Genomic DNA, 57671 nt, shown 5'->3' with positions numbered 1-57671 from the left:
GCCGTCGTTGGGGTCGGTGCGTCGGGTGACGAGGCCGCGCTCGACGAGCCGGTCGATCCGGTTGGTCATGGTTCCGCTCGACACCAGTGTCTGCTGCAGCAGCGCCTTGGGGCTGAGCTCGTATGGCGCGCCCTCGCGGCGGAGCGCCGACAGCACGTCGAACTCCCACGATTCCAGTTCGGAGCGGGAGAACGCGGTGCGCCTGGCCCGGTCGAGGTGCTTGGCGAGGCGACCGACCCGGCTGAGTACCTGCAACGGGGCGAAATCGAGGTCCGGCCGCTCGCGCAGCCAGGCATCCACGATGCGGTCTACTTCGTCATTGCCGGGCATCGTCCTATTATCCGGCTAGCCGGGGCATCCGCTCACCGGTACAGGTCGTCGACGCGCCCGGCTGTGCGCCGTGTCCGATACTTCTGGCAGACTTATCAGCGTTGGTCGGCCCCGGTCGACGAATTCCGCCGTGGTGTAATGGCAGCACGACAGCCTTTGGAGCTGTTAGGTCCAGGTTCGAGTCCTGGCGGCGGAGCAGTAGATCATTTCCAGTGCTGCATTCCAGTGGCGCCCGCATCCGGTCCCCCCGGCCGGCAATACAGAAGCACGAGGACCCCGTGACCGATTCCCGTCTCGCCATCGTCGTTCTGGCCGCAGGCCAGGGCACCAGGATGAAATCCGCGACCCCCAAGTTGCTGCACCCCCTCGCCGGGCTGCCCATCCTCAGCCACGTGCTCGCGACGGCATCCGCGCTGAACGCCGCGCACGTCGTGACCGTCGTGCGCCACGAGCGTGACCGGCTCGTCGAAATCGTCGAGGCCGACCTGCCCGAGAGCATCGTCGTCGACCAGGACGAGGTGCCGGGAACCGGCCGCGCCGTCGAGCAGGCCATCGAGGCCCTGCCCGTCGACTTCGAGGGTGACGTGCTCGTCGTCAGCGGCGACGTGCCTCTCCTGAACGCGGCGACCCTCGCGAGCTTCATCACCGCGCACCGCGAACGCGCCGTCGCTGCGACCGTCCTGTCCGCCTTCCCCGACGACTCCACCGGTTACGGCCGCATCGTGCGCGACGCGGCCGGAGCGTTCGACCGCATCGTGGAACAGAAGGACGCCAGCCCGGAGGAACGCCTGATCACGGAGACGAACGCCGGTGTGTATGTCTTCGGCATCGCCGAACTGCGTGCTCAGCTCGCCCTCATCACCACCGAGAACGCCCAGGGCGAGAAGTACCTCACCGACGTGATCGGCCTGCTCCGTAAGTCCGGCTCCGACGTGCGTGCCGTCCCGGTGGCGGATGCCTGGCTCGTCGCCGGCATCAACGACCGGGCCCAGCTCGCCGAGTCCGCCCGGCAGCTCAACGCGCTCATCGTGCGCGGCTGGCAGCTCGCCGGCGTGACCGTGCAGGACCCCGCGACGACCTGGATCGACCTCGCCGCCGCGATCGCGCCCGACGTCACGATCAAGCCCGGCACCCAGATCCTCGGGGCGACGGTCATCGAGACCGGCGCCGTGGTCGGACCGGACACGACCCTCGTGGACTGCGAGATCGGCGCGAACGCCGAGGTGAAGCGCACGGACGCGACCCTCGCGGTGATCGGCGCCGGCGCATCCGTCGGCCCGTTCTCCTACCTGCGGCCCGGAACCATTCTCGGCGCCGACGGCAAGATCGGCACCTTCGTCGAGACCAAGAATGCCGTCATCGGAGAGGGCAGCAAGGTGCCGCACCTGAGCTACGTTGGCGACGCGACGGTCGGCGTGCACTCCAATATCGGGGCAGGGACGATCTTCGCGAACTACAACGGCGTGACGAAATCGCCGAGCGTCGTGGGGTCGCATGTGCGCACCGGGTCGCACAACGTCTTCGTCGCGCCCGTTAGGATTGGGGACGGGGCTTACACCGGTGCCGGAACCATCGTTCGCAAGGACGTACCGGCCGGAGCTTTGGCTCTCACCGTGGCCCCACAACGCAATATGGACGGCTGGGTTCAGACCAACCGCCCGGGAACCGACGCGGCGGAAGCCGCGGCTAAGAGCGGAGACTAGGTGCCTGGAATCAATGCCAGCGGCGAGAAACGACTTGTATTGGTTTCGGGGCGAGCACACCCACAATTGGCACTGGACATCGCCAAGGAGCTCGGTACCGAACTCGTGCACACCGACGCGCGTACCTTCGCGAACGGCGAGATTTATGCCCGTTTCGACGAGAGCGTGCGCGGCAGCGACACCTTCGTGATCCAGTCGCACACCAACCCGATCAATGAATGGCTGATGGAACAGCTCATCATGGTCGACGCGCTCAAGCGGGCCTCCGCCAAGCGCATCACGGTTGTAGCGCCGTTCTACCCTTACGCCCGCCAGGACAAGAAGGGCCGCGGCCGCGAGCCGGTATCGGCCCGTCTCGTCGCCGACCTGTTCAAGGTCGCCGGCGCCGACCGCATCATGTCGATCGACCTGCACGCCGCCCAGATCCAGGGCTTCTTCGACGGCCCCGTCGACCACCTCTTCGCCATGCCGGTGCTGCTCGAGCACTTCCAGGAGAAGCTCGACCCCGCAACGCTCACCGTGGTGTCGCCGGACATGGGCCGCGTCCGCGTCGCCGACATCTGGAGCGACAAGCTCGGAGCCCCGCTGGCGATCATCCACAAGCGTCGCGACCCGCTGGTGCCGAACCGCGTCTCCGTGCACGAGATCGTCGGCCAGGTCTCCGGCCGCGTCTGCCTGCTCGTCGACGACATGATCGACACCGGGCGCACCATCGTCCTCGCCGCCGAGGCACTCCGTGCCGCCGGCGCGATCGGCGTCGTCGTGGCCGCGACCCACGCGGTGTTCAGCCACCCCGCGCTCGAGCTGCTGCAGAACCCGGCGATCACCGAGGTCGTCGTCACCGACACCCTGCCGATCCCGCCGGAGAAGCGCTTCCCGACCCTGACCGTGCTGCCGATCGCCCCGCTCCTGGCCCGCGCGATCCACGAGGTCTTCGACGAGGGATCCGTCACCTCGATGTTCGAGGGCGCCGCGTAACCCGCGCTGCCCCCACCGACGGATGCCCCGCTCACCCGAGCGGGGCATCCGTCGTTAACCGCGACACCCTGGCGGGCGCACGCGGGTGGCGGATGCCTAGGCCGGCACGATCGGTGGGCCGAAGCCCGGCGCGCGGGGGATCAGGCCGAGTGCGATCACCCAGGCCTCCCGCTCGTGCACGTCGATCGCGTAACACTGCCAGCCGAACCCGCCGGGCCCGGCCAGGTCGAAGCGCGCGGTGGACCCCTCCGCGAGCGGGTAGTAGTGGGCGACCGCGACGGAGCACGCGTTCGTGGCGGTCGCGGATGCGATCTGGAGCGACGTGAGGATCCCCGGCACGATCAGGGCCACGAGCCCGAGCAGCACGGCGATGCGCATGACGAGCAGCGTCCGCCTGCTGCGCAGCGGGCGGGCGCTGTCATGCGGCTCATACCCGGCGAGCTCCGGGTGCTCGTGCTGCTCGCTGCCGTCGTCGTCGTTCATCGTGGGCTCCAGTATCCCAAATTCCGGCTCCACTCTCCGCGAGAGCGTAAAAAGTGCCCCTTCCCGCAGCGGGAAGGGGCACTTTCTCCGCTCTCGCGGAGAGCGTTCAGGCTCAGAGAGAGGCGGATGCTTCGACTAGTGGGTGGAGGCTTCCGTGGCGATCTCGGTGCGGTCGCCCGACCACAGGGTGTGGAACACGCCGGGCTTGTCGACGCGCTTGTAGGTGTGTGCTCCGAAGAAGTCGCGCTGGCCCTGCACGAGGGCGGCGGGCAGGCGTTCCGCGGCGAGCGAGTCGAAGTAGCTCAGGGCCGAGGCGAAGCCGGGGACCGGGATGCCGGAGAGCGCAGCCGTCGAGACGACGCGGCGCCAGGCCGACTCACCCGAGGCGACGGCCGCGGCGAAGAACGGGTCGACGAGCAGGGTCGGGATCGACGGGTCGTTCGCGTAGGCATCCACGATGCGGTTCAGGAACTGGGCGCGGATGATGCAGCCGCCGCGCCAGATCGTGGCGACGGCGCCCTTGTCGATGTTCCAGTTGTACTTGGCGGCACCGGCGATGATCTCGTCGAAGCCCTGCGCGTACGCGACGACCTTCGAGGCATAGAGCGCCTGGCGCACGTCGTCGACGAAGGTGTGGCCGACGACGGCGATCTCGGGGCGGGCGCTGATCGAGGCACGCACCGGGCCGCGCTGTTCGGGGTGGCTCGACACGGCACGGGCGAACACGGCCTCCGCGATTCCGGCGACGGGCACGCCGAGGTCGAGCGCGTTCTGCACGGTCCAGACGCCGGTTCCCTTGGAGCCGGCCTCGTCGAGGACGATGTCGATGAACGGCAGGCCGGTCTCGGCGTCGACCTGGCGGAGGACCTCGGCGGTGATCTCGATGAGGTAGCTCTCGAGGTCGCCCTTGTTCCATTCGGTGAACACGTCGGCGATGGCGGCGGGGGAGTGGCCGGTCACGTGGCGGAGCAGGTCGTAGGCCTCGGCGATGAGCTGCATGTCGGCGTATTCGATGCCGTTGTGCACCATCTTGACGAAGTGGCCGGCGCCGTCGGTGCCGATGTGGGTGACGCACGGGACGCCGTCGACGACGGCGGCGATCGACTCGAGGATCGGGCCGAGGGTCTCGTAGGCGAGCGCGGAGCCGCCGGGCATGATGCTCGGGCCCTTGAGCGCGCCCTCTTCGCCGCCGGAGATGCCGGCGCCGACGAAGTTGATGCCGGTCGCGCTGATCGCCTTTTCGCGGCGGATGGTGTCGTGGAAGTCCGCGTTGCCGCCGTCGACAATGATGTCGCCGGGCTCGAACAGCCCGGCGAGCTGGCTGATGACCGCGTCCGTGCCCTTGCCGGCCTGGACCATGATGATGGCGGTACGCGGGCGGCTCAGCGACGCGACGAAGTCCTCGATGGTCTCCGAGGCGACGAAGCCGGCCTCGGGGTGTTCCGTCATGAGGGTCTGGGTGCGCACGTACGAGCGGTTGTAGACCGCGACGGTGTTCCCCTCCCGGCTGGCGAGGTTACGGGCGAGGTTCGAGCCCATCACCGCCAGTCCGACGACGCCAATATTTGCCTGTGCTGCACCGGTTACGGTCACGTTCGCTCCTTCAAAATCGTTGGTTGAGAACCACGTTCAAGGTTAGTCGGTCGGGCTGGGCGCCTGCCCGACCCGGGCGGGCGGATGCTGGTGCGCGGTTCCCCCACACTCCGCTAGGCTTGGCAGTTGAACTTCGGCGAGGGCTGCCAGGCGTGTCACTCGCGCTCGGCATCCGTTATCGACGCGGCGAAATGCTTCACGGCCTTTCCTCACGCGACACGCGTTCGAGTTGAACCAGCACCCATCGCGCGGCCATCGGCTGCGCAACTGATCTGGGCCGTAGCGGCCTGACAAGGAGACATCATGGCTGAGGCCAAGGACAAAAAGGTCATCGACAACAAGATCGACGCCGACCTGCGCACCAAGTTCGGCAAGGGTGCGGCCCGCAAGCTGCGCGTGCTCGGCAAGATCCCGGCCGTCATCTACGGCCACGGCACCGACCCGGTGCACGTTGCACTTCCGTCCCACCAGATCGGCCTGATCCTGCGTCGCGCCAACGCGGTGCTCGAGCTCGAGGTCAACGGCGAGACCCACCTGACCCTCGTCAAGGACGTCCAGAAGGACCCGGTCCGTCAGATCATCGAACACCTCGACCTCATCGTCATCCGCAAGGGTGAGAAGGTCCAGGTTGAGGTCGCCGTGCACCTGACCGGTGAGATCATCGCCGGAAACGTCATCGACCTGGACATCAAGACCCTGCTGCTCGAGGTCGAAGCGACCAACATCCCGCAGAACGTCGTGGTCAACGTCGAGGGCCTCGACGAGGGCGCCCAGATCAAGGCCGGCGAGATCGTCCTTCCCGACGGTGCCGCGCTCATCTCCGATGCAGACGCCGTCGTCATCAGCGTGCACCTGCCCGAGGCCGAGGAAGAGGAAGAGGTCGTGGCTGACGCCGACGCCGAGGCCGCCGTCGTGGAAGCCCCCGCCGAGTAGCATCCGCTTCACAGCTTCTGCCTGATCTCGTCGACCAAGGAGGATTTCCCTGGACGAGAATCTCTGGCTCGTAGTCGGGCTCGGTAACCCCGGGCCCGACTACGCCGGAAACCGCCACAACGTCGGTCACATGGTGACCGCCGTGCTCGCCGACCGACTGTCGGCGAATTTCAAGACCCACAAGACCAACGCGACGGTCGCCTCCGGGCGCAGCTTCCCCGGCGGCCCCGGGCTCGTGCTCGCGACGCCGAACACCTACATGAACGTGTCCGGCGGGCCGGTGTCCGCCCTGCTGCGGTTCTACAAGCTCGAACCGGAGCGACTCATCGTCGTGCACGACGAGCTCGACCTGCCGTTCGACACGCTCAAGATCAAGGTCGGCGGCGGTCACGGGGGCCACAACGGGCTCCGCGACATCATTGCGGCCGTCGGCACGAAGGACTTCGTGCGCATCCGCCTCGGTCTGGGCCGCCCGCCCGGCCGCCAGGCACCGGCTGACTTCGTGCTGCGCGACTTCTCGAAGACCGAGCGCGAGACCCTGCCGAACCTGCTCGAAGACGCAGCGGATGCGATCCAGCTGATCGCCGCCGAGGGCGTCACCGCTGCGCAGCAGAAGTTCCACGCGCCCTGACCCGCCCGCGACAGTGACCTTTCCGGTCGAGAGTTACCGGCGGAACGGTAACTCTCGACCGGAAAGGCGATGGTCGGCGGTGCTGCGTAGAATTACCGGGTGACCCTCCACGGCGTAATTGCCACACTTTTGCGCGCCTCCACGTTCGAGCGAGCCCTCGCGTGCGCGGGCCGCGACGCCGACTTCTCACTCACCGAAGGCCTGAGGGCGCCCGTGCTCGCCGCGCTCCTCGAGCAGCGCGCGCGGCTGGGCAAGGCCCCGGCCCTGCTGGTCATCACCGCGACCGGGCGTGAGTCGGAGTACCTGCACGACAACCTCGACTGCTTCACCGAAGACGCCGAGATCATCGGCTTCCCGGCCTGGGAGACCCTCCCGCACGAACGGCTGAGCCCGAGCGCGGAGATCGTCGGCAAGCGGCTCTTCGCACTGCGGCGGATGCGGGAGTGGGAGGAGACCGAACCGGACCTCCGCCGCCCGCTGATCGTGATCGCATCCGTGCGCGCGGCCCTGCAGCCGGTCGCCGACAACCTCACCGACTTCGCCCCCGTCGTGCTCACGGCAGGCGCCCGCGGCAACGACCTGAGCGCCATCGCCGTGCAGCTCGTCGAGCTCGCGTACACCCGCGTCGACATGGTCACCCGGCGCGGCGAGTTCGCCGTGCGCGGCGGCATCCTCGACGTGTTCCCCTCGATCGCCCCGCACCCGTCCCGGGTCGAGTTCTTCGGCGATGAGGTCGAGCAGATCCGCGCCTTCTCCGTCGCCGACCAGCGCTCCCTGCCGGAACCGGTCGCCTCGGTGAGCCTGCCGCCGAGCCGTGAACTGCTGCTGAGCCCCGCCGTGCGGCAGCGCGCCCGGGAGATGCAGCACGAGTTCCCGAGCCTCGCCGGGCTGCTCGCCAAGATCGCGGAGGGAATCCCGGTCGAGGGCATGGAGAGCCTCGCGCCCGCCCTCGTCGACCGGCTCGTGCCGATCACGCACTACCTCCCCGCCGAAGCCGCCGTCGCCGTGGTCTCGCCCGAGCGCGTCGCCAGCCGGGCGATCAGCCTCGCCGAGACCAACCGGGAGTTCCTCGGCGCCGCCTGGAGCGCGGCGACCGCGGGTGCAGACGCCCCGATCGACCTCGAATCCGGCGACTTCCTCACCCTCGGCCGGCTGCGCGACTCGGTCACGCACACCGCCCCCGGCGCACCGGCCTCCGCGCACGTCTGGTGGACCTTCAGTTCCTTCCAGGCCGCCCCGACGGATGCCCCGGTGCTGCCGGAGCACCGCGAAATCGACGAGCTCCTCACCATCAGGGTCGAGGGCGAGGCGGTCCCCAGCTTCCAGGGCAGCGTCGAGGGCGCCATCGGGCACCTCAGCAGCCGGATGAAGGACGGCTGGACCGTCGGCGTGCTCGCCCAGGGTGCCGGGCTCGTCGAACGCGCCGCCGCCGTTCTCTCCGAGCATGAGCTCCCCGCGCGGATCGTGACCGAATGGCCCGCCCAACCGGAACCCGGCATCGCGTACCTGCTGAAGGCATCCGTCGACCACGGTTTCGAGCTCGCCGAGACGAAACTCACCCTCGTCAGCGAGTCCGAGTTCTACGGACGCACGGTCGGCTACGACGCCCGCCAGGTGAAGAAGCTCGCGAGCCGGCGCAAGAACGTCGTCGACCCGCTGCAGCTGAAGGCCGGCGACCACGTCGTGCACCAGACCCACGGCATCGGACGGTTCGTCGAACTGACCCAGCGCGAGGTGTCGAGCGGAGGCCGCAACCCGGTCAAGACCAAGCGCGAGTACCTCGTGCTCGAGTACGCGCCGTCCAAGCGCGGGCACCCCGGCGACAAGCTCTTCGTGCCCACCGACCAGCTTGACCTCGTCAGCCGGTACATCGGCGGCGAGGCTCCCGCGCTCAGCAAGATGGGCGGCAGCGACTGGTCGAGCGCGAAGTCGAAGGCCCGGCACGCGGTGCGGGACATCGCCGTCGAGCTGGTCAAGCTCTACTCGGCACGCATGGCGAGCAAGGGCCACGCCTTCGGTCCGGATACCCCGTGGCAGCGCGAGCTCGAGGAGGCGTTCCCGTTCGCGGAGACCCCCGACCAGCTCACGACCATCGACGAGGTCAAGGCCGACATGGAACGGCCCATCCCGATGGACCGGCTGCTCTCCGGCGACGTCGGTTTCGGCAAGACCGAGGTCGCCGTGCGTGCCGCCTTCAAGGCGATCCAGGACGGCAAGCAGGTCGCGATCCTGGTGCCGACGACCCTGCTCGTGCGCCAGCACATGGAGACGTTCCAGGAACGCTTCGCCGGCTTCCCCGTGCACATCCGGGCGCTGAGCCGGTTCCAGACCGAGAAGGAATCCCGGGAGACGATCGCCGGCATCCTCGACGGCACCGTCGACCTCGTGATCGGCACCCACCGGCTCCTGACCGGGTCGATCATCTTCAAGGACCTCGGGCTCGTCATCATCGACGAGGAGCAGCGGTTCGGCGTTGAGCACAAGGACGCCCTCAAGAAGCTCAAGACCAACGTCGACATCCTCGCGATGAGCGCGACGCCGATCCCGCGCACGCTCGAGATGGCGGTCACCGGCATCCGCGAGATGTCGACCCTCGCGACCCCGCCGGAGGACCGGCACCCCATCCTCACCTTCGTCGGGCCATACTCCGACCGGCAGGTCGCCGCCGCGATCCGGCGCGAGCTGCTCCGCGAGGGCCAGATCTTCGTCGTGCACAACCGGGTGTCGAGCATCAACCGGATCGCCGCGCACCTCGCCGAACTCGTGCCCGAGGCCCGCATCGCCGTCGCCCACGGGCAACTGCCCGAGGCGCAGCTCGAGCAGGTCGTCGTGGACTTCTGGGAGCGCAAGTTCGATGTGCTCGTCTCCACGACGATCATCGAGACCGGGCTCGACATCGCCAACGCGAACACGATCATCATCGACCGGGCGGACAAGTTCGGGCTGAGCCAGCTCCACCAGCTGCGCGGCCGCGTCGGCCGCGGCCGGGAGCGCGCGTACGCGTACTTCCTCTACGACGAGAACAAGCCGCTCACCGAGATCGCCCACGACCGGCTCTCGACGATCGCCGCGAACAACGAGCTCGGCGCGGGCATGCAGGTCGCCCTGAAAGACCTCGAGATCCGCGGAGCGGGCAACCTGCTCGGCGGCGAACAGGCGGGGCACATCGCCGGCGTCGGCTTCGACCTCTACCTGCGCATGATCGGTGAGGCCGTGAGCGCCTTCCGCGGCGACGTCGCAGAGGGCCAGACCGAGCTCCGGCTCGAGCTGCCCGTCGACGCGCACATCCCCGAGGACTACGTCGACAGCGAGCGTCTCCGCCTCGAGGCCTACCAGAAGCTCTCCGCGGCGAGCTCCCCGACCGCGGCCAGGGACCAGATCGACCTCGTGCTCGACGAGCTCACCGACCGCTACGGCGAGCCGCCGCAGCCGGTGCAGAACCTGATCCTGGTCTCCCGGCTGCGCTGGCTCTCCCAGCAGGCCGGCCTGAGCGAAGTCGTCGCGATGGGCTCCAACCTGCGGGTCGCCTCGGCCGACCTCGCCGACTCGATGCAGGTGCGCCTGAAGCGGATGTACCCCGGCTCGCGGTACACCGTCGCAACCGGGGCCATCATGGTGCCGATGCCGCGGATCAACGACGAACCGCTCGGCGACGCGGCCCTGATCGCCTGGGCGGGTTCCCTGCTCGCGGCGATCTTCCCCCGCCCGGTCGAGGAACCGGTCGCCCCCGCCGCTCCGCCGGCGACGGCGCAGAAGAACCCCAACCCCAGGAGGTCGTCGTGACCGACACCAGCCCGCTCGACCCGTCCGTCGATTCTCGGATCGACACCCCGATCGACGTCCTGATCCGGACGGTCGCCCGGCTGCGCGCCCCCGACGGCTGCCCGTGGGACGCGGAGCAGACCCACGCTTCGCTCGTACCCTACCTGCTCGAGGAGAGCCACGAACTGATCGAGGCGATCGAGGCGGGCGGTCGTGAGGAACTCCTCGAGGAGCTCGGCGACGTGCTCTACCAGGTTCTCTTCCACGCCGATCTCGCCGCGCATACCGCCGGGGAGGACTTCGACCTGCAGGATGTCGCCGCGCGTTTGACCCGGAAACTCGAGGGCCGGCATCCGCACGTCTTCGGAGACCTCGACCTCGCGACCGCCGACGACGTCGCCGCAGCCTGGGACGGCTTCAAGGCCACCGAGAAGCCCGGCCGCACGAGCGTGCTCGACGGCATTCCGCAGGGAATGCCCGCGCTCGCCCTCGCCGACAAGGTCCTCGGGCGCGCCCAGAAGATCGGGCTGCTCGACGCGGACGGCGCCGACTTCCCGCTCCCGCTCGAGAGCGAGGACGAGCTCGGCCCGCTGTTGCTCGCGATCGTCTCGGCGGCGAAGGCCCGCGGCCTCGACTCCGAGCGCGCCCTGCGCACGGCCGTCCGCGGCCTCCAGGATGAGATCCGCGCGGCGGAACTCGACAGCGCGGAGTTCGCGGGTGCGGCGGATGCCGCCACCGACTTCTCGGATGCCGGCATCATCGGCCTCCCCACCGAGAACGACTGAATCGCCGCCGGGCCGGGTCGCCCGGCCCGACCTGAGACAATGGGTTCCATGGCAACACAGGTGACCCCGCCGCGCGGCATGCGCGACTTCCTCCCCGCCGAGAAGGCCGGCCGCGAGCACGCACTCGGCGTGATCCGGCGCAGTTTCGCCGCCCACGGCTTCGACGAGATCGAGACCCCGGTCATGGAGGACTCCGCCCGGCTGCACTCCGGCCTCGGCGGCGACAACGAGAAGCTCGGCTTCGCGGTGCTCAAGCGCGGCCTGGCCCCGGCAGACGCCCTCGCCGCCGCGGAGTCCGGCGACCTGCTCGGCCTCGCCGACCTCGGCCTCCGCTTCGACCTCACCGTGCCGCTCGCCCGGTTCTACGCGACGCACCGCGCCGCCCTGCCCACGGTGTTCCGTGCCATCCAGATCGCCCCGGTCTGGCGGGCCGAACGCCCGCAGAAGGGCCGCTACCGCCAGTTCGTGCAGTGCGACATCGACATCATCGGCGAGGCCGGCCCGCTCGCCGAGATCGAGCTCATCACCGCGACGATGGCCGCCCTCGACGCCCTCGGCCTCACCGGCTGCTCGGTGCGCATCAACGACCGCCGCATCCTCACCGCCCTGCTCGCGCACTGGAACGTTCCCACGGACCTCAACGAGCGCGCCCTGATCACGATCGACAAGCTCGACAAGATCGGCGTCGACGGAGTCGTCACCGAACTCGAGGGCCTCGGCATCCCGACCGACGGCATCGCGGAGACCCTCCGCTCGATCGCGTCCGCGGGCTGGGACCTGCTCGGCTCCGCGAGCGAACCCGACGCTGCCGCCGCACCCGCCTGGCTCGACCCCGCCGCATACGCCGACCTGCTCGCCCTCCGCGACACCCTCCCCGGCGCCGACCTCGTCTTCGACCCGACCCTCGTGCGCGGCATGGGCTATTACACCGGAACGATCTTCGAGATCGCGCACCCCGAGCTCGGCTATTCGCTCGGCGGCGGCGGCCGGTATGACGGCATGATCGGCCGGTTCCTCGGCGTCGACGTTCCGGCGTGCGGTTTCTCGATCGGCTTCGAACGCATCGTCGACCTGCTCGGCGACGCCGGCGCATCCGCCGAGAACGCCGTCGTGCTCATCCACGAGAAGGACGCAGCGCCCGGCCGCCTCGTCGCCCTGAAGACCGCACTTGTCGCCCAGGGACTGCGCGTCCGGCTCGAACACCGCACCAAGAACCTCAAGGCCCTGCTCGGCCGGGCCGCCGAGGCGGGCTATGGGCGGTACGCCTTCGTCACCGATGAAACAGCGGATGCCGCCACGCTCGAGTTCCGTCCGCTCGCGGGCTGATTCCCGCGCCCGGAGCCTCCGTCGCTAGACTGTTACATGATTGGAACACAACGTCGTCTTCCTGCACGTTCCCCCCAAACCAACACCCCACCCATTAGGAAATAACAGGAAACAGGAGATAGCTGTGGCTCTCATTGAGGCAGTAGTAGCGCGCGAGATTCTCGACTCCAGAGGCAACCCGACCGTCGAGGTCGAGGTATTGCTTGATGACGGCTCCGTCAGCCGTGCCGCCGTTCCGTCGGGCGCATCCACCGGTGCGTTCGAAGCTTATGAACTTCACGACGGCGACAAGTCGCGTTACCTCGGCAAGGGCGTCCTCAAGGCCGTCGACGCCGTTATCGACGAGCTCGGCCCGGCAGTCGAGGACCTCGACGCCACCGACCAGCGCATCGTCGACGCCGTCCTTATCGAAACCGATGGCACCGAGAACAAGCACCGCGTCGGCGCCAACGCCATCCTCGGCGTGAGCCTCGCCGTCGCCAAGGCCGCAGCCACCTCGGCCGGCCTGCCCCTGTTCCGCTACCTCGGTGGCCCGAACGCGCACACCCTGCCGGTCCCGATGATGAACATCATCAACGGTGGCTCGCACGCCGACAACGACGTGGACATCCAGGAATTCATGGTTGTCCCGCTCGGCGCCGAGTCCTTCGCCGAGGGCCTCCGCTGGGGCACCGAGACGTACCACGCCCTGAAGGCCCTGCTCAAGTCGAAGGGCCTGTCCACCGGCCTCGGCGACGAGGGTGGATTCGCTCCGAACCTGCCGAGCAACCGTGCGGCACTCGACCTCATCGTCGAAGCCATCACCAACGCCGGCTACACGCCCGGCAAGGACATCGGCCTGGCACTCGACTGCGCCGCCTCCGAGTTCTACAAGGACGGCGTCTACCACTTCGAGGGCAAGGAACTCTCCGCCCAGGAGCTGTCCGCGTATTACGTCGACCTCGTCAAGTCCTACCCGCTCGTGTCGATCGAAGACCCGCTCGAGGAAGACGACTGGGATGGCTACGTGCACCTCACCGCCGAAATCGGCGGCCTCGTGCAGATCGTCGGAGACGACCTGTTCGTGACCAACCCGGAGCGTCTCGCCAAGGGCCTGGCCCTCGGCACGGCCAACTCCATCCTCGTCAAGGTCAACCAGATCGGTACCCTCACCGAGACGCTCGACGCCGTTGCCCTCGCGCAGCGCGCCGGCTACACGACCGTCATCTCGCACCGCTCCGGTGAGACGGAAGACACCTTCATCGCCGACCTCGCTGTCGCCGTGGATGCCGGCCAGATCAAGACCGGAGCGCCTGCCCGCTCCGAGCGCGTTGCCAAGTACAATCAGCTGCTGAGGATCGAAGAAGAGCTGGGCGAGGCCGCCGTGTACGCGGGCCGCTCTGCCTTCCCCCGTTTCAAGGCCTAGTTTCGACTGGAGCTCTCGAAGCGCGGGGTGAATCCCGCGCTTCGAGAGCTCTGTTTTTTTATCCGGTGAGAACCGCCGAGGAACCGGCGAAGGGAGTCGTCATGGCCGTCAAAGGCACGGAACGGCAGCCCGTCGCGCTCGGCGTCGACGAAACCCCGATGAATGGCTGGCTTCGCGGCCTGCGCCTGTCCGGGTTCTCGCTCATGATGATGGGCATCCTCATCCTCGCGGTCGTCGTGCTCGCCCCGAGCCTTCGCACCTACGGCGAGCAGCAGCAGGAAATCAGCCGGCTCACCGCAGATGTCACCACACAGCAGACCACCGTCGACCAGCTCAAGACCGAGCGGGAACGCTGGAACGACCGCACCTACGTCACGACCCAGGCCCGTGCCCGGCTGTCCTATGTGCTGCCGGGTGACGTCAGCTTCCTCGTGATCAATGACCTGCCCTTGCCGGCCGCCGCTGCCGCAGCGCCCGCCGCGACCACGGCCATTCAGAACACCGACATCGATTGGGTATCGTCCATGTTCGCTTCCGTCATGACCGCCGGGCTCGCCCCTCAGGCCACCCAGTGACCCGGCCGCCGTTCGCTCCCGTCACCGCAGACGACCTGAAGATCGTCAGCGCACAGCTCGGCCGCCCCGCCCGCGACGCCGTCGGCATCGCCGCTCGCTGCGTGTGCGGAGCCCCCACCGTCGTCGCCACTGCGCCCCGGCTGAGCGACGGCACGCCGTTCCCCACGCTCTACTACCTGACCCACCCGGCCGCGACCGCGGCGCTCTCCTTCCTCGAGGCGACCCAGGTCATGAACGAGTTCAACCAGCTGCTCGCCGACGATGAGACCGTCCACGACCAGTACCGTCGCGCCCACACCGGATTCCTCGCCGACCGCGCCACGCTCGGTGACGTACCCGAGATCGCCGGAATTTCCTCCGGCGGCATGCCCGACCGGGTCAAGTGCCTGCACGCGCTCGCGGCGCACTCGCTCGCCGCGGGACCCGGCGTCAACCCGATCGGTGACCTCGCGCTCGCGCGGGCTGCCTGGACCCCCGCCGTCTGCGAGTGCCTCGACTATTCCGCGGCGGACGCGTGACCCGTTCCCTGCAGCAGCGGCGCCTCGGCGCCGTGCTCGCGCTGGCTCTGGCCGCCGTCCTCGGCGGAGTCTCCGTCGTCGGCGACGCGGCACCCGCGCACGCCGACCAGGTGCGCGACCTCGAATACTGGCTCAACGACTACGGGTTCACGCAGGCGTGGGCGACGACCAAGGGCGCAGGCGTGACGGTCGCCGTGATCGACACCGGGGTGAGCACGAGCGTTCCCGAACTCGCCGGTGCCGTCGTCGGCGGCACGGATGTCTCGGGCCTGGGGTCGAGCAACGGCCAGACCCCCGTGGGTGACGGCAGCGAGCACGGCACCCTGGTCGCCTCCCTGATGGCCGGCCGCGGGTCCGCGGAGGGGACCGGAGTCATCGGCGTCGCGCCAGAGGCGTCCATCCTCGCGGTGTCGGTTGCGTTCGGGAGCAGCGGTGCAAAGCTCAGCAATGACGACCAGATCGCGGCCGGCATCCGCTGGGCCGTCGACCACGGCGCCGACGTGATCAACATGTCGCTCACCCGGAACACCCTCGACTGGCCGTCGAGCTGGGACGACGCCTTCCTCTACGCGTTCGACCACGACGTCGTCGTCGTCGCCGCCGCGGGAAACCGGGGGAGTGGCACGACGGAGGTCGGCGCCCCGGCCACGATCCCCGGCGTGCTCACCGTTGGAGGCGTCGACCGTAACAAGACCGCGAGCTTCGACGCCTCGTCGCAGGGCATCACGATCGCCGTCGCCGCTCCGAGCGAACAACTCGTCGGCGTGGTGCCGAACGGCGGCTACGTGCAGTGGAGCGGCACGAGCGCATCCGCCCCGATCGTCTCCGGCCTCGTCGCCCTCGTGCGGGCCGCGTTCCCGAAGCTCAGTGCCGCTGCGGTGATGAACCGCGTGATCGCGACGGCCAACCCGAACGGCCACGTCGTCCCGAGCCCGGTCTACGGCAACGGCTTGATCGACGCGGCCGCCGCGGTCACGGCGTACGTGAAGCCCTCGACCTCGCCGACGCCCTCTGTCCTGCTCCAGGACTGGATCCACCTGCACCGGCGCATCGACACGGTCCCGACAGCGGCACCGACGGCCGCACCCGTCGTCCGCGCCATCCCGAGCAGCGACCCGCCGCTGCCGACGGACACGGCCGCGAGCCCGTGGCTTCCGACCGAGCTGACGCTGACCTATATCAGCGTTCCGCTGCTTGTGCTGTTGGGGTTTGCTATCCTAGTAACGCTGTTCGGCATAGGTGCTCTTCGGCGGCTCAAGCGAAATCGATCGAATCGGTAAGTTTTCGCATATTCCATCATGTAGGAGGACCCTTATCGTGCCAAAAATTCTCATTGTCGGTGGCGGCTACGCGGGCTTCTACACCGCCTGGAAGCTTGAGAAGTGGCTGCGAAAAGGCGAGGCCGAGGTCACCATGGTCGACCCCCTCCCGTACATGACCTACCAGCCCTTCCTCCCCGAGGTCGCGGCCGGCTCGATCGAAGCCCGGCACGCCGTGGTTGCGCACCGTCGCCACCTCTCGAAGACGAACGTCGTCACCGCGAAGGTCACCCACATCGACCACGCGTCGAAGACCGCGACGATCACCCCGCCCGTCGGCGAGCCGTATGAATTCGTCTACGACATCGTCGTCGTCACCGCCGGAGCCGTGTCGCGCACCTTCCCGATTCCCGGAGTTGCCGACCGGGCGCTCGGACTCAAGACCATCGAGGAAGCCGTCGCCATCCGCGACACCGTTCTCACCAACTTCGACAAGGCCTCCCTGCTCCCCGCCGGACCCGAGCGCGACCGCCTGCTCACGTTCGTCGTCATCGGCGGAGGCTTCGCCGGCATCGAGGTGTTCGCCGAACTGCGGTCGTTCGCGACCTCGCTGCTCAAGTCCTACCCGCAGATCGGGTTCGACGACATCCATTTCCACCTCGTCGAGGCGATGGGCCGGATCATGCCCGAGGTCTCCGTGCCTACGAGCCTCTGGGTCATCGACAACCTCGACAAGCGCGGTGCGAAGATCCACCTCAACACGCAGCTGACGAGCGCCGTCGACGGCGTCGTCGAGCTCTCCACCGGCGAGAAGTTCGAGACCGACCTGATCGTCTGGACCGCCGGCGTGATGGCGAACCCTGGGATCGTGCGTCACACCGACCTCCCGATCGAGGAACGCGGCCGCCTGCAGGTGCGCCCGGACCTCCGCGTCGGCACCGCCGACGAGATCATCGAAGACGCCTGGGGCGCCGGCGACATCACCGCCATCCCCGACCTCAGTGGCGGCGGCGTGGGCGGATTCTGCGTTCCCAACGCTCAGCACGCCGTACGCCAGGGCAAGCTCATGGCCAAGAACATCGTCGCCGTCCTCCGCGGCGAGGGCCCCAAGGACTACATCCACAAGAACATGGGCGCCGTCGCCGGTCTCGGTGTCGGACAGGGAGTCTTCCAGTCCGGCAAGCTGGCCATCAAGGGCCCGCTGGCCTGGATCGCGCACCGCGGCTATCATGGCCTCGCCATGCCGAGCTGGGAGCGCAAGCTGCGCGTCGTCTGGGGCTGGGTGAACAACTTCTTCCTCGGTCGCGACATCGTCTCGCTTGCCGCCGTCGAGTCCCCGCGCGCCGTCTTCGTCGAGTTCGCCTCGCGCCCGAAGCCCGCCGCGGGTGCCGCGGCGCCGGCGAAGGCCGCATCCGCTGCCGTCACTCCGCCGGCTCCGGTCACCGTGCCGGCTGCGGCTGCGGCAGCACCTGCAGCCAAGGTCACGGCGCCGCGCGCGCCCCGCAAGGCGCCCGTCAAGGCTCCGGCCGCCACGCCGGCGACCACGGCAGCGGATGCCCCGACCGAGGCGGCCACGTCCGTCAAGTAACCGGCTGCTCCGGCAGCACCTACGCTTGAAGCGTCAGAGTCTCTCCGGGCTGAGTTCGCTCAGTCCGGACGGCTCTGACGCGCCCCCGTAGCCCAATGGCAGAGGCAGACGACTTAAAATCGTCACAGTCTGGGTTCGACCCCCAGCGGGGGCACATTTAATTACCTGATCAGGGGACGTTTTTTTTCGTGATTTTATGTTTCGCGAACACAATTGCCGACGAGAGCCGAAGCGCGACCAACCATTCAGCCCTTCCATCGGGCGCCTGCGGCCAAAACGTAGGCGTGGCGACGCCGGCGGGATTGCTGCTATCGACACGCGCCCGACCATTTTCGTCACTCTAACGCTGGGGCGTCTCATGACTGGCGGTGATTACTTTCTTTCGAGTGTGAGGTTGTGCGACGGAGTTAGGGGATTCCATGCGCCGCCCGATTCCGGCGATTTATATCGAACGCAGGTCACCTCTGTGAGACGTCTTATGTCCTTAGGGAGACGAGACGTTCGATAGCGTTGCAGATAGGGCACCTTGCGGGAATTTATATCGGGCGGGGTAAACGGTGTGAGTTTTGCGGCGTGATGTCGGCGTTCTGTTAGCGCTAGCTGGCGTGACAGGTGGTGCGGGGCTGGTCGCGTGCCGCATGATGCACGAAGAACGCTCCCCACCGCGGGCCTTTACCTGCGCCCGCAGGAGTGCGGTCGGGCCGGGAGCGAGGTCAGCCCCTCTCATTCAGGGTGCAGAGCGAGCCCGCTTAGGATGATTTCCAGCCCAGCGATGAACTGCTCGCGGTCGTCGTGGTTGGCGAGTCGTGTCACCTGACGGACGAAGGGGCTATCCGCCGAACTATGGCGTGCCGCCCAGTTTTCGACGGCAGCCCCCAAGAAGGCTGCACGGTCCGTACCGCGCGAGATGTGGACACTGGCGGCGAGTTGCCCAGCAATCCCTAGAAGGTAACTCAGCAATGTCGAGGCTGCATCGAAGAGCTCTTCCTCGCGAACGCCGAGAGGTTGCAGCCTGCTGCCGATCTCAAGGAAGACCTCGAGGACAGTGGTTTGCCAGGGCTCGCGCGCCAGTTGCGCGCCAGCCCACGGATGCGCCTGGATTGCGTCGAAGACACCCAGCATGAGCAATCGGACGGACTCTCTTGGCGTCGTCTCGACGGCAATGCCGCCAATCACGTCAGCCACCATGAGGTCCACCGCGGCACGGAGAAGCTCATCTCTGCTGCCGACATGATGGAAAATCGCGCCCGATCCCGTTTCTAGTGACGCGGCGAGACTGCGGGTGGTGAGACCGCCCTCGCCATGTAGATCGAGAATGTCGACTGCGGCTCGGACGATTCTGTCCCTCGACAGTGCGTCGGCGCGACGGGTCCTGCTTCGTGCTTCATTCGTCATAGGTCGATCTTGACATAGTTGGATCAATGCTCCAAGCTCATTGGAGCGGTGATCCACACCTGTGCGATCGGCGCCAAAGATAACGAACAAGGAGAATTTCATGAACACGAATCAGCCAGGTGTGGTTTTGCGCTTCCAGGCAAAGCCCGGCAAGGGCGACGAGCTTTTCCAGCTCTGCAATGACCTTCACTTCACGGGAGACCCCGACGGTCCCGTCAACTGGTCGCTCAACCGAGACGACAGCAACCCGGACGTAATGTGGGCATTCGAGTTCTACCGTGACCAGGAGTCCTTCGATCGTCACTACGCGAACCAGAAACTCGACGAACCCCACCAGCGCGTGTTCGATCTTCTCGCTGACGAAGAAGGTCTGGACCCGTCGATGCGAGTCGACGTCCACGTCGCCTTCTCGAGCTGATCGCGCCGCAAGCCTCAGCCGCAGAGGCGAAGTCGTTGGGAACGCTCCAGCAGCAAGCGTTCCCAACGGCCCATGCTGCATCCTGCTTCTGGCCACGATCGGCCATTTGCGAAAGGTGCGGCGGGGCGCAGCTCCCGATTCGGCCGAACGACGACGAGCGCGAGCGTCCTCCGCGTCTCCAGGCGGTTGCCCTGTCGTCGAACCAGCACGTCCAACCATCGAGGGGTGTGCTCGTAGGTGATGAGTCAGCTCAGGTGTGAATCATTCGGTGGCCTGACCGGATGCGAGCGACCGTGAAGAGCACGCTAGCTGCAGACATCGCCACGACTCATCGCGAAGATCAGGTGCAGAGCAGCGCCATGAGCTGAGTGGCGACGAGGTCGGGACGTGTGATGAACGGGTGGTGGCCCGTCGGCACTTCGACGCTGCGGGTTGCTCGCGCGGCGTGGAAGCGCTGCAACTCGATCGAGGTGCTCTGGTCGTCCCCGCACACCAGGTAGGTCGAGTCGACACCCTCCCACCCTGCTGCGGTGGTCGGCGTCATGAATGCCCCGGCATCCTGCGTAGTGACGCGTTCCCAAGCCTGCTTCTGGGTCTGTGCATCTGCATCCTGGAGGAATCGAGCTGCGAAGGAGGCCGCGTCATAGCCGGACACGCCGAGGGTGCCGTCCTCGTTCGGGGCGATGGTGACCGGGTTTCGCTCCGCGCTCATGATGTTTCCTTGCGACTGGCCGATCTCGGGCAGGTACGAGGAAATGAAGAGGAGGTGCTTCACCGCGGGATGCGTGCCGGCTTCAGCGATGACAGTTCCGCCGTACGAGTGCCCGACCACGATCGCCTCTCCAATGGCGTCGAGTTCACGGCGCAGAGACGCTGCGTCGCCGGTCAAGCCGCGTGCGCTCCCTTCGCGTGTCAGTTCGCCGCACGATGGTAGCGCAACAGCACGGCTGCGGATGCCCGTTCGGGACTCGAGGAGGTCAGCGGTCGCAGACCACCACCACGATCCATCGCGCACCAGCGCGCCGTGCACGAAAAGTACTTCCATTGGACACTTCCTCCTGGGTCTCTTTCCTTCCACGCTACACGTAACAGAAATTACGTGAAAAGGTGGGGGTATGGGAAGACAGCCGCAACCGCACATTCGAGACGAGCTGCTCGAGCGCTGCACTGATCACGCAATAGAGTCCGGTCTTCCGACTCGGCTCGATCCTCTCGTGAAGTCCACGGGAGTCTCCGCCCGTATGCTCCTGTACCACTTTGGAACGAGAGACGACCTGTTCCTCGCGATTCTGAGGCGTGCCCGGCAGCGCCAACTGGTGACTTTCGGCGATCTGCTGCGCGTCCGGCCGAACGAGCCGTATGCGCGGACGCTCGCTCGGGCGTGGGCGACGATGACGGACGGTGAGGGGAAGCCGTACCTCCGAATGTTCAGTCAACTCCGGGTCAATGCCGAATTGTCTCTCTGGCCCGATTTTCAGCGGTCGGCAACGCTCGACTGGTTGGAGCCCCTCGAGATCGGCCTGCTCAGTATCGGCAGGCCCCAGACCGCGACCCTGGCGCTCGCCGTGATCCGCGGCCTGCTGATGGACATCGACGCGACCGGCGACACCACGCGGGCCAATCGGGCTTTCGCCGATTTCCTGGCTTTGCTCACGCCGCCGGAGACTGCTCAGGCTGAGTCGACCTAGAAAGAGAAAACGTGGCCTTGACGGAGTGCTTGTTTTTTGCAAGTATGGCGTCAGTCCACATGGGGACCTCTAGAAGGAGACACGATGACAACGATGTTCGTCAACCTGCCGGTGACCGATCTGGAGCGCGCGAAGGCGTTCTATACGGCCCTCGGATTCACCATCAACCCGGCCTTCTCGGACCACAACGCGGCTTGCGTCGTCGTCGAGGAAGACCACAGCTACTTCATGATCCTGGTCCGCGAGTACTTCCAGACTTTCACCGACCTGCCGATCGGCGACCCGGCCGTGAACCCCTCGGTGTCGACCGCACTCTTCCTGGACAGCCGGGAGGCGGTCGACAAGGCCGTCACCGACGGCGTCGCCGCTGGCGGGTCCGAGCCCAAACCGGCCTCGGACTATGGCTTCATGTACCAGCGCCAGCTGAACGACCCCGACGGCAACTTCCTCGAGTTCGGGTGGATGGACCCGGTAGCAGCCGCTCAAGGCCCCGAAGCCTTCGCGAATCAGCAGGACTGAGGTCGATGGCCGCACGTGACTATGGTCAATACGGTGGCGTCACGCGAGGCCTGGAGCTTGTGGGGGAGCGCTGGGCCCTGCTCATCGTGCGCGACCTGCTCGTCGGGCCGCGCCGCTACGGCGAACTCGCCGGGGGACTCGCTCGTATCCCGAGCAATATCCTGGCCGCACGACTCAAGGAGCTGCAGGCGGCGGGCATCATCCGACGAGTGCCGCACTCGCGCGTCATCGTCTACGAGCTGACGCCGTATGGCCGTGAGCTCGAGCCCGTCATACTCGCACTCGGGGCATGGGGCTTCAAGTCCCTGGGCGATCCGCGGGAGGAGCAGGTGATCACCCCCGACGCGATGACGATGGACCTTCGGACCGCCTTTCGGCCGCTGGTTGCGGAGCGGCTCCCGGCGACCGCGTACTCTGCGCGTTTCGGTCGAGCCGAGCTGTTGATCCGGGTGGATGGCTCCACCCTCGACGTGACGCGCGGGGACGGGCCCGTCGACCTCGCCTTCGCTGCCGGTCCCGGCATCCGCCGGCTCATTTCCGGTGAGCTTGCTCCGGAGCGCGCGATCGAGACCGGGATCGTCGAGGTGCTGCGCGGTCGCCGAGTGCTTCTCGGTCGTTTCGCGAGCACGTTTCACCTGGCCGCCTGAACCGAGCGCCGAACCGCGCGGCCGGCAACCGGAATGTTCCGCGCCTGGACCTGGGGTGGAGCCCCGGCGTAGTGTGTCCGGCATGTCGCTGTTCTGGGAAGAAGTCGTCGTCGATTGCCGCGACCCGAAAGCGCTCGGGCGATGGTGGCAGGAAGCCCTCGGTTGGATCGTGGTCGGTGAGAGCGACAACGAAGTCGAACTCGCCGCCGCCGAGGGTGCGCACCCGACCCTGCTTTTCGGCTTAGTGCCCGAGGGGAAGACCGTGAAGAACCGTCTCCACCTCGACTTCGTCCCGGACGACCAGGCCGCCGAGGTCGGGCGTCTGGTCAGCCTTGGGGCGACGCGAGCCGATGTGGGTCAGCGAGACGTATCCTGGGTCGTCCTGGCTGACCCGGAGGGCAATGAATTCTGTGTGCTCTCAGCACGTAGCGCCGGCTAGAGCCCTGCCCGTCGACCACGGCAACCGTGAGAGGCAAACGCCCTAAACTAGCGTTATGGCGAGGCAAGACAGGGCAGCGAGCGCACCGGAGAAGGTGGCGCACAAGGTGCTCAACAACAACGTCGTCATCTCGATCGACGCGTCTGGTCAGGAACGCGTGCTGATGGGCCGCGGGCTGGGATTCCAGTTGCTTCCGAGCGACACGATCGATCCCGCCAAGGTCGAGAAGACCTTCGTCCTCGATCAGGGCAGCGACGCCGCCCACGCCCGCCAGCTCCTTGCCTCGGTGCCGTACCCGGTGATCGAAGCCGTCACGACGGCCGTCGACGAGGCCGAACGGACCCTGGGCCGAAGCCTCGGGCGCCGATTGCCGCTCGCCATCATCGACCACATCCAATTCGTGCTCGAACGGATGCAGAAAGGCATCCGCATCCCGACGACATCCATGCCCGAACTGCGCGTCCTCCATCCGCAGGAGTTCGACGCCGCGACGGCCATGGCCCGGTCGGTCAGCGTGAGCCTGAACACCACACTCCCGGACGAGGAAGCGGTGTTCCTCACCATGCACCTCCTCAACGCGACCAGGGACGAACCCAATGGAACCGCGGCGCTGCTCTTCCGGCGTGTGCAGCACGTGGTGACGACGGTGGAGGGAGGCCTTGGCGTGCAACTCGACACGGCGAGCCCCGACTACGCGCGGTTCATCCTGCACATCCAGTTCCTCCTGCAGCGGCTCGTGGCGAAGTCGATGTTGCGCGGCTCGGACACGTCCTTCTTCGAATTCGCCAAACACAGCTATCCGCGCTCCTATGCCATCGCCGCGGACGTCAAGTCCTACGTCAGCGCCGCAACGGGCTCCGACCTGACCGACGAAGAGCTCCTGTACGTGATCGTGCACGTCGAGCGGCTGGCGAACCAGATGGCGGATGACTCCGCCACCTGATCGTGTGCTACGTTGAGACCGCAGGGCGAAGACGCCCCGTGGAAGCATTTTCGGATTGTTACCGCATCAGCGGGCAAAACCTGAACTCGCATCGCCAGTATGGCGGTGAATGAGTTCAGGTCTTTTTTTTGCCCAAAACGCCGGACAATCGCTTCCTGAGTATGGAAGCCGCGATGTCGCGGCGGAAGGTGAATGAGACCGATGGACTACTCCAAGACCGCAGCTGCGGTCCTCAAGGGTGTGGGCGGCGAAGAAAACGTCCAGTCGCTCGTGCATTGCGCGACGCGACTGAGATTCGTCATCAGGGACGACGCGAAGGTCGACAAGGCGGCGGTCAAGGCCACCCCCGGCGTCATCGCGACGGCCGAGGCCGGCGGCCAGTACCAGGTCGTCATCGGCAATGAGGTCCCCGAGGTCTTCGCCGAGATCACGAAGATCTCGAAGCTCGGCGGCACGTCTGCCTCGGACGGCCGGGCGGCTCAGGACGGCCCGAAGGGCAACCTCGTCAACCGCTTCATCGCGATGATCTCGGCGATCTTCACCCCGCTGGTGTGGGCGCTCGCCGGTACTGGCCTCCTGAAGGCCTTCCTGGCGGCAGCTGTGACGTTCGCCTGGATCGACAACACGACGACGACGTACACGATCCTGAACGCACTCTCGGATGCCTTCATCAACTTCCTGCCGCTGGCGCTCGCGATCACCGCGGCGAAGTACTTCAACGCGAACCAGTTCACCTCGCTCGCCATCGCCGGTTCGTTCGTGTATCCGTCCATCGTTGCGCTCAACGGCGTGCCGGACATCACTTTCTTCGGTATCCCGGTCACGATGGTCAGCTACGTCTCGAGCGTCATCCCGATCATCGTCATCGTGTGGTTGCAGAGTCACGGAGAGCGGTTCCTCTACGCCGCGCTGCCGGCCGCGATCCGCCGATTCGTGACACCCATGATCATGGTCATGGTCCTGGTGCCGCTCACCTTCCTGGTGATCGGTCCGCTCTCCAACCTGATCAGCACGGGACTGGCCGGCGGCATCGGCTGGGTCTTCACCGTCGTGCCCTGGCTCGGCGGCGCGATCATGGGCGGCCTGTGGCAGGTCTTCGTCATCTTCGGCCTGCACTGGGGCTTCGTCCCGCTGATGACCGCCGAACTGCAGAGCACCGGACTGATCTACATCACCGCACCGCTCTTCGCCGCAGTGCTGGCACAAGCCGCAGCCGTCGCCGGGGTTTGGGTGCGCACCCGCAACTCCAACCTGAAGTCGCTCGCTGCCCCGGCCACCCTGTCGGGCTTCCTCGCCGGTATCACTGAGCCGGCCATCTACGGCGTGAACCTGCCCCTCAAGCGGCCGTTCGTCTTCGGCATCGTCGGTGGTGTCCTCGGTGGCGCCCTGATCTCGGCCGGCGGCGTCGCCGCGAATGCCTTCGTGCTGCCCTCGCTGCTGGCACTCCCCGCCCTGTTCGGCACAGGAAACACCGTGATGCTGATTCTGGGCCTTCTCGTCGCCATCATCGTGCCGTTCGGCCTGACCGTGATGCTCGGATTCAAGGACCCGGCGAACGAAACCGCCGCAGTGGCGCAGGGCAGCGACCTCGAGGTGCTGAGCCCGCTCGACGGCACCGCCGTCGCACTGAGCGCGGTCCCCGACGCCGTCTTCGCCGGCGGCGACCTCGGCAAGGGCGTTGCGATCATTCCCCGCGTCGGCGCCCTCTACGCCCCGTTCGACGCACTCGTGGTCGCCGCATTCCCCACCGGGCATGCCATCGGGCTGCAGCACGCGGATGGAGCGGACGTGTTGATCCACGTCGGCATCGACACGGTCAAGCTCGGCGGCAAGTACTTCTCCCTGAAGGTGGAGAAGGGCCAGCAGGTCAAGGCCGGCGATCTCCTGCTCGAGTTCGACATCAACGCCATCACGGCGGCCGGATACGACATCACGACGCCCGTCATCATCACGAACCCGAAGAAGTATCCGACCATCGGCTCACCCGCCGCGGGCCCGGTGGCACACGGAGACCCCCTCTTCCTGGCCATCGCCGAGGAAGAACTGGCCACCGCGAAGTAAGTAACGGCGGTTTGCACGTCCCCGGTGGAGGAGCGACTCTGCTGCTCCTCCACCGGTCATCTGCGCAAGACGCAGTCAGCAGTCAGTAGTCAGAAGTAAAAGGAGTTCACGAATGACCGATTCAACACCCGTCACGTTCCCGCAGGACTTTCTCTGGGGCGGCGCGACCGCCGCGAACCAGATCGAGGGCGCATACAACGAGGGCGGCAAAGGCTTGTCCATTCAGGACGTCATGCCGCAGGGAATCACGACGCCGCGCACCGCGGGCCCCACGGACGACAACCTCAAGCAGGTGGCCATCGACTTCTACCACCGCTACGCCGAGGACATCGCCCTGTTCGCCGAAATGGGCTTCCGCACCTTCCGTTTCTCCATGGCCTGGAGCAGGATCTTCCCCCTCGGCGACGAGACGGAACCCAACGAGGAAGGCCTCGCCTTCTACGACCGCGTCATCGACGAGTGCGAGAAGCACGGCATCGAACCCTTGGTGACCATCTCGCACTATGAGACCCCGCTGCACCTGACCGAGACCTACGACGGCTGGGTCAACCGTGACCTGATCGGATTCTACGAACGCTACGCCCGGGTGCTCTTCGCCCGCTACGGCGCCCGGGTGAAGTACTGGCTCACCTTCAACGAGATCAACTCCGTGCTGCACGCCCCGCTGTTGTCCGGCGGCATCAACACCCCGAAGGACCAGCTCACCCGGACAGACCTGTATCAGGCCGTGCACAACGAGCTGGTGGCGAGCGCGCTCGCCACCAAGGCTGCCCGCGAGCTCGCCCCGTCCGCCCTGGTCGGCTGCATGATCCTCGCGATGCCGGTCTATCCGTTGTCTCCGGATCCCGACGACGTGATGGCCTCGCTCACCACCGAACGCACCAACCTCGCCTTCGGCGACATCCACGTGCGCGGAGAATACCCGGGGTACTACCTGCGCAGCCTGCGCGACCAGGGCGTCGAACTGGTGATCACCGACGAGGACCGGGCGCTGCTCAAGGAGAACACCGTCGACTTCGTCTCCTTCAGTTACTACGTGAGCGTGGCCGAGACCGCAGACAACTCGAAGCGGGTCATGGGCGAAGGGAACATCTTCCCCGGGGTCGCGAACCCGACGCTGAAGGCCTCCGAGTGGGGCTGGCAGATCGACCCGGTCGGCCTGCGCATCGTGCTCAACCAGTTCTGGGATCGCTGGCAGAAGCCGCTCTTCATCGTCGAGAACGGCCTCGGAGCCAAGGATGAGCTCGTCACGGTGGATGGCCGGAAGACCGTCATCGACGACTACCGCATCGAGTACTTCAACGATCATCTCGTGCAGGTCGGCGAGGCCGTCGCCGACGGCGTCGACGTGATGGGGTACACGTCCTGGGGCTGCATCGACCTCGTCAGCGCCAGCACGGCACAGATGAGCAAGCGGTACGGCTTCGTCTACGTCGACCGCAACGACGACGGCACCGGAACCCTGGACCGCTACAAGAAGAAGTCCTTCGACTGGTACGCCGAGGTCATCCGTTCGAATGGAGCGAGCCTCACCCGATAGCGTAGAACCAACCGGGTTCGTCCCGTCGGCCGCCTCCCGGATGCACTGTCCCGGAGGCGGCCTCGTTTGGAGCAGATCATGATTTCCCCCCGCATCGCCTTCGTCGACGTCGACGGCACCCTCATCGACTCCGGGGAGGTGATCGCACCCTCGTCGATCGAGGCCGTGCGGCTCGCCCGGCAGAACGGGCACCTGGTGTATCTCAGTACCGGGCGGGCGTCAGTCGAGATCTACCCGGCGATTCGGGAGATCGGCTTCGACGGTGCGGTCAGCGCCGGCGGCGGATTCGCCGAAGTCGGCGACGATGTCGTGATCTCCCGCACGATGCCCGAAGACGCGGTGGCGCGCATGGTGGGGTTCTACGAAGACGCGGGATACGACTTCTACCTGCAGTCCTACGACAAGCTCTACCCGAGCCCCGGCGTGCGCGCGCGTTTTGCGACCTATCTCGAGGACGACAAGGAACGACAGGGCGATCCCCGGCCGGACCTGGGCTCCGTCACCGGCGCCGATGAGCATCCGGTCCTGAAGGCCTTCGCCGACGTGCGCCCCTTTACCTTCACCGGCATCGCCAAGTCGGTGTTCCTCGCGGGAGACCTCCGCGCCTTCGACCGCGTCACGGATGCCCTCGGCGGGGACTTCCACGTCATCACGGGCACCATTCCGCACATGGGTCGTGGCAGCGGCGAAGTGACTTTGAGCGGCGTGAACAAGGGCAGCACCATCCTGCAGCTGCTCGACCTGCTCGGCCTCGACGCGGCATCCGCCATCGGTATCGGCGACAGCAACAACGACATTGAAATGCTGCAGGTGTGCGGGGTCGGCATCGCAATGGGCAACGCCACCGCGGAGGTCAAGTCCCAGGCCGACGAGGTCACCACCTCCGTGCTCGACGACGGGGTCTGGAACGCCTTCCGCCGCCACGGCCTCATCTGAGGGCAGTTCAGGACCCGGTGTCCTGATGAGGCGGGGCCCGGTCCCGCAATTTGAACAATTCTCTTGACAACGACCGCGCGGGTCACCATGATCAATTACAACGTTGGAAATTACAACGTTGTACCTGTTATTTCGCCGCACTCATTCGTACATGACGAGGTGAAGGCACGCCGAATCAAGGAGGATTCGTTGTCAATGATCTGCGCAGACATCGCCGTATACGGCACCATTGACTGCTCCCGCATTCGTCGCTCCGACGCCTCGTGATCCGTCCACCGATCCGACGCGGATTCACCACCGCGCCCGACGCTTCACACCTATGACTCTCGACAGCTTCGTCGGGATCTCCATTGAAGGGAAACAAACACAGTGAACAAAAAAACCCTCGTCGCAGCAGTGAGCACCGGTGCTCTCCTGCTCGGACTCACCGCTTGTTCGGCCGACGGAAGCACGAGCGGTGCCGGTTCCACGGCCGCGGCGGATGCCACGTCCTGCAGCAACACCATCGTCTATCCGGACGCCCCCAAGGTCTCGGTCTGGGCCTGGTATCCGAACATCAACACGGTCGTCGACCTCTTCAACAAGGCTCACAAGGATGTGCAGGTCTGCTGGTCCAACGCGGGACAGGGCGGTGACGAGTACGCCAAGTTCTCGACGGCCATCGCCGCGGGCACCGGCGCTCCCGACGTCATCATGCTCGAAGACGAGGTACTGCCCGGATTCGAGCTGCAGAAGGCGCTTGTCGACCTGACCAAGTACGGTTCGGACGACGTCAAGGCGAACTTCAGCAGCGGTGCCTGGAAGGATGTCTCGAGCGGAAGTTCCGTCTACGCGATCCCGGTCGACGGCGGACCGATGGCCATGATCTACCGCAAGGACATCTTCACCAAGTACGGCATCACGATCCCGACGACGTGGGCCGAATACGAGGCCGCGGCCGTGAAGCTCAAGGCGGCCGGCGGGCCGTTCATGGGCGACTTCGGAAGCAACGTTCCCGCCTGGTTCACCGCGCTGATGACCCAGAACGGCCAGACCGCCTGGAAGTACGACAACAGCAGCCCGCAGAGCATCGGCATCGCGCTGAATGACGCGGGCAGCAAGGAGGTCGCCACCTACTGGCAGGGACTCATCTCCCAGGGCCTCGTCGACACCAAGGACCAGTTCAACACCGATTATGTCGGCGGGATGGCGAGCGGCAAGTACGCCACGTACATCTCCGCAGCCTGGGCCCCCGGATACCTCTCGGGCAACGGCGGCGCGGCGACCGGGCCGGGCGCGGAATGGGCCGTTGCGCCGCTTCCGCAGTGGGACACCAGCAAGCCCGTTTCGGTCAACTGGGGCGGATCAACGCTCGCGGTGACGACCCAGGCCAAGGATCCGGCCCTCGCCACCACGGTCGCCAAGGAACTGTACGCCTCAGACGCCGAACTGAAGGATGGCGTCGACACGCAGACCATCTTCCCGCTCAGCAAGTCGGTGCTGGACGCCGAGTGGTTCGCCTCCACCCCGGTGGCTTTCTTCAACGGCCAGAAGGCCAACGGCGAGGTCTACATCCCGGCAGAGAACGCGTACAAGGGCTACACCTACAGCCCCTTCACGACGTACTACTACTCGGAGCTGACCAAGGCGATGGTCACCATCATCAAGCAGACCTCGACCGGCGAGAAGGCCCTCGACGACCTCCAGTCGACCATGTCCACCTATGCGAAGGCACAGGGCTTCACCGTCCAGTAACGTGACCGGGCAGATTGCCGAACCGGCGATCTGCCCCGGATCCGGGGCGGCTGCGCATCGCGGCCGCCCCGGGTCCTCCTCCTCCGTCCTCTGGCACCGGATCATCCGGTCAGGACACACCCTTTCTTCTAAGAAGGACGAAATGACCAACCCAGCAACGACGCTGTCCTCCCCAGGAGCCGCCGCGACGACGCCCCAGGCAGCGTCGACGTCGAAGAAGCCACAGTCGCGACGGCGATCCGTCAGCCGCGGCTGGATCGGCTGGCTCTTCATCGCCCCCTTCGGGATTGTCTTCGTCGTCTTCCTCGTCAGCCCTCTGGCGTACGCCTTCTACCTCAGCCTCTTCTCGAAGGGGCTCGCCACCGGGACCATCTTCAGCGGCGTCGGCAACTACGTGAAGGCCTTCACCGACCCCGAGTTCCTCAGCGGCGTCTGGTTCGTGCTGCGATTCGCCGTGGTGCTCATCCCCGTGCAGATGGCCGTTTCCCTCGCCGCAGCGCTGGTACTGGATTCCCTCACCACGCGACTGGCGAACTTCTCCCGGCTGATGATCTTCGTGCCGTACGCCATCCCCGCCGTGATCGGCTCGATCATGTGGGGCTTCCTCTACAGCCCGTCCTTCGGGCCGCTGAACAACCTGTTCTCGTTGATCAACCAGCAGGCGCCCGAAATCCTCAACTCGGACAACATCTTCGGCGGCCTGATGAACGTCGTGGTCTGGCAGTGGGCCGGCTACTACATGATCATCATCTACGCGGCACTCCGGGGAATCGACCCCAGCATCTACGAGGCCGCTCGCATCGACGGCGCGAACCCGCGACAGATCGCCCTGCGGGTGAAGGTCCCGATGATCACCTCGGCCCTCGTCCTGATCCTCGTCTTCGCGCTGATCGGCACCCTGCAGTTCTTCACCGAGCCGCAGGTGCTGAAACCCATCGCCAACGGCGCCATCACGGCCAGCTTCACCCCCAACATCTACGCGTACAACCTGGCATTCCAGTTCTCGCAGTTCAACTACGCGTCGACGATCTCGTTCTCCCTCGGGATCGTGGTGTTCATCGCGGTCTACATCTTCCTATTCAGTACCCGCAAGCGCAGAGGAGGGTTCAGCTCATGACCGCCGCAACCATTACGAGAGCCCGCCCCCGCACCGGCCGGCCGAAGCGCAACATCACCGCTCACATCTTCCTGGTCGCCCTCGTGCTCTACTTCCTGATGCCGCTGTGGTGGCTGTTCGTGGCGAGCACCAAGGACGCCCAGGGACTATTCTCCGGTGCGGGCGGCGCGCTCTGGTTCGACAAGAACTTCAATCTCGTGCAGAACATCCAGGAGCTCTTCACCTACAAGGGCGGCCTGTACCTGCGCTGGCTCGGCAACTCGGCCCTCTACGCCGTCGTCGGGGGAGTCGGCGCGACCGTCCTCGCCGTTCTGGCCGGTTACGGCTTCGCGAAGTTCCGGTTCAAGGGCCGCGACTTCTCCTTCGCCATCCTGCTCGGCTCCGTGATGGTTCCCCTGACGGCCCTGGTCATCCCGACCTTCATGCTGATGAGTCAGATGCACCTGACGAACACCATCTGGGCGGTCATCCTGCCGTCACTGCTCAGCCCGTTCGGCGTCTACCTGATGCGCGTCTACGCAGCGGATGCCGTTCCGGACGAGCTTCTGGACGCCGCCCGCGTCGACGGCTCAGGCGAATTCCGCACCTTCTTCCGGGTGGCCGTTCCCCTGATGCGCCCCGCGATCGTGACCGTGCTGCTGCTCTCGGTGGTCGGCACCTGGAACAACTACTTCCTGCCGCTGGCCGTGCTGTCCGACCAGAATCTGTACCCGATCACGGTCGGCCTCGGCGGCTGGCAGGCCCTCGCGGCATCGAACAACGGTGGCGGCGCGTCCCTGTACACCCTCATCGTGGTCGGATCGCTCATCTCCATCATTCCGCTCATCATTGCCTTCCTCAGCCTGCAGAAGTACTGGCAGGGCGGCCTGTCGCTCGGAGCGCTCAAGTAGCCGAATCGCACCATCGGGGCCGGCCGGCGCTTGCCCGAAATCCAGTCACCTCTACCTCACGAAAGATGCCCATGCTCACCGCACGCCTCACCATCGACCCCCACTTCGCCGTCGGAGCGGTCAACCGACGCCTGTTCGGATCATTCGTCGAGCACCTCGGCCGGTGCGTCTACGACGGCATCTATGAACCGAGTCACCCCACGTCCGACGCGGAGGGGTTTCGCCAGGACGTCATCGAGCTCGTCAAGGAGCTCGGAGTCTCGACCATCCGCTATCCCGGTGGCAACTTCGTTTCCGGCTTCCGCTGGGAGGACAGCGTCGGGCCCGTCGCCGAGCGTCCCCGCAGGCTCGACCTCGCCTGGCATTCGACGGAGACCAACGAAGTGGGGCTCCACGAGTTCTCGGGCTGGCTCGACAAGGTCGGCAGCGAACTGATGATGGCGGTCAACCTGGGAACCCGGGGAACGATGGACGCGCTGGACCTGCTCGAATACTCCAACATCGCGGCCGGCACCACGCTGAGTGACCGGCGGGTCGCGAACGGCAAGACCGACGCCTTCGGCGTCAGGATGTGGTGCCTCGGCAACGAGATGGACGGTCCCTGGCAGCTTGGGCACCGCTCGGCAGACGACTACGGCAAGATCGCCTCGCGGACGGCCAAGGCCATGCGCCAGGTCGATCCCGGCATCGAGCTCGTCGCCTGTGGCTCCTCGAGCGCGCACATGCCCACCTTCGGCGAGTGGGAGCGGGTCGTGCTGACCCACACCTACGAGGACATCGACTTCATTTCCTGCCACGCGTACTACGAGGAGAAGAACGGCGACCTGGGGAGCTTCCTTGCCTCGGCCGTCGACATGGACCACTTCATCGATTCCGTCGTCGCCACCGCCGATCACGTGAAGGCCGTGCTCGGCAGCACGAAGACGATCAACATCTCCTTCGACGAGTGGAACGTCTGGTACATCGACCGGTTCGAGAACGTCGACAAGATCACGGGCCTCGACAACTGGCCCGTCGCCCCGCGCCTGCTCGAAGACTCATACTCCGTCGCCGACGCCGTCGTCTTCGGGAACCTGCTGATCTCCCTCCTTCGGCACGCCGACCGGGTGACGAGCGCGTCACTCGCCCAACTGGTCAACGTGATCGCGCCCATCATGACGGAGCCCAATGGCCCGGCCTGGCGCCAGACGACATTCTTTCCCTTCGCGCTCACCTCGCGACTGGCGCAGGGCGTTGCGCTCGAGGTCAAGCTTGAGAGCGAGACGTACTCGACTGCGGTCTACGGCGACGTGGCCGTCGTCGATGCCGTCGCCACCCACGACGAGGAGACCGGACTGACGAGCGTGTTTCTGGTGAACCGGGACCAGACTCACGCCGTCTCTGTCGAAATCGACACGACGGCGCTGGGGGACGTCGTTGTGCGCGAGGCCCAGACCCTGTCGGACGCGGATGTGTACGCCAGGAACGTGCTCGACGACCAGGAACGCGTCGGCCTGCGCGCCAACGACAGCGTGCGCGTCTCCAGGGACATCGTCAGCATCACCCTGCCGCCCGTTTCCTGGACGGCGGTCTCGCTCGCCATCGGTGTCGACGACCTCGACTAGTCGCGTCTGCCGAGCCGGATAAGACGGTATCCGACACCAGCGACGAGGACGATCACCCCGGCGACGATGGAAACCGGGGGCAGGGTCGCGACCAGGACGAGGCATCCGCCGGCGCCGAGCACCTGGACGGCCTTCGGATACCGGCGCATCACCCAGGGCTGGGTGAACGCCGACAGATTGGCGACGAGGTAGTAGACCAGGACGCCGAACGACGAGAACCCGATCGCACCGCGGAGATCGACGGTGAGGACCAAAATGCTCACGACGGCTGCGAGGGCGATTTCGGCACGGTGCGGCACGTGGTATTTCGCGTGGACCGCGGCGAGCCCGCTGGGCAGATCGCCGGTGCGGGCCATCGCCAGAGTCGTGCGCCCGACCCCGGCCACGAGCGCGAGGAGCGCTCCGAGCGAGGCCAGGGCCGCACCGAGTCGCACCAGCGGGGCGGCCCAGGCCCAGCTGCCGGCCGTGACGACGTCGACCAGGGGTGCCACGGACGTTGCCAGCCGGTCCGGTCCGATCACGAGAAGCAGGGTGACCGCGATGATCGCGTAGATGACGAGCGCGATGGCCAGTGCGGTCATGATCGCCCGGGGGATGGTGCGCTTCGGATCCCTGACTTCCTCGCCCATCGTGGCGATGCGGGCGTAGCCGGCGAACGCGAAGAACAACAAACCCGCGGATTGCAGGATTCCGTACCAGCCGCCCGCGAACAGGTTCGTGCCGAGGCCGAGCGGATGCGTCACGCCACCGGCGAGGCCACCGATCACGACGACCGCGAGCACGATCAGGACCAGGGCCACGATGATCCGGGTCAGGCCGGCCGTGCGCGTGACGCCGAAATAGTTGACCGTGGCCAGGCCCAGGACGGCGGCGACGGCGACGGGTTTCTCCCAGCCGGCCGGCGCAGCGTACGCGGCGAACGTCAACGCCATCGCCGCGCAGCTCGCGGTCTTGCCGATCACGAAACTCCACCCGGCGAGGAATCCCGGCCACTCGCCGAGGCGCTCCCGGCCATAGACGTATGTTCCACCGGATGTCGGGTACTGGGCGGCGAGCTGCGCAGACGACGAAGCGTTGCAGTACGCGACCACGGCCGCGATGGTGAGCCCGATCAGGAGACCGCCACCCGCCGCCGCCGCGGCGGGTGCGAATGCGGCGAAGATGCCTGCGCCGATCATCGAGCCGAGGCCGATGACCACGGCGTCACCGGTGCCGAGTCTGCGCGCAAGCGCCGGAGTGTTGGACATGACCGCCTGTCTACCGTGCGTGCTGTGCGGACTGCACGTGCTCTGCCGGAAGAGTATCAGCAGCAGTCGCAGGGGCGCGGCAGAGAGCGCGACCGCCGGGCGAGTCGGTCGTCATCGGGATGTCCGGGGTGACCTGTGCTGTGACGCCCGTCCTCCCGTGCCGGCCCCTGACCGGTCACAGCCGCGTCGTCGATGCGCGCGGGATGAGGCGCACCGGGACGCGGTGCACTCCCGGATGCGGCTGTCCCTTGATGGCGTCGATGAGTTCGCGTGCCACCGCCCGGCCCAGCTCCTGGAGATTCATGTCTATCGTGGTGATCGGCGGGCGTGAGTGCACGCTGAACAGTTCCCAGTTGTCGTAGCCGACGACGGCAACGTCCTCCGGCACGCGGAGGTTCTCATCGCGCAATTGCTCGATGGCGCCCCGGGCGATCTGGTCGCTTGCGCAGAAGATCGCGTCGAAGTGAAGCCCGGCCTCGACGAGGGCGTGCACGCACTGACGGCCCCAGTCCTCGCTCCAGTCGCCATACAGGTTCTCCCCGCCGACGAGCTGCAGGCCATGTCGCTGCATCGCCTGGGTGGCGCCGGTGAGCCGTTCAACAGCCGCCGAGAAGGTGGGATCGCCGCTGATCGCGACTATTCTGCGTCGGCCCCGGGAGACGAGGTGGTCGATGGCGAGGTCGGTGCCCTGCGAATTGTCCGTCGTGAATGAGGAGTCCTCCGGGTCCTGGCTGGCGGCGAAGGCATAGGCCACCGGCACTGTCACCTGGTCCGTGATCGAAGGGCGGGACGTGTCGCTGTCGCCCAGGACGACGATGCCGTCGACGCGTTTCGCCATGAGGGTGCGCAACTGGTGCGACTCCCGGATGGAGTCGTTTCGGGCATCCGTGAGGATGACCGACGTCGAGTCCGCACCGAAAGCGTCTTCGACGCCGAGAAGGATCGGAACGACGAACCGGTTGGCGAGGTCTGCGGTCAGGACGCCGATGGTACCCGTGATCGACGAATTGAGTGCGCGGGCGAACGGGTTGGGAGTGAAGGCGAGGCTGCGGGCCACCTCCTCGACATGGCGCCGGGTTGCCTCGCGCACGACGGTCTTGCCGTTGAGAGCCTTGGACGCCGTCGCGATGGACACGCCGGCGGCACGCGCCACGTCGGCGAGCGTGACTGCGTCATTCGTCTTGCCCATGGTGTCCTTTCGCCTATGAAACCGATGTCGACACCGGGCCATCCTGCGGCCGAGTCGAGTGAAACCCTACGAGAAAAGACTGTACCCCGCGTGCCCCGCAATTCAGTGACAAAAGAGACGAATTCCGATTGACGTACCGGGAAATTCAGTGCTAGCCTCGCCCTGTTGAAACTAGTTTTATTTGTTTCACAATTCTGCCCTGATATTCCTGCCCTATTCCAAAGAAGGAAAAACGTGATGACAATGAAGTTCGTACGTAGCACGATGGCAGTCGCCGGGGTCGCGACCCTCGCACTGGCCATGGTCGGATGCTCGGCTGCAGGCGGCGCCTCCAGCAGTGCTGGCAGCACCGAGTACACCGTGTGGGATCCGTATCCCCAGCACGACGCCAGCTCTGACTGGGCCAAGCGCATCGACGCCTGCGGTGTCGATGCCGGCGTGACCATCAAACGCACCGCGTACGACTCGCAGTCCCTGACCAACCAGTCCCTGCTGGCCGCCCAGGAAGGCACGGCCGCTGACGTCGTGCTCCTCGACAACCCGGCAGTGACCACGCTCGCCGATACCGGCGCCCTCAACGACATGGATTCGATCGGGCTCGACACATCGGCCATCGACCCCAACCTTCTCGGGGCCGGCGTGCTCGACGGCAAGACCTATGGCGTCCCGGTCGGGGCGAACACCCTTGCGCTCTACTACAACAAGGACATCCTCGATGCCGCCGGCGTCGACCCGGCAACGGTCAAAGACTGGGCCACCCTCACTGCGGCCCTGCAGAAGGTCTCGACCAACGGGCACAAGGGCATCACGTTCGCGGGCTTCGCGAGCGAGGAGGGCACGTTCCAGTTCCTGCCGTTCTTCTGGGGAGCGGGAGCAAACCTCAACAAGCTCGACTCGACGCAGGCGGTCTCAGCGCTGACCCTCTGGACCGACTGGGTCAACCAGGGCCTCGCACCGAACTCGGTGATCACGAACTCCCAGAACACGACCTGGGAGGAGTTCCTCACCGGTGACTTCGGCTTTGTCGTGAACGGTACGTGGCAGGTCAACAGCGCGTCGAAGGCAGCCTTCAAGACCGGCTATATCACCATCCCGGCGGAGGCCGGGGGAGCCGCACCCGCCCCGACCGGAGGCGAGTTCATGGTCATCCCGACGCAAAAGGACACCGCACGTTACGACGTGTCCAAGAAGATCGTCGAGTGCATGAGCACCACCGCAGGCCAGGTCAAGACCGCAGACACGTTCGCGTACTACATCCCGGCGACGTCGGCCGGCCAGTCGGCCCTCCTCGTCGAGCACCCGGAACTCTCGGTGTGGGTCGATGCCGTCAAGGCGGCCAAGGGCCGCACGAGTGACAACCTCGGCGCGAACTACCCGAAGATCTCCGAGCAGGTCTACACGGCCGTTCAGAACGCACTGAGTGGAGCGATGACACCAGCGGAAGCCCTGAAGGAAGCGCAGGCGGCGGCCGCAGCAGCCACGACCAAGTAGCCCGAACCTTTTCCCACACAACACGAAGGGCATCCCACTATGACCACACTGCCTGTCCGCGTCGGGGCCGCACGCCCCGACGCGGGCGGGGCGGTCGGCACCCCCGCTCCGCTCCCACCGAAACAACGATCGAGGCGAACGTCCTTCGGCACCAACCAGTGGGTTGCCCTGGCCTTCGTGGCACCGCTCATCGCCTACCTCGTCATCTTCTATGCCTTTCCGCTCTATCGGAACATCGAACTGAGCCTCCACGACTACACACCCCGTGCGTTCGTTCAGGGCAACGCCGCATTCGTCGGCATCGAGAACTATGTGGCCGTCTTCGGATCGAAGACGTTCCCCAAGGCGCTGGCCAACACCGCACTGTTCACGATCGTCTCAATCGCGTTCCAGTTCGGAATCGGCCTCATTCTCGCGGTCTTCTTCCGCAACAACTTCCGGCTCAACGGCGTCCTCCGCGGACTGTTCCTGGTTCCCTGGCTGCTCCCGTTGATCGTGTCCGCATCGACCTGGTCGTCCATGATGAACTCGGACAACGGTGTCATCAACTCGGCCCTCGCCGTGATCGGGGTGGCGCCCGTGAACTGGCTGACCTCGCCCGACCTGGTGCTGGCCTCGGTGATCATCGCCAACATCTGGCTCGGCATTCCGTTCAACCTCGTCGTCCTGTACTCGGGCCTGCAGAACATCCCTGAGGATCTCTATGAGGCGGCCTCCCTGGATGGCGCGAACGCCTGGCAGAAATTCTGGCGGATCACATTCCCGTTGCTCCGCCCCGTGTCCCTCATCACGATCCTGCTCGGATTGATCTACACGCTGAAAGTCGTCGACATCATCTGGATCATGACCGCGGGCGGTCCAGGCGACTCGTCGACGACACTGGCGACCTGGTCCTACCGGGAGGCGTTCGGAACGGGCAACCCCGACTTCAGCCCGGCGGCCGCCGTCGGCAACGTCCTGATCCTGATCGCCTTGATCTTCGGATTCATCTATCTGCGCATCCAGAACAGGACGGAGAAATAATGTCTCATCGACGCTCCTGGTGGAAGACCGGAATCGGACTCGTTCTCACCGCCGTGATGCTCTTCCCCGTGTACTGGATGATCAACGTGTCCTTCACGAAGACCAGCGACCTGCGCGACTCCCCGCCGAACCTCTTCCCGTTCGCACCCACACTCGACGGGTATACGGCGGTGCTCTCGCAGCAGCTGCCGTATCTGGGTACGAGCCTCCTGATCGGGCTCGGCACGGTGCTGGTCACACTCGTCATCTCGGCGCCCGCAGGGTACGCCCTCGCCAAGCTTCGCCTGCGCGGCGCGGCCCCGCTCACCTTCATCCTGCTGGTCGCGCAGATGATCCCCGGGGTCGTCATGGCGATGGGCTTCTACGCGATCTACCTGAACAGCGGGCTCCTCAACACCGTGGGGGGCCTGATCCTCGCGGACTCGACGATCGCCGTTCCCTTCGGGGTGCTGTTGTTCACCGCGTTCATGTCCGGAATCCCCAACGAACTGATCCAGGCGGCCACCGTCGACGGGGCCGGGCCGTGGCGCACGTTCCGCTCGATCATCCTGCCCGTCAGCCGCAACTCGGCGATCACGGTCTCTCTGTTCGCGTTCCTTTGGGCCTGGTCCGACTTCATCTTCGCATCGACACTCTCGCGGAGCGGCCAGTTCCTGCCGATCACACTGGGGATCTACAAGTACATCGGCAACAACACCTCGCAGTGGAACGCCATCATGGCGACCGCCGTGGTCGCGTCGATTCCGGCGGCAATCCTGCTCATCGTCGCCCAGCGGTACGTGGCCGCCGGAGTGACCGCCGGCGCCGTCAAGGACTGATCAACCGGCACGCTCCGGGCCCCTCGCTCGCCTCGACGGCGACGCGAGCGCCCGGGCGTGCCGCCGCGCCCGTATCGGCCCGACGCCGGGTACCTACCGAAAGGCTCAGCATGACCACCACCGTCCAGCCCCAGACAGCGCAGGCGCTCACCTTCGATGTCCGCGACATCCCGTTCAGCACGAAAGGCGCCTGGTTCGACCTCTCGCCGGTCGTGGCCCTGCACACCACCGCGGAGGACGTGCACCTGGTCTCGCACCAGACCGGAATGCACGCGGTCTTCGTCCTCATTCCGGAGACCGACGGAACGCGAACCGAGTCGACCATCACGGCGTCACCCTCCCTCCTGACCTGGACCGCGTCGGACGGCGAGATCGACGCGGCCTTCGACGGAGTTACCTGCCTGCGCATCCGTGGACGGGGAATCAGCCTCAGAATCGGGGACGCATCGACCGGCCTGACGCCGTTCACGGGCACGTATCTCTTTCGCGATCCGATCGACGGTGCCGCCGTCTTCACGTCGTACGAAACCGGGCGTCGATACCGTGTCACGAGCCTGAAGGGCGACCTGGACCTGGTGGGCGCCGAGGCCCTCGGCGTCCACGTCCGGGATGCGGTCGCATCAGGGGACGACGGCTGGGAGGTTGCGATCGAGGAATTCGAATCGGCACGACCGAGCTACCTCCCCCTGCTCGGCTTCACCGACGTCGAACGCGCCACCGCCCGGGACTTCTCCGCCTACCTCGACCGGCTCGCCGGCTGGAGGGACGCGCGGACGCCCGCGGCAGCCCTTGCCGCCTACGTGATGTGGTCGGCGACGGTTCGACCGCTCGGTTTCCTCCGGCAGGAATCGATTCTGATGTCGATGCATTGGATGGACAAGGTGTGGAGCTGGGACCACTGTTTCAACGCACTGGCGCTTGCTCCGGGCGACCCGGCCGCGGCACTGGCGCAGTTCCGGCTCATCTTCGACCACCAGGACGCGTCCGGGGCACTGCCCGATTCGGTCACCCACTCCGAGATCCTCTACAACTTCGTGAAGCCTCCCATCCACGGTTGGGCGTTCGACAAGCTGCGTCAGCGGATGCCCGGAGTTCTGTCACCGGAAGACCTCACGAACGTCTACGACGAACTCTCGGCATGGACGGACTTCTGGCTGGATTCGCGCCGCATTGCCGGACACGAGCTTGCGCACTATCAGCACGGCAACGACAGTGGCTGGGACAATTCTTCGACCTTCGACAGCGACAGGGTCATCGAGGCGCCGGACCTCGCCGCCTTTCTGGTACTGCAGCTCGACACGCTCGCGAGACTCGCCGACGAACTGGGCCTGGACGCCGGGGCGACCCGGCGTGCCGAACGCGATGCGATGGCAGCGGCCCTGCTCGCCGAGTTGTGGGACGGCGACACCTTCATCGCCCGTGCTCCGCTGAGCGGCCGGACGAGCTCCACGACGAGCCTGCTCAACCTCCTGGCACTCGTCGCGGCCGAATTCCTGCCCGTCGAGGTGCGGGAACGTGTGGCGGCCTCCATCGCCGGTCACCTCACCCTGTGGGGCCCCGCGACCGAGCTTCCCTCGTCGCCGAACTATGAGCCCGACGGGTACTGGCGAGGTCCGATCTGGGCGCCGTCCACGGTCATCGTCGAGGACGGGCTCCGGCGTGCCGGTTTCGTGACCCTGGCCGACACCGTCAGCGCGCGCTTCCGCCGCCTGTGTGAAAAATCGGGCTTCGCGGAGAATTTCGACGCACAGACCGGTGAGGGCCTCCGCGACCGGGCGTACACCTGGACCGCGAGTTCCTACCTCCTGCTCGCGCAGGAAGCGCTCATCCGAGCGTCCGACAGCTGACCGAAAGAGAGAAACATGCCGTCTCGCATCGCACCACCGACACTCCGCGGCGGTCCCGTCCAGCCGTCAACGGGCGCTCTCCAGGCACTCGGACCAGACGAGGTGTCGCTCACCGGGGGGTTCTGGCGGGAGAAGCAGGAACTCAATTCCGAGGTCATCCTCGGTCACTGCGAGCGGTGGATGGAGCGGATCGGCTGGATCGGGAACTTCGATCGTGCCGCCCTCGGCACGCTGGGGACCGACCATTCCGGAATCGAGTTCGTGGATTCCGAAGTGTACAAGCTGCTCGAGGCGCTGGCCTGGGAACTCGGACGGAAGCCGGACGATGCCCTCGAATCCAGGTATCGGACCCTCGTCGCCCGCGTCGAGGCCGCGCAGGAGCCCGACGGTTACCTGCACACCAGCTTCGGGCGCGCCGGTCAACCACGGCGCTATTCGAACCTCGAATGGGGTCACGAGCTCTACTGCTTCGGTCACCTCATCCAGGCCGCTGTGGCGCGGCTGCGGTCCGGTTGCGACGATGAGCTCGTTCAGGTCGCCAGGCGGCTGGCCGACCACGTCTACACCGAGTTCGGTCCAGACGGCCGCGACGCGGTGTGCGGCCACCCGGAGATCGAGGTCGCTCTCGTCGAATTCTCCCGCGCCACCGGCGACGCACGCTACCTCGAGCTCGCGGGTATCTTCGTCGAGCGGCGCGGGCGCGGACTACTGAAGGCCGATCGGTTCGGCGCGGAGTACTTCCTCGACGACCTGCCGGTGCGGGACGCCACTGTGCTCCGCGGTCATGCCGTGCGGGCGCTCTACCTTGCCTCCGGGGCCCTCGACGTCGCCGTCGAGACCGGCGACGTGGCGCTCGCCGGGGCGGTCGCCACCCAGTGGGAGAACACCGTCGCCCGGCGAACCTACATCACGGGCGGCGTCGGTTCGCATCACCTGGACGAGGCCTTCGGCGAGGACTATGAGTTACCTCCGGACCGGGCGTACGCCGAAACGTGCGCCGGCATCGCTTCGGTGATGTTGAGCTGGCGTCTCCTGTTGCAGACCGGGGATGCGCAGTACGCAGACCTGATCGAGCGCACACTGCTCAACAACATCCTGGCTTCGCCTCGCGAGGACGGCCGGGCCTTCTACTACACCAACACACTGCACCAGCGCGTGGACGGTACCGTGCCGGAGGAAGACGAGATCAGCGTGCGCGCCCAATCGAGCCTGCGCGCGCCCTGGTTCGAGGTGTCCTGCTGCCCGACCAACATCGCCCGCACCCTGGCCAGTGTGAACCTGTACTTCGCGACCAAGACGGGCACCGGAGTGCAACTGCACCAGTACGGCGACTATGACGTGTCGACCCGGATCGAAACGGGATCGATCTCCCTCGGCGTGCGAACGGGATACCCGTTCGACGGCGCCGTCTCCGTGCTCATCCGTGAGGCACCGGATGCCGCGGCCTCCGTCTCCTTCCGCATTCCCGCGTGGGCCGTCGGCCGCGCGGTCGTGCACGTCAACGGGATACCCGTCCCGGGTTCCGGGGCGACGATCACGGTCTCGCGCGTCTTCCGCGCCGGGGACGAAATGACACTCCACCTGCCGATGACTCCGAGACTCACGCGGCCGCATCCGTCGATCGACGCTGTTCGTGGAACGGTGGCCGTCGAGCGCGGCCCACTCGTGATGTGCCTCGAATCCACCGACCTGCCGGATGGGCGGGCGCTGGCCGGAATCCTCCTCGACGACGGTGCCGACCTCACCGAAACGGCGAGGGGGGTGCGTGCGCACCTGGTGTCCACGGGGATCCCGAAACCCGACTGGCCCTATTCCGACGGCGCGTGGGCAGGCACCGGGAATGTGGGCTACGACGTGGAACTCATTCCCTACTGTGCCTGGGCGAACCGTGGCCCGTCCACGATGCGCGTCTGGCTCCCTGTCGCCCTCCCCGGCCGCGGGACGGCTCGGGCATGAGCGCTGCCGGTGCGGCCGCGCGCGTGACCGGCGCTCAGGATCCGGCGTCGTCAGCGGCGGGCGCCTCGTCATCGAGCCCCGCCAGCCAGGCCTCCGCGGCGCGGTAGGCGGTGAGGCTCGACTCGCCGACCCGCTCGGTCGCTTCGAAGATCTCGACATGCCCGGATTCCTCCACCGTGCGGTTGCTGCGCAGCTGGCGGAGAACACCGGGGTCGATGCCGCTGAGGAACAGGCGGCCACCGACGGCGGCGAGCCGGGCCGAGGAGTCGGAGAGCACGGCGAAGGACGTCGATCCGAGCGTGGCACGCCCGCGGAGCCGGATCACCACGGCCGGGTGCCGCGCGGCGCCGGATCGGGGAGCCGCGCCTGGAGCGTGCGCGCTCCCGCGTAGTAGAGGCTGCCGTAGATGTCGAGAACGACGGCGCGCCGGGAGGCGAGCACCTTCGGAGCCGGACGCTCGAAGAATCGCCCGCTCGAGTCGGGTACCCATTCGACCACCCGCAAGTCGAGCGCCTCCTGATTCAACTGCATGAGCAGTGCGAGGGCGATGCCGATACCCACCGCGGCGGCGACCGGGAGCAACAGGGTCGCGATGAATGTCGTGATCACGGCGATCTGGGAGATGCGGCCCGTGCGCAGAATCGCTCTGAGCGATCCGGTTCGAAAGGAACCGACCGCGGCGTAGATCAGCACGGCGGCAAGGGTCGACATGACCACGCTCCCGACGAGCCCCGAAATGCCACGATGATCAGGGCCATCCACAGACCAGAGAAGATGGCGGCCCACCGGCCCCGCGCACCGGACGCGACATTGAGGGCGGTCTGGCCGACCGACCCGCCGACGGGCTGCCCCCTGAACAGGCCGGACGCGAGGTTGCCGACGCCCTCGGCGATGAAGTCCCTGTTCGGATTCGACGGGGTTCCGTCCGGATTCGGCGCCGCTTCGCTCACCCCTGCGCCCTGGATGAGGACGAGAGCGGCGACGGAGAACGCACCTGTGGCCAGGCCGAACGTGAAGTCGCCGAGGCGCGGCAGGCTCGGAAGGGGGAGACCTGGCGGAATCGCACCGACGTCGCTCACCAGGGGAATGGACCCGGAACCCCAGACGAAGATGGCGATGCTCGGGAGCACAAGCGCGATCAGCGCGGACACCGACCCGAGTCGGGTGCGGCCCAGGACCACAAGCAGAAGCAGCGCGGCCAGTCCGGCGACCGTCGTCGGGAGATCGACGAGGCCGGGGTGGATGATGACGTCTCACGTCTTAGCCAGTGCGAACTGCCCCGTCGCCTGCGCGCCGAAGAGGTCGGGAATCTGCCCGAAAATGATATTCGCACCGATACCGGACAGGAACCCGACCATGACCGAGTGCGGCACGAAGCGGGTGTATCGGCCGAGTCGGGCGACACCGGCGGCGATCATCAGAATTCCGGCGATGAGGGTGAGCAGGAACAGCGCGCGGGATCGATCCGCCTCGGGAACAGCGGCGACGGCAGAACCGGCCGCCAGCGCAGACGCGCTTGTCGTCGTGATGACCATGAGCCGGGTGCTCGAGGAGAGACCGCCCGCGACCGAGCCGATCCGTCGAGGGCATACTAGTCCCGCGCCGGCTCCGGTCGAGCGATCTCGTCGACGCTCCGGGTCGGGTGTACCGCCCCCTGCTGTGGTCACCGGTTCACGGAAAGTCGTGAAGCGACCATTCGCCGGAGGCGCCCTCGACGAAGGTGCGGACGCGGGCCCAGTGCGAGAGGTCGAGTTGAGCCACGGCGAGAGCGGGATCGGTGCCGGCACGGAAGACGATCTGAGCGTATGTGCCGGACACGGAATATCCGACGATGTCGTTGCGACTGTCGAGGGCGGTGGCCAGGGCGAGTGCCCGGGTGAGGGAACCACCGTCGGACTCGAGCAGGACGGTCCGGGACCCGTTCGTCCCGTCGTCCGGGGTCCGGTCGGGTGAGTATGCCTCGCGCCGGATCGTGGGACCGGGGAGGGTGGTCGTCACCGACGCATCCGCCAGGACCGTGCGCGCGACCCGCGCCGAGCGTGCGGCCAGTTCCACGGCCGGCAGACCGGAGGAGATGACAGTGACATCAAGGTTGGCGTTGCTCGTGTCGTAGATGAGGTCATCGTCCTGGTCCCGCCACGAGACTGTGACGCGGGAGACGCCGTCGAGGGCCAGCACCAGTCGGGCGAGCCTCAGCCGGGGCTCATTCAGTGCACCCTCCTGGGAGATACCGACGTTCAGCCGATCGACGTCGAGCCGGACCATCAGCCGCGAGTCGGAACTGAGCTGGACGCCGGCGAGGGCCTGGGAAACGTGCGCGGCCAGGTCGTCCACTGCCGTGTCCGTGAGTCCCGGTACGGCGGTGACGGTCAGGAAGCCGTTGTTTCGAAAGGATAGGTCGCCCGCGCTCGAGTGGGCCTCGCCCACGGAGGCGATACCGGGAATCGTACCGAGTGCCTCGCTGAGCCTGGACAGCGAGGACGTGGAATCGGGGACGAATGCTCGCGTGACGGCCGTTCCACCCGTGGTCAAGACGATCGGGAGACCCACGCACACGACACCGATCACGGCCAGGACAACGATGACGGCAGCGGCGGCGCCCAGGCGACGAGTCCACCGCGTGTGGCTTGTCTCGACGGGGACGTCTGCCTCCTGACGCAGCAGGTCTTCGATTTTGTCCCGATCAGAGCTGGGATCGCGATCGAACGGCTTCATGATCTCAACCTAAGACATTGTTGCGGCTTTCCGGACATCTCCAGCCGTCGCCGGAGTATGGCATTCAATACCAACATCCACTGCGATCGTGACGATTCGCCATCGAGGCACGTCTTACTAGTGACTGTTTCCAATCTTGAACCGGTGGACAGTCCACGCCTGCCCCCTCTCTTCGGTGGAGGTCGTTCGAATCGTCGCGTCGGCACGCCTTCGCGACTCGATCGCAGTACTGGAACGAGGCATCATGCTCCACTCCACCTTTGCTCCCGCGACCCTGTCGGCTCGTGGCCCGGTCAGCGAACGGCTCCTCGCCGCACTCTCCGGGCGCACCGAACGCGGAGGGACCGTCCTCGACGGGTTCGAGGCGCTGGCCGCAGGCGCCCTCGGACGCGCCCCGGACATCCTGGTCGACGACGACCTGCAGCTGACTCTGTTCCTGCTCTACCGCCTGCACTACGACGGTGTTGTTCCGGGCGACGAGGAGTGGGAATGGCACCCCGACATCCTGGCCGCACGCGTCGTCCTCGAGCGCGGTTTTGAGGCTGCCCTGCGGGGCTCGGCGCCGCGGCCGCCACTCCCCGCGGCGACCCGTGACGACGTCGCCCGTGCACTGTTCACCCTGACCGGGCACGAGCACAACCCCGGCCTGGCACTGTTCGTGGCGCGCGCGGCCTCCCGGCAGCAAGCTATCGAGTTCCTCGTGCATCGCTCGGTCTACGCGCTCCGGGAGGCGGATCCGTACGCCTGGGGGATCCCGCGTCTGTCCGGCCGGTCCAAGTCTGCACTCATCGAAATCCTCGCCGATGAATACGGTGACGAGCGGGTCGAGCGGATGCATTCGGTTCTGTTCGAGACCGCCCTGCTGTCGGCGGGGCTCGAGGGAGACTACGACGCATCCATCGACACCGTCCCGGCCATCACGCTCGCTTCCCTCAACGCGATCTCGATGTTCGGGCTCAACCGGCGCCTCCGCGGCGCGCTCGTCGGGCACCTGGCCGCGTTCGAGATGACCTCGACGATTCCCAGCCGCTTGTACTCCGATGGATTCCAGCGACTCGGTTTTGACGACAGCGTGGCCCGGTACTTCGATGTACACGTCGAATCCGGCTTTGCACGTGAGCAGTCGGCCTGCCGGGATCTGGCTGGTTCTCTCGCCGAAGACGACCCGGAGGCGGTCGGCGACATCATGTTCGGAGCGAGCGTGTTCCTGTCCCTCGATGACCGTCAGTCGGCGCATCTGCTCGGAAGCTGGGCGGACGGGTATTCGTCTCTGCGATCCGACGCGAGGGTGACCGCCGAGCTGCCCGCGGTCACGGTGGGGGAACCCTCCGGTTTTTAAGAGCGGAAAGCACCCACCGGGAACACGGCGCGTCCCCAGGTCGCGTTCACGACGGTGGCCGCCGAACCGTACCAGGCGGCTAGTGCCGTCGCGAGGCCGAGCCATCCGCCCGCCTGGCTGATGCCGCCGAGTCCCGTGAAGGCGCCGATCGCCAGGGCGAGGAAAGTGATGGTGAGCAACGCGAACACGGCGAGTGTGACCCGATTGGTCTTCACCGCTGCAATCGTCATGTACGCGGTGAAGATGGCCCAGGCCAGCAGATAGGTACCCACTCCGCTCGGTCCCGCCTGCTGGGCGACGGCCGGGTTGGTCTCGAGCCACCAGAACGACAGCCAAAAGGCCCCAAACGAGGTGAATGCCGTCGCAGCGAAGGTATTACCTCTGGCGAACTCCCACATTCCGGCCGCGAACTGCGCCAATCCGCCGTAGAAGAGCGCAACGGCCAGCACGGAGGCACCGGCCGCCGGCACCCAGCCGGTGTTAGCGAGGCTCAGCACGAAGGTGGTGAGTGCGAAGGCGCCCAGCCCGAGCGCTCCCGGATCCGCAAGCTTCACGGGGACGGGCATGGGTTCGGACACAGAGACGACACTCATCGGACAACCTGACTTTCACTCGCCAGCGGTGCACCGAACGATGATTCGACCCTAGCCGACCGATTCACCAGGCTGTGCCGGTCTTCCGCGTCGGATGGATCTGGCCGCCCGAGAGACGGACCAGACGACGACAACTCCCACCAGGACCATGGTGGACAGGCCGAGCCCGGAGTAACCGACGGCACCGAGCACTAGCCCCGCCAGGGCTCCGCCGAGGGCGCCGGCCGCGTTCATCGACAGGTCCGAGAAGCCCTGCAGGGCCGCCCGGTCGTTCAGGCCGACCGCCTCACCGATGAGGGCCGAGCCCGCGACGACGGATGCCGACCAACCGAGGCCGAGCAGGATCAGGCCGGTCGTCATGGCGCTGCTCGAGTCTCCGGCGAGCCAGAAGAGTGTGAGCGACGACAACAGGAGGCCCTGGCCGACGAGGATGACGGGCAGCCGTCCCACCCGGTCGGCAAGCCAGCCGAACACGGGGGAGAGGGCGTACATCCCGGCGACGTGGAGGCTGATCGTGAGGCCGACGACGGATAGAGTGGCGCCGTGCTCGCGCAGGTGCACGGGAGCCATCGACATCAGGGCGACCATCGTGGCGTGGCTCAGTGCGATCACGGCGACGGCGTAACGGGCGGAGGCTGTGGAGCGCAGGATGACCAGGCCGCCGCGAGGCCGGGGCGCTGCCGCGTCCGTTCCCCGTGCGGCGAGGGCGGTCAGGAGCGGGTCGGGTCGTAGCCCGATCGTGTACACGATGGCGGCGCCGACCGTGGCGACCAGGGAGAACGCGAAGGCCCCGGTCATCGGCGGCAGGCCCAGATAAGCGCCGACGACCTCGCCGGGTCCGAACAGGTTCGGTCCGAGGACCGCGCCGATCGTCGTCGACCAGACCACGATGGAGAGGTCACGGGCCCGGAAGGCGCGGCTTGCCAGGTCGGTGGCGGCGAACCGGGCCTGCAGATTGGCGGCCGATCCGGCGCCGAGCAGCATCAAGGCCAGGAGCAGGAGTGCGAAGACGTTGAGGGAGACCGCGGTGATCGCGAGCACGGCGCCGACGCCGGCGACCAGTGAACCGGTCGCGAGGGAGAGCCGTCGCCCCCTGGCTCGGGCGAGCCTCGCGAGGGGCACGGCCACGAGTGCCGCACCGAGAGTGCTCATCGTCGCGGCCATGCCCGACCACGAGGGCGACCCGGACAGCTGAGCCGCGAGCAGGGCGCCGAGGGAGAGGGTCGCCCCCATGCCGATTCCACCGAGAATCTGCCCCGCGACGAGCACCCCGACAACCTTGCGCTGCAACGGACCGTGCCCGGGATGCCCCGCCAGGGAGGTCTCGGCGGCTGACGGGTTGTCGGACATGGGGTCCTTCCCTGGGTCGACGGTTCCGGTATACCTACAGGGGTATCAAAGACAGGCTATCGCCTCAGCGGAGCCATTTCGCGCGGACCTGGACGTCGGCATCCTCGTAGCCGAGGCGATCGTAGAAGTCCAGCACCCCCGCGTTGGCCGATCGGATCATGAGTTGCAGCTTCACGACGCCCCGCTCGCGAAGCCAGTCCTCGGCGGCGAGCATGAGCCGCCGCCCGAGCCCGGTTCCGCGGTGGCTTTCGGCGACCGCGAGGTAGTACACCCAGCCGCGGTGGCCGTCATGGCCGACCATCACCGTGCCGACCAGGGTCCCCCCATCGAAAAGGCCGAGGACTGTCGAGGTCTCCCCGGCGAGTGCGCGCAGCAGATCGGCCTCAGGCGGGTTCCAGGGGCGGGTGAGTCCGGCCTGGTCCCAGAGCGCGGAGACGCCCTCGGAGTCCTCCGGGGTCAGGTTTGAGATGCGCATGACCCATTCTCCGTCTTCGACGGTGCGCCGGCGGCACCGAGCGAGGCGATCAGACGCGCGGCTTGAGCGGGTCTGTGATGTCGGCGACGGTTGCGCCGTACGCGTCGATCAGGGCGTCGGCGTCGACGAACGCGGAGTAACCGTGCTCGCCGGCGCCCATGGCGACCCGGCCGCCACGCAGACGTTCGTCGGCGAAGACCGGCCAGGCGGTTGTGCTGCCGAGCGGCGTGATGGTGCCGCGCGAGTAACCGGTCGCGGCGAGGGCGACGTCCTCGTGCGGCAGGGAGAGTTTGTTCACGCCGACGAGCGCACGCAGTTTCGCCCAGCTGATCTGCCGGTCGCCCGGTACGAGTGCGAAGAGGTAGTCGCCGTCGTGCCGCTTGACGACGAGTGATTTCACGATTCCGGACGGGTCGATTCCGAGGAGTCGTGCGGCGCTCTCGAGGCTGTCGGCCGCCGGCCGGGGGACGATGTCGATCTCGAGCCCGCGGGCACGGGCATCCGCTGCCACCCGGTCTCGCCCTTGTTCAGTCATGGGGCGAGTCAATCACACCCGTGCGGCGGGTCAGCCGAGGTGGTCGAGGTAGCGCAGGATGATTCCCTCGCGGAGGGCCCACGGCGAGACCTCGAGTTCGTCCACCTTCAGGGCGGCCATCGCGGCCTGAAGAACGATGCCGCCGGCCACGATCTGGAACGTGCGGTCGGCCGTGATGCCGGGCAGGGCCGGGCGCGCGTCCGCGGGAATGCGGGCCAGCCGGGGCACCCAGTCGGCGAGCTGGGCGCGGCTGAGCAGCATCCGCTCACCCGAACCGAAACCGTCCGAGGTATGCCCGGCGAGCTTCGCGAGCGACCTGATCGTCTTGGACGAGCCGACGACGTGGTGCGGTGCCGGCTGTCCGGCGAAGGACGCGACGGCCTCGACGAGCACGACGGCCGCGTGCGCGCGCAGGGCAGCAACCTCCTCGGGGAGCGGGGGATCGTGGTGCAGGAAACCCACGGTTGTGCGCCCGGCGCCGAGCGGGACCGAGAGGGCCACCTCCGGCGTCTCGTTCGAGCCGGCGGCGATCTCGAGCGAGCCGCCGCCGATGTCGAACAACAGGATGTCGCGCGCCGACCAGCCGTACCAGCGCCGCACGGCGAGGAAGGTGAGTCGGGCCTCGTCCTCGCCGGAAAGAACCTGCAGGGCGACGCCGGTCTCCCGCTCGATCGTCGCGAGGAGCTCAGGGCCGTTCGTGGCGTCGCGGAGGGCGGAGGTCGCGAAGGGGAGCAGGTCGTCGACTTGGTGGTGGCTCGCCACATCGGCCGCGTGCTGCACCGCGGACAGGACGGCTGCGCAGCCCTCCTCGGTGATCGCCCCCTCCGGAGTGAGATACCGCATCAGCCGGAGGACGGCCTTGTCCGAGGCCATCGGCACCGGTTGGGCGCCGGCATGGGCGTCGACGACAAGCAGGTGGACGGTATTCGAACCGACGTCTATGACTCCGAGGCGCACAGGTTGACGATACCAAGGCGGGGGACAGGTCGTGCGCCTAGTGGGTGGGCTCGGGGACCACGAAGCGCTGCCAGGCCCAGGCGCTCACGCTGAGGGCCGCGAAGAGTCCGGAGGCGACCCACATCAGGGTCACGCCGCCCTCGCCGTGCCACAGCCCGACGACGGGGCTCAGCACGGCGAACATGACCGTGAAAGCGGCGAGGGTCAGGCCGACCCAGACGAGCGGCGACCAGGCGACGATGCTGCGCCCGCTCGTGCTGCCGATCGGGATGAGCACGAGCAGCGCCGATCCGATCGCGGTCAGTACGACGCTGTTGGCGACCTCCGCGGCGAGCAGGTCGCCGAAACCGCCACCGGTCGGCAGCACCCCGAGCACAAGCCAGCCGAGGATCGCGAGCACGAGCAGGCTCCCGGCACGCAGCGCCGCAAGCTGGCCGCGATGGATCGCGCTGTGGCCGTTCGACACGGCGACGCTTCCCAGCAGCCCGAAGAGGAGGGCCGGGTGGATCTCGAACGCGCGCGAGCCGAGCGCGGTCACCGCGACGAGCAGCAGGTAGCGCGGCAGGAATGTCACGGATGTCGGCACGCCCCACACCCGCGAGCTCCACCACTGTGGCACGAGGGCTCCGACCGCGTTGACGACGACGAGAGCGAGCACGACGGCGAGCAGCAGCCGCAGGTAGGCCGGCTGGCTCGACACGGTGCCGGAGAGCATGATGAGCGTCGCGGCGGCAGCGACAGAGGCGGCCGCGAGGAGCCAGCGGTTCACGATCAGGGTGGGGGCCTTCTCGAATTCCTCGCTCGCTCGGTTACGGCCCGCAAGGGCGGCCGTGTTCCAGAGCGGGCGGCCGTCCCGCGCGCGCACGATCGTTCCGCTCAGCAACCGGGCGGGAATGACGAGGAGCACGAGGGCGCCGATGGCGAAGAGCACGGCCTCGAACCAGGAGAAGTCGGCGTTCGCACCCGGGGGCAGGACCGCGCTCGTGAACTGGGTGGGGTCGTTCCAGCCGCCGGGGAGGGAGGGCTCGTGGCCGGATGCCGAATCATCGCCGCCTGCCGGTGGAGCGGGGGCCGGGAATACCGGTGCCGGGGTCGCCGTGGGGGTCGGGGTGGCGGTGCCGCTCGCGGACGGGGTGCCGGGTGCGGTGGCGGTCGGCGACCCGCTCCCGGCCGCGGGCGGACCAGTCGGCGATGACGGCGGGGTGGCCGACGGCGTTCCGTCCGGCGCGGGACCGAAGTCGACGGCGAGACCGGGGCTTCCCTGGCTCTGGTTGCCGGCGGCATCCTGTTGGGCGGCGATCACGAGGTAGCTGCCCGCGGCGACCGTGCCCGTCGCGGTGCAGGCCCACGCTCCGGCGGCGACCGCGACGGTGCACAGCGAGTACGGGCCGGCGAACACGGTGACAGCGGCGCCGTCCTCACCCGTCCCCGTGTAGCTCGACCCCGCCTGGGGCACCCGGGTGCCGGGGGTCGGCGACGAGACGACGGGAGCGGCGGGCCGGTCGAAGTCGAAACGGATTCCCAGCGGCGCGCTGTCGTTCGACCACGAGGGCGCGCTGAACCCGGTCTGCTGCGTGGCCGTCACGGTGTGGCCGCCGCTGCTCGGAAGGTTCGTGAAGGTGCACGACCACGCCCCGCCCGTGTCGGCGGTCGCCGGGCAGCTCTCGCCGGTCGAGACCGAGGCGACGACGGATGCGCCCGGGTACGCGGATCCGCGGACGGTCCCGTTCGACGCCGGGTTGCCGAGCGGCCCGCCCGTGACTCCGGGCTCCCCGAGCACGTCGATCGTCTCCTCGGCGGCGAGGCTCGAATCACCCGTCACGACGACCCTTAGACGGACGTGCTGCCCGCTCGGGAGGTTCGCGGTGCAGGACCAGTCCGTCGACGCGGTGGCTGCGATGATGCAGAGCGGGTCGCCCTCTCCCGGGTTGAGGAGCTGGATCTCCTGGCCGGCCGCGCGGGTGCCCGAGACCGTCGTGGTCGAGCGGCCGACGAAGGACCCGGCCGGGGGGCTGTCGATCGTGGGGGACTGCGACAGCGGGGTGGCAGCCGGCCCGCTCGGCGGCGGGGCGGGAGAGGTCGCGGCGCGCGCGGCATCCGTGCCGAGCAGGGAACCGCCGGGGGCGAGGCCTCCCGGCAGGAGGCCGCCGAGGCTCAGAAGCAGAAGCCCGGCGGTGACGAGGATCACGGGCGCGACCAGCCGGGCCGGCGACCGGGCGGGACGAAGCGCGACAGGCATCCACCGGGGCCGTCGCCGATGACGGTCGTTCGGCGGGCCGTCGCAAGCGATGTCTGAGCGATGCATAGGTCCCCCTGTCACCATTTCAAGGGTCATTTCCCCGATTGTCAACGTGCAACGCGCAGTGTGACGATCTGCTTGCGCGATTGTTATCCGCCGCCGGACCCGGCGTAGGGCATACTGACGGACACGAGGCGGATTCGCCGCCCCGCCGTGAGACAGGCTCGATCGCTATGACGCTCCCTGACCTGCGCACTGCCTCGGCCGACAGGCCGTGGCTCCGGCCGGAGAGCTACTGGCCCGCACTGACCGAGGCCACCCGGCATCTCGACGCGCCCGTCGCGGCCCTGCACCTCGGTGCGCTCCGGCACAACACCCACGACATGCTGCGACGGGCCGGGGGAACCCCGATCCGGGTCGCCTCGAAGTCGATCCGCGTCCGCGGCGTGCTCGAGGCCATCCTCGCGGTGCCCGGCTACCGGGGGGTGCTCGCGTACACCCTCGCCGAGGCACTCTGGCTCGCGGACTCCATCGAGGACGTCGTCGTCGGCTACCCGAGCGTGGACCGGGAGGCGATCGGAGCCCTCGGCCGCTCGGCGGTCCTGGCCTCCCGGGTCACCCTCATGGTCGACTCGCTCGCCCAGCTCGACCTCATCGACGCGGTGATCCCGCCGCACCGGCGCGCGGCGATCCGGCTGTGCATCGAACTCGACGCCGGGTGGAACAACCCGGTGCTCGGACACCTCGGCGTGCTGCGCTCGCCGGTGCACACCGTCCAGGAGGCGCACGACTTCGCGGCGGCCATCGTCGCGCGCCCCGGCTTCACGCTCGTCGGCGTGATGGCCTACGAATCGCAGGTCGCCGGGCTCGGCGACCGGCCGGCCGGCCACGGCCCCCGTGCGCTCAGCACCGGGATCGTCAACCGGTGGGTGCGTCGCCACTCGATCGCGGAACTCGGCGTGCGCCGTGCCGCCGTCGTCGCGGCGGTGCGCGAGGTCGCGCCGATCGAGTTCGTCAACGGTGGAGGGACCGGGTCCCTCGAGAGCACCCACGCGGATGCCTCCGTCACCGATATCGCGGCCGGCAGCGGCTTCTTCGGCGGGCACCTCTTCGACAACTATTCGGCATTTACACCGGCCCCCGCCGCGGCCTTCGCCCTCTCCGTGGTGCGGAAGGCGACCCCGGCGACCGCGACGCTCCTCGGCGGCGGCTGGGTCGCGTCGGGGCCGCCGGGCACCGACCGGTTGCCGGCTCTCGCCTGGCCGCCCGGACTCGCGGTCGTGCCGCGCGAGGCCGCCGGCGAGGTGCAGACCCCGCTCGCGGGCCCGGGTGCCGCTGCCCTCGGCGTCGGCGACCGGGTCTGGCTGCGGCACACCAAATCGGGGGAGCTCAGCGAACACGTGACGGAATTCGCACTGGTGGATGACGGCAGGGTCGTGGACCTGCTGCCGAGCTACCGCGGCGAGGGGAAGGCATTCCTGTGACGAACACCGGTGCCCTCTGGCGGAACTGGGCGCGCAGCGAATCCGTGCGCCCGATCAGGATCGAGCGGCCTACGAGCGTCGCCGCCGTGCAGCGCGCGGTGATCGCCGCTGCGAAATCCGGGATGTCGATCAAGGCCGTCGGATCGGGCCACAGCTTCTCCGGCATCGCCGTCGCTCCCGGCGTGCTCCTCGACCTGGCCGACCTCGCCGGACTCGTCGGCGTCGACACGAACACCGGCCGCGTCACCCTCGCCGCCGGTACCCGCCTGCACCGGATCCGCGGCCTGCTCGCACCCTACGGGCTCGCGCTCGCCAACATGGGGGACGTCGACCGGCAGACGATCTCCGGCGCGACCTCCACGGGAACCCACGGCACCGGCTCGGCCTTCGGCGGACTCGCCACCCAGATCGTCGGCCTCACCCTCGTCACCGGAGACGGCGGCCTCCTGCACGTGAGCGAGACGGAGAACGCGGAGATCTTCCCCGCCGCCCGCCTCGGTCTCGGCGCGCTCGGCATCCTCGTCGACGTGACGATCCAGTGCGTCCCGGCGTTCCTCCTGCACGCCGTCGAACAGGCCGAGCCGCTCGCCGAGGTGCTCGACACCTTCGACGAGCGCAGCCGCACTGCCGACCACTTCGAGTTCTACTGGTTCCCGCACACGGAGAAGGCCCTCACCAAGACGAACACCCGCCTGGAGCCGGCCTCGGGGCGCGCGCCGCTCGCCCCGGTCTCCCGCTGGATCGACGACGAACTGCTCGCCAACGGCGCCTTCGGGGCACTCTGCACCGTCGGGGCCGTGGTCCCTCAGACCGTTCCGACGATCAACCAGTTCGCCGAACGATTCATGGCCCGCCGGGAATACACGGATGCCTCAACGCGCATCTTCGTGAGCCGACGCGCCGTGCGCTTTCACGAGATGGAATACGCCCTCCCGATCGCTGCGGTTCCGGCGGCCATGCGCGAGGTGCGCGAACTCATCCAGCGCTCGGGCTGGCGGATCTCCTTCCCGATCGAAGTGCGGTCCGCCGCAGCGGACGACGTGTGGCTGTCGACGGCTCACGGCCGCGAGACCGGGTACATCGCCGTGCACCGCTTCTATCGGGAGAATCCGGGCGAGTATTTCGCCGCCGTCGAGGCCATCATGCGTGCCCACGACGGGCGCCCGCACTGGGGCAAGATGCACACGAGAGACGCGGAGTCCCTTCGTGAGGCCTACCCGCACTTCGACGACTTCCTCGCCGTCCGCGACCGGCTCGATCCCGAGCGGCGGTTCGGCAACCGATACCTGGACCGGGTGCTCGGGCGTTAACCGGAAGGCCGAACGGCCGCCGGGGCGCCGGCCTGCTCCCGTGCCGCAGTGCCGTCCCGGCACGGATCGCCGCCTGCCGGGCATGGATCGGCGCCTGCCGGTCCGGATTTCGCCCCGCGCGTGACAGGCTGGTGACCGCGGCGAGCGGCCGCTCCACGAATCACAAGCGGGAGAGACTCCTCGTACCATGAGCAGCAAGCCGATCAACACCAACACGGTCGCCGGCCGGGCCTGGCCGCACCGCGCCAACGAACTCGGCGACCGGCTCCCCGGCGGTTTCACGATCGGGGTGGCGAGTTCGGCATTCCAGATCGAGGGCGCTGCCCGCGACGGCGGCCGCGCCGAGTCGACCTGGGACCCGTTCACGGCCACTGCCGGCCGCATCGTGGACGGGTCGAACGCATCCGTCTCCGCGGACCACTACAACAAGCTGCCCGAAGACCTCACCCTGCTGAGCGAGCTCGGCGTCGACGCGTATCGCTTCTCCTTCGCCTGGTCGCGGGTGCAGCCGGACGGACGCGGGGCGCTCGCGCGCACCGGACTGGCGTTCTACGACCGGCTCGTCGACGGGCTCCTCGCGGCCGGCATCCGCCCGATGGCGACGCTGCACCACCGCGACCTGCCGCTCGCCCTGCGCGGCGGCTGGCTGAACCGCGATACCGCCTCGCGCTTCGCCGACTACGCCTACGAGCTCGGAGCCGTGTTCGGCGACCGGGTCGACGCCTGGGTCACCCTCGACGAGCCGGCGACCGTGACGCTCGCCGGGTACGCCCTCGGCACTGATGCCCCCGGCGAGGCCCGTCTCTTCGCCGCGCTCCCGGCAGCGCACCACCAGCTCCTCGGCCACGGCCTCGCCGTGCAGGGACTGCGCGCGGCCGACGTGCGCGGCGGCATCGGAATCGCCAATGCGTACTCGCCCGTGCAGCCGGCGAGCGACAGGGAGGCCGACGAGGTCGCCGCGGCGCTCTTCGACCTGCTGCACAACCGCGTCTTCGCCGACGCCGTCCTCCTCGGGAGCTACCCGGTGCCGCCGGAGCCCTACGAGACCGAGCTGCGGCTGCTGCTCGAGACCGAGCCGGAGGACCTGCGCACGATCAACCAGCCGCTCGACTTCTACGGCCTCAACTACGTGCAGCCGTCGCGGGTCGCGGCGGGGCCCGTTCCCGTCGTGAGCGGTGCGATCGCAGGAGGCGGCCCCTCCGGCAACGGCGCGGGCGGCGCGCGCGGTGAAGCCGGCGCAGGCTCGGGACCCCGCGGGCCGGGATCCCGCGGCCCCGGTTCCCGCGGGCCGGCGAGCCGGGCT

The 57671-nt window shown here is 67.5% G+C and carries 50 protein-coding genes, 2 tRNA genes and 1 pseudogene (1 of these 53 running past the window's edge); 36 read left to right on the top strand and 17 right to left on the bottom strand.

Annotated elements, in window-relative coordinates; all coding sequences use genetic code 11:
* Window positions 1-330, bottom strand: the 5' portion of a protein-coding gene (locus E3O44_RS16285; protein ID WP_134535826.1) for a MarR family winged helix-turn-helix transcriptional regulator. It extends 162 nt beyond the left edge of the window; the window shows 330 of its 492 coding nt (coding positions 1-330); it begins with the start codon at window positions 328-330; its stop codon lies beyond the left edge, outside the window.
* A 124-nt stretch (window positions 331-454) separates the two neighbouring features.
* Here E3O44_RS16285 and E3O44_RS16280 point away from each other — a divergent pair.
* The 3 genes from E3O44_RS16280 to E3O44_RS19405 all read left to right on the top strand — a co-directional run bounded on the left by E3O44_RS16280 (window position 455) and on the right by E3O44_RS19405 (window position 3011).
* A tRNA-Gln gene (locus tag E3O44_RS16280) sits at window positions 455-526 on the top strand.
* 82 nt (window positions 527-608) lie between these two features.
* The gene (gene glmU / locus E3O44_RS19410) at window positions 609-2033 is read left to right on the top strand and encodes a bifunctional UDP-N-acetylglucosamine diphosphorylase/glucosamine-1-phosphate N-acetyltransferase GlmU (protein WP_174775097.1); all 1425 of its coding nucleotides are present in this window, start codon (window positions 609-611) and stop codon (window positions 2031-2033) included.
* The gene (locus E3O44_RS19405; RefSeq protein WP_134448255.1) at window positions 2034-3011 is read left to right on the top strand and encodes a ribose-phosphate diphosphokinase; all 978 of its coding nucleotides are present in this window, start codon (window positions 2034-2036) and stop codon (window positions 3009-3011) included.
* Between the two features lie 96 nt (window positions 3012-3107).
* On the opposite strand, the gene E3O44_RS16270 is transcribed toward E3O44_RS19405, so the two are convergent.
* Window positions 3108-3494, bottom strand: a complete 387-nt coding sequence (locus E3O44_RS16270) for a hypothetical protein (protein WP_134535825.1) — start codon at window positions 3492-3494, stop codon at window positions 3108-3110.
* Between the two features lie 135 nt (window positions 3495-3629).
* Complete coding sequence (gndA, locus tag E3O44_RS16265) at window positions 3630-5033, bottom strand: NADP-dependent phosphogluconate dehydrogenase (protein ID WP_134536009.1); 1404 nt, start codon at window positions 5031-5033, stop codon at window positions 3630-3632.
* A 357-nt stretch (window positions 5034-5390) separates the two neighbouring features.
* On the opposite strand from gndA, the gene E3O44_RS16260 reads away from it, so the two are divergent.
* The 11 genes from E3O44_RS16260 (at window position 5391) to E3O44_RS16210 (ending at window position 18023) form a co-directional block, all read left to right on the top strand.
* Complete coding sequence (locus tag E3O44_RS16260) at window positions 5391-6020, top strand: 50S ribosomal protein L25/general stress protein Ctc (protein WP_134535824.1); 630 nt, start codon at window positions 5391-5393, stop codon at window positions 6018-6020.
* Between the two features lie 49 nt (window positions 6021-6069).
* On the top strand, window positions 6070-6651 hold the full coding sequence (pth, locus tag E3O44_RS16255) for an aminoacyl-tRNA hydrolase (RefSeq protein WP_134535823.1): 582 nt from the start codon (window positions 6070-6072) through the stop codon (window positions 6649-6651).
* A gap of 99 nt (window positions 6652-6750) precedes the next feature.
* Entirely contained in the window at window positions 6751-10434 is a 3684-nt protein-coding gene (gene mfd / locus E3O44_RS16250; RefSeq protein ID WP_134535822.1) for a transcription-repair coupling factor, read from the top strand.
* Window positions 10431-11198, top strand: coding sequence for a nucleoside triphosphate pyrophosphohydrolase (locus E3O44_RS16245; protein WP_241976387.1), 768 nt, complete (start codon window positions 10431-10433; stop codon window positions 11196-11198). Before mfd ends, E3O44_RS16245 begins: the two co-directional genes overlap by 4 nt.
* 48 nt (window positions 11199-11246) lie before the next feature.
* Window positions 11247-12524, top strand: a complete 1278-nt coding sequence (hisS, locus tag E3O44_RS16240) for a histidine--tRNA ligase (protein WP_134535821.1) — start codon at window positions 11247-11249, stop codon at window positions 12522-12524.
* Between the two features lie 124 nt (window positions 12525-12648).
* Window positions 12649-13929, top strand: a complete 1281-nt coding sequence (eno, locus tag E3O44_RS16235) for a phosphopyruvate hydratase (protein ID WP_134535820.1) — start codon at window positions 12649-12651, stop codon at window positions 13927-13929.
* A gap of 101 nt (window positions 13930-14030) precedes the next feature.
* The gene (locus tag E3O44_RS16230; protein WP_134535819.1) at window positions 14031-14504 is read left to right on the top strand and encodes an FtsB family cell division protein; all 474 of its coding nucleotides are present in this window, start codon (window positions 14031-14033) and stop codon (window positions 14502-14504) included.
* Entirely contained in the window at window positions 14501-15022 is a 522-nt protein-coding gene (locus tag E3O44_RS16225; protein ID WP_134535818.1) for a DUF501 domain-containing protein, read from the top strand. Before E3O44_RS16230 ends, E3O44_RS16225 begins: the two co-directional genes overlap by 4 nt.
* Window positions 15019-16302, top strand: a complete 1284-nt coding sequence (locus E3O44_RS16220) for a S8 family serine peptidase (RefSeq protein WP_241976386.1) — start codon at window positions 15019-15021, stop codon at window positions 16300-16302. The genes E3O44_RS16225 and E3O44_RS16220 overlap by 4 nt, the downstream gene beginning before the upstream one ends.
* Window positions 16303-16339: 37 nt before the next feature.
* Entirely contained in the window at window positions 16340-17869 is a 1530-nt protein-coding gene (locus tag E3O44_RS16215; RefSeq protein ID WP_134535817.1) for an NAD(P)/FAD-dependent oxidoreductase, read from the top strand.
* Window positions 17870-17950: 81 nt separating this feature from the next.
* Window positions 17951-18023, top strand: a tRNA-Leu gene (locus tag E3O44_RS16210).
* 569 nt (window positions 18024-18592) lie between these two features.
* Here E3O44_RS16210 and E3O44_RS16205 read toward each other — a convergent pair.
* Window positions 18593-19264 carry a TetR/AcrR family transcriptional regulator gene (locus tag E3O44_RS16205; RefSeq protein ID WP_134535816.1) on the bottom strand — a complete coding sequence of 224 codons (672 nt, stop codon included), beginning with the start codon at window positions 19262-19264 and terminating at the stop codon, window positions 18593-18595.
* 100 nt (window positions 19265-19364) lie between these two features.
* Here E3O44_RS16205 and E3O44_RS16200 point away from each other — a divergent pair, with 100 nt between their 5' ends.
* Window positions 19365-19682 (top strand): putative quinol monooxygenase, encoded by a 318-nt coding sequence (locus E3O44_RS16200; protein WP_134535815.1) that lies wholly within the window; start codon window positions 19365-19367, stop codon window positions 19680-19682.
* A 340-nt stretch (window positions 19683-20022) separates the two neighbouring features.
* Here the strand turns inward: E3O44_RS16200 and E3O44_RS16195 are convergent, their stop codons facing one another.
* Complete coding sequence (locus tag E3O44_RS16195) at window positions 20023-20727, bottom strand: alpha/beta hydrolase (RefSeq protein ID WP_134535814.1); 705 nt, start codon at window positions 20725-20727, stop codon at window positions 20023-20025.
* Between the two features lie 196 nt (window positions 20728-20923).
* Here E3O44_RS16195 and E3O44_RS16190 point away from each other — a divergent pair, with 196 nt between their 5' ends.
* From E3O44_RS16190 to arfA, 12 genes are all read left to right on the top strand, one after another.
* A complete protein-coding gene (locus tag E3O44_RS16190; protein ID WP_198415974.1) occupies window positions 20924-21370 on the top strand; it encodes a hypothetical protein in 447 nt (148 codons plus the stop codon).
* Between the two features lie 84 nt (window positions 21371-21454).
* Window positions 21455-21889 carry a VOC family protein gene (locus tag E3O44_RS16185; protein WP_134535812.1) on the top strand — a complete coding sequence of 145 codons (435 nt, stop codon included), beginning with the start codon at window positions 21455-21457 and terminating at the stop codon, window positions 21887-21889.
* 5 nt (window positions 21890-21894) lie between these two features.
* A complete protein-coding gene (locus E3O44_RS16180; protein ID WP_134535811.1) occupies window positions 21895-22536 on the top strand; it encodes a winged helix-turn-helix transcriptional regulator in 642 nt (213 codons plus the stop codon).
* A gap of 82 nt (window positions 22537-22618) precedes the next feature.
* The gene (locus E3O44_RS16175; protein WP_134535810.1) at window positions 22619-22975 is read left to right on the top strand and encodes a VOC family protein; all 357 of its coding nucleotides are present in this window, start codon (window positions 22619-22621) and stop codon (window positions 22973-22975) included.
* Between the two features lie 55 nt (window positions 22976-23030).
* Complete coding sequence (locus E3O44_RS16170; RefSeq protein ID WP_134535809.1) at window positions 23031-23918, top strand: PRD domain-containing protein; 888 nt, start codon at window positions 23031-23033, stop codon at window positions 23916-23918.
* Between the two features lie 201 nt (window positions 23919-24119).
* Window positions 24120-25979 carry a beta-glucoside-specific PTS transporter subunit IIABC gene (locus E3O44_RS16165; RefSeq protein ID WP_134535808.1) on the top strand — a complete coding sequence of 620 codons (1860 nt, stop codon included), beginning with the start codon at window positions 24120-24122 and terminating at the stop codon, window positions 25977-25979.
* Window positions 25980-26091: 112 nt separating this feature from the next.
* Window positions 26092-27519 (top strand): glycoside hydrolase family 1 protein, encoded by a 1428-nt coding sequence (locus tag E3O44_RS16160; protein ID WP_134535807.1) that lies wholly within the window; start codon window positions 26092-26094, stop codon window positions 27517-27519.
* A 78-nt stretch (window positions 27520-27597) separates the two neighbouring features.
* The gene (locus E3O44_RS16155) at window positions 27598-28455 is read left to right on the top strand and encodes a Cof-type HAD-IIB family hydrolase (protein WP_134535806.1); all 858 of its coding nucleotides are present in this window, start codon (window positions 27598-27600) and stop codon (window positions 28453-28455) included.
* Window positions 28456-28824: 369 nt separating this feature from the next.
* Window positions 28825-30189 carry an ABC transporter substrate-binding protein gene (locus E3O44_RS16150; protein ID WP_134535805.1) on the top strand — a complete coding sequence of 455 codons (1365 nt, stop codon included), beginning with the start codon at window positions 28825-28827 and terminating at the stop codon, window positions 30187-30189.
* Between the two features lie 142 nt (window positions 30190-30331).
* Entirely contained in the window at window positions 30332-31306 is a 975-nt protein-coding gene (locus E3O44_RS16145) for a carbohydrate ABC transporter permease (protein ID WP_134535804.1), read from the top strand.
* On the top strand, window positions 31303-32196 hold the full coding sequence (locus tag E3O44_RS16140) for a carbohydrate ABC transporter permease (protein ID WP_134535803.1): 894 nt from the start codon (window positions 31303-31305) through the stop codon (window positions 32194-32196). Before E3O44_RS16145 ends, E3O44_RS16140 begins: the two co-directional genes overlap by 4 nt.
* 71 nt (window positions 32197-32267) lie before the next feature.
* The gene (gene arfA, locus E3O44_RS16135; RefSeq protein ID WP_134535802.1) at window positions 32268-33800 is read left to right on the top strand and encodes an arabinosylfuranosidase ArfA; all 1533 of its coding nucleotides are present in this window, start codon (window positions 32268-32270) and stop codon (window positions 33798-33800) included.
* Here the strand turns inward: arfA and E3O44_RS16130 are convergent.
* Both E3O44_RS16130 and E3O44_RS16125 read right to left on the bottom strand, forming a co-directional pair.
* Window positions 33797-35047, bottom strand: coding sequence for an APC family permease (locus tag E3O44_RS16130; protein WP_134535801.1), 1251 nt, complete (start codon window positions 35045-35047; stop codon window positions 33797-33799). The genes arfA and E3O44_RS16130 overlap by 4 nt on opposite strands.
* Before the next feature lie 175 nt (window positions 35048-35222).
* Entirely contained in the window at window positions 35223-36236 is a 1014-nt protein-coding gene (locus E3O44_RS16125; protein ID WP_134535800.1) for a LacI family DNA-binding transcriptional regulator, read from the bottom strand.
* A gap of 243 nt (window positions 36237-36479) precedes the next feature.
* Here E3O44_RS16125 and E3O44_RS16120 point away from each other — a divergent pair, with 243 nt between their 5' ends.
* The 5 genes from E3O44_RS16120 to E3O44_RS16100 all read left to right on the top strand — a co-directional run bounded on the left by E3O44_RS16120 (window position 36480) and on the right by E3O44_RS16100 (window position 43371).
* Window positions 36480-37727 (top strand): sugar ABC transporter substrate-binding protein, encoded by a 1248-nt coding sequence (locus E3O44_RS16120; protein ID WP_174775096.1) that lies wholly within the window; start codon window positions 36480-36482, stop codon window positions 37725-37727.
* Window positions 37728-37766: 39 nt separating this feature from the next.
* Window positions 37767-38750, top strand: a complete 984-nt coding sequence (locus E3O44_RS16115) for a carbohydrate ABC transporter permease (RefSeq protein ID WP_134535798.1) — start codon at window positions 37767-37769, stop codon at window positions 38748-38750.
* Window positions 38750-39568 (top strand): carbohydrate ABC transporter permease, encoded by an 819-nt coding sequence (locus E3O44_RS16110; RefSeq protein ID WP_134535797.1) that lies wholly within the window; start codon window positions 38750-38752, stop codon window positions 39566-39568. The genes E3O44_RS16115 and E3O44_RS16110 overlap by 1 nt, the downstream gene beginning before the upstream one ends.
* Window positions 39569-39678: 110 nt before the next feature.
* Window positions 39679-41415 carry an amylo-alpha-1,6-glucosidase gene (locus tag E3O44_RS16105; RefSeq protein WP_134535796.1) on the top strand — a complete coding sequence of 579 codons (1737 nt, stop codon included), beginning with the start codon at window positions 39679-39681 and terminating at the stop codon, window positions 41413-41415.
* Between the two features lie 15 nt (window positions 41416-41430).
* Window positions 41431-43371 carry a glycoside hydrolase family 127 protein gene (locus E3O44_RS16100; RefSeq protein ID WP_134535795.1) on the top strand — a complete coding sequence of 647 codons (1941 nt, stop codon included), beginning with the start codon at window positions 41431-41433 and terminating at the stop codon, window positions 43369-43371.
* A 34-nt stretch (window positions 43372-43405) separates the two neighbouring features.
* Here the strand turns inward: E3O44_RS16100 and E3O44_RS16095 are convergent, their stop codons facing one another.
* The 4 genes and pseudogenes from E3O44_RS16095 to E3O44_RS16075 form a co-directional block, all read right to left on the bottom strand.
* Window positions 43406-43696 (bottom strand): hypothetical protein, encoded by a 291-nt coding sequence (locus tag E3O44_RS16095; RefSeq protein WP_166792690.1) that lies wholly within the window; start codon window positions 43694-43696, stop codon window positions 43406-43408.
* Window positions 43693-44082: a SulP family inorganic anion transporter gene (locus E3O44_RS16090; RefSeq protein WP_134535793.1), complete on the bottom strand. Its 390-nt coding sequence runs from the start codon at window positions 44080-44082 to the stop codon at window positions 43693-43695. Before E3O44_RS16090 ends, E3O44_RS16095 begins: the two co-directional genes overlap by 4 nt.
* Window positions 44058-45038 (bottom strand): annotated as a pseudogene (locus E3O44_RS16085) (SulP family inorganic anion transporter). Before E3O44_RS16085 ends, E3O44_RS16090 begins: the two are co-directional and overlap by 25 nt.
* Window positions 45039-45042: 4 nt before the next feature.
* Window positions 45043-46086 (bottom strand): hypothetical protein, encoded by a 1044-nt coding sequence (locus E3O44_RS16075; RefSeq protein WP_134535790.1) that lies wholly within the window; start codon window positions 46084-46086, stop codon window positions 45043-45045.
* A gap of 244 nt (window positions 46087-46330) precedes the next feature.
* On the opposite strand from E3O44_RS16075, the gene E3O44_RS16070 reads away from it, so the two are divergent.
* The gene (locus tag E3O44_RS16070) at window positions 46331-47425 is read left to right on the top strand and encodes an iron-containing redox enzyme family protein (protein WP_134535789.1); all 1095 of its coding nucleotides are present in this window, start codon (window positions 46331-46333) and stop codon (window positions 47423-47425) included.
* On the opposite strand, the gene E3O44_RS16065 is transcribed toward E3O44_RS16070, so the two are convergent.
* The 6 genes from E3O44_RS16065 to E3O44_RS16040 all read right to left on the bottom strand — a co-directional run bounded on the left by E3O44_RS16065 (window position 47422) and on the right by E3O44_RS16040 (window position 53574).
* Window positions 47422-48018 (bottom strand): acetate uptake transporter, encoded by a 597-nt coding sequence (locus E3O44_RS16065; protein ID WP_134535788.1) that lies wholly within the window; start codon window positions 48016-48018, stop codon window positions 47422-47424. The genes E3O44_RS16070 and E3O44_RS16065 overlap by 4 nt on opposite strands.
* A gap of 51 nt (window positions 48019-48069) precedes the next feature.
* Window positions 48070-49368 carry an MFS transporter gene (locus tag E3O44_RS16060; RefSeq protein WP_134535787.1) on the bottom strand — a complete coding sequence of 433 codons (1299 nt, stop codon included), beginning with the start codon at window positions 49366-49368 and terminating at the stop codon, window positions 48070-48072.
* Between the two features lie 64 nt (window positions 49369-49432).
* Entirely contained in the window at window positions 49433-49843 is a 411-nt protein-coding gene (locus E3O44_RS16055; protein WP_241976385.1) for a GNAT family acetyltransferase, read from the bottom strand.
* Between the two features lie 49 nt (window positions 49844-49892).
* On the bottom strand, window positions 49893-50378 hold the full coding sequence (locus E3O44_RS16050) for an aminoacyl-tRNA deacylase (RefSeq protein WP_134535786.1): 486 nt from the start codon (window positions 50376-50378) through the stop codon (window positions 49893-49895).
* A gap of 30 nt (window positions 50379-50408) precedes the next feature.
* Window positions 50409-51335 (bottom strand): Ppx/GppA phosphatase family protein, encoded by a 927-nt coding sequence (locus tag E3O44_RS16045; protein ID WP_134535785.1) that lies wholly within the window; start codon window positions 51333-51335, stop codon window positions 50409-50411.
* Between the two features lie 37 nt (window positions 51336-51372).
* Window positions 51373-53574, bottom strand: coding sequence for an Ig-like domain-containing protein (locus E3O44_RS16040; RefSeq protein WP_134535784.1), 2202 nt, complete (start codon window positions 53572-53574; stop codon window positions 51373-51375).
* 233 nt (window positions 53575-53807) lie between these two features.
* Between E3O44_RS16040 and E3O44_RS16035 the strand changes: the two genes are divergently transcribed.
* The 3 genes from E3O44_RS16035 to E3O44_RS16025 form a co-directional block, all read left to right on the top strand.
* On the top strand, window positions 53808-55058 hold the full coding sequence (locus tag E3O44_RS16035; RefSeq protein ID WP_134535783.1) for an alanine racemase: 1251 nt from the start codon (window positions 53808-53810) through the stop codon (window positions 55056-55058).
* On the top strand, window positions 55055-56368 hold the full coding sequence (locus tag E3O44_RS16030) for a D-arabinono-1,4-lactone oxidase (RefSeq protein ID WP_134535782.1): 1314 nt from the start codon (window positions 55055-55057) through the stop codon (window positions 56366-56368). The genes E3O44_RS16035 and E3O44_RS16030 overlap by 4 nt, the downstream gene beginning before the upstream one ends.
* 187 nt (window positions 56369-56555) lie before the next feature.
* On the top strand, window positions 56556-57671 hold a 1116-nt coding region (locus E3O44_RS16025; RefSeq protein ID WP_134535781.1), incomplete at its 3' end, for a glycoside hydrolase family 1 protein.

Origin of the sequence: Cryobacterium algoricola (assembly GCF_004402485.1) — a bacterium.
GTDB lineage: Bacteria > Actinomycetota > Actinomycetes > Actinomycetales > Microbacteriaceae > Cryobacterium > Cryobacterium algoricola.
Note: the sequence above shows the minus strand (reverse complement) of the source record. Positions and strands in the feature narration are given on the sequence as shown.

Coding starts and splice junctions, on each gene's coding strand:
- E3O44_RS16065 (WP_134535788.1), bottom strand. CDS start 48,018: ATGAGTGTCGTCTCTGTGTCCGAACCCATGCCCGTCCCCGTGAAGCTT.
- E3O44_RS16185 (WP_134535812.1), top strand. CDS start 21,455: ATGACAACGATGTTCGTCAACCTGCCGGTGACCGATCTGGAGCGCGCG.
- E3O44_RS16070 (WP_134535789.1), top strand. CDS start 46,331: ATGCTCCACTCCACCTTTGCTCCCGCGACCCTGTCGGCTCGTGGCCCG.
- E3O44_RS16155 (WP_134535806.1), top strand. CDS start 27,598: ATGATTTCCCCCCGCATCGCCTTCGTCGACGTCGACGGCACCCTCATC.
- E3O44_RS16075 (WP_134535790.1), bottom strand. CDS start 46,086: ATGAAGCCGTTCGATCGCGATCCCAGCTCTGATCGGGACAAAATCGAA.
- E3O44_RS16165 (WP_134535808.1), top strand. CDS start 24,120: ATGGACTACTCCAAGACCGCAGCTGCGGTCCTCAAGGGTGTGGGCGGC.
- E3O44_RS16190 (WP_198415974.1), top strand. CDS start 20,924: ATGCTCCTGTACCACTTTGGAACGAGAGACGACCTGTTCCTCGCGATT.
- E3O44_RS16180 (WP_134535811.1), top strand. CDS start 21,895: ATGGCCGCACGTGACTATGGTCAATACGGTGGCGTCACGCGAGGCCTG.
- E3O44_RS16105 (WP_134535796.1), top strand. CDS start 39,679: ATGACCACCACCGTCCAGCCCCAGACAGCGCAGGCGCTCACCTTCGAT.
- E3O44_RS16090 (WP_134535793.1), bottom strand. CDS start 44,082: ATGTCGACCCTTGCCGCCGTGCTGATCTACGCCGCGGTCGGTTCCTTT.
- E3O44_RS16050 (WP_134535786.1), bottom strand. CDS start 50,378: ATGACTGAACAAGGGCGAGACCGGGTGGCAGCGGATGCCCGTGCCCGC.
- E3O44_RS16200 (WP_134535815.1), top strand. CDS start 19,365: ATGAACACGAATCAGCCAGGTGTGGTTTTGCGCTTCCAGGCAAAGCCC.
- E3O44_RS16120 (WP_174775096.1), top strand. CDS start 36,480: ATGAAGTTCGTACGTAGCACGATGGCAGTCGCCGGGGTCGCGACCCTC.
- E3O44_RS16195 (WP_134535814.1), bottom strand. CDS start 20,727: ATGGAAGTACTTTTCGTGCACGGCGCGCTGGTGCGCGATGGATCGTGG.
- arfA (WP_134535802.1), top strand. CDS start 32,268: ATGCTCACCGCACGCCTCACCATCGACCCCCACTTCGCCGTCGGAGCG.
- E3O44_RS16140 (WP_134535803.1), top strand. CDS start 31,303: ATGACCGCCGCAACCATTACGAGAGCCCGCCCCCGCACCGGCCGGCCG.
- E3O44_RS16110 (WP_134535797.1), top strand. CDS start 38,750: ATGTCTCATCGACGCTCCTGGTGGAAGACCGGAATCGGACTCGTTCTC.
- E3O44_RS16170 (WP_134535809.1), top strand. CDS start 23,031: ATGGCGAGGCAAGACAGGGCAGCGAGCGCACCGGAGAAGGTGGCGCAC.
- E3O44_RS16125 (WP_134535800.1), bottom strand. CDS start 36,236: ATGGGCAAGACGAATGACGCAGTCACGCTCGCCGACGTGGCGCGTGCC.
- E3O44_RS16270 (WP_134535825.1), bottom strand. CDS start 3,494: ATGAACGACGACGACGGCAGCGAGCAGCACGAGCACCCGGAGCTCGCC.
- E3O44_RS16100 (WP_134535795.1), top strand. CDS start 41,431: ATGCCGTCTCGCATCGCACCACCGACACTCCGCGGCGGTCCCGTCCAG.
- E3O44_RS16145 (WP_134535804.1), top strand. CDS start 30,332: ATGACCAACCCAGCAACGACGCTGTCCTCCCCAGGAGCCGCCGCGACG.
- E3O44_RS16055 (WP_241976385.1), bottom strand. CDS start 49,843: ATGCGCATCTCAAACCTGACCCCGGAGGACTCCGAGGGCGTCTCCGCG.
- E3O44_RS16205 (WP_134535816.1), bottom strand. CDS start 19,264: ATGACGAATGAAGCACGAAGCAGGACCCGTCGCGCCGACGCACTGTCG.
- hisS (WP_134535821.1), top strand. CDS start 11,247: ATGGCAACACAGGTGACCCCGCCGCGCGGCATGCGCGACTTCCTCCCC.
- E3O44_RS16035 (WP_134535783.1), top strand. CDS start 53,808: ATGACGCTCCCTGACCTGCGCACTGCCTCGGCCGACAGGCCGTGGCTC.
- E3O44_RS16060 (WP_134535787.1), bottom strand. CDS start 49,368: ATGTCCGACAACCCGTCAGCCGCCGAGACCTCCCTGGCGGGGCATCCC.
- E3O44_RS16130 (WP_134535801.1), bottom strand. CDS start 35,047: ATGTCCAACACTCCGGCGCTTGCGCGCAGACTCGGCACCGGTGACGCC.
- E3O44_RS16175 (WP_134535810.1), top strand. CDS start 22,619: ATGTCGCTGTTCTGGGAAGAAGTCGTCGTCGATTGCCGCGACCCGAAA.
- E3O44_RS16230 (WP_134535819.1), top strand. CDS start 14,031: ATGGCCGTCAAAGGCACGGAACGGCAGCCCGTCGCGCTCGGCGTCGAC.
- E3O44_RS16160 (WP_134535807.1), top strand. CDS start 26,092: ATGACCGATTCAACACCCGTCACGTTCCCGCAGGACTTTCTCTGGGGC.
- E3O44_RS16040 (WP_134535784.1), bottom strand. CDS start 53,574: ATGCCTGTCGCGCTTCGTCCCGCCCGGTCGCCGGCCCGGCTGGTCGCG.
- E3O44_RS16260 (WP_134535824.1), top strand. CDS start 5,391: ATGGCTGAGGCCAAGGACAAAAAGGTCATCGACAACAAGATCGACGCC.
- gndA (WP_134536009.1), bottom strand. CDS start 5,033: ATGGGCTCGAACCTCGCCCGTAACCTCGCCAGCCGGGAGGGGAACACC.
- E3O44_RS16115 (WP_134535798.1), top strand. CDS start 37,767: ATGACCACACTGCCTGTCCGCGTCGGGGCCGCACGCCCCGACGCGGGC.